This window comes from Slackia isoflavoniconvertens (assembly GCF_003725955.1).
Taxonomy (GTDB): domain Bacteria; phylum Actinomycetota; class Coriobacteriia; order Coriobacteriales; family Eggerthellaceae; genus Slackia; species Slackia isoflavoniconvertens.
In genome coordinates this window covers 1-57,671 of record NZ_QIBZ01000005.1, presented here as the reverse complement: position 1 = coordinate 57,671, position 57,671 = coordinate 1, and the positions used below count along the sequence as shown (strand labels likewise).

46 protein-coding genes and 1 pseudogene are annotated in these 57,671 nt (G+C 57.4%); 13 read left to right on the top strand and 34 right to left on the bottom strand.

The window, feature by feature from the left end; all coding sequences use genetic code 11:
- Positions 1–339 precede the first annotated feature (339 nt).
- Both DMP05_RS10100 and DMP05_RS03700 read left to right on the top strand, forming a co-directional pair.
- Positions 340–534 (top strand): annotated as a pseudogene (locus DMP05_RS10100) (helix-turn-helix domain-containing protein); the annotation flags it as partial.
- A gap of 180 nt (positions 535–714) precedes the next feature.
- Positions 715–1,929, top strand: a complete 1,215-nt coding sequence (locus DMP05_RS03700; protein ID WP_244595035.1) for an aminotransferase class I/II-fold pyridoxal phosphate-dependent enzyme — start codon at positions 715–717, stop codon at positions 1,927–1,929.
- Positions 1,930–2,086: 157 nt separating this feature from the next.
- Here the strand turns inward: DMP05_RS03700 and DMP05_RS03695 are convergent, their stop codons facing one another.
- From DMP05_RS03695 to serA, 10 genes are all read right to left on the bottom strand, one after another.
- The gene (locus tag DMP05_RS03695; RefSeq protein WP_123219219.1) at positions 2,087–2,293 is read right to left on the bottom strand and encodes a hypothetical protein; all 207 of its coding nucleotides are present in this window, start codon (positions 2,291–2,293) and stop codon (positions 2,087–2,089) included.
- A 55-nt stretch (positions 2,294–2,348) separates the two neighbouring features.
- A complete protein-coding gene (locus DMP05_RS03690; RefSeq protein ID WP_123219218.1) occupies positions 2,349–3,032 on the bottom strand; it encodes a TIGR03936 family radical SAM-associated protein in 684 nt (227 codons plus the stop codon).
- Positions 3,025–4,905 carry a TIGR03960 family B12-binding radical SAM protein gene (locus tag DMP05_RS03685; RefSeq protein WP_123219217.1) on the bottom strand — a complete coding sequence of 627 codons (1,881 nt, stop codon included), beginning with the start codon at positions 4,903–4,905 and terminating at the stop codon, positions 3,025–3,027. Before DMP05_RS03685 ends, DMP05_RS03690 begins: the two co-directional genes overlap by 8 nt.
- 81 nt (positions 4,906–4,986) lie before the next feature.
- Positions 4,987–6,240, bottom strand: a complete 1,254-nt coding sequence (locus DMP05_RS03680; protein WP_244595029.1) for a YcjF family protein — start codon at positions 6,238–6,240, stop codon at positions 4,987–4,989.
- A 150-nt stretch (positions 6,241–6,390) separates the two neighbouring features.
- Positions 6,391–7,590, bottom strand: a complete 1,200-nt coding sequence (rodA, locus tag DMP05_RS03675) for a rod shape-determining protein RodA (protein WP_123219216.1) — start codon at positions 7,588–7,590, stop codon at positions 6,391–6,393.
- Positions 7,591–9,714 (bottom strand): penicillin-binding protein 2, encoded by a 2,124-nt coding sequence (mrdA, locus tag DMP05_RS03670; RefSeq protein WP_123219215.1) that lies wholly within the window; start codon positions 9,712–9,714, stop codon positions 7,591–7,593.
- 9 nt (positions 9,715–9,723) lie between these two features.
- A complete protein-coding gene (gene mreD, locus DMP05_RS03665) occupies positions 9,724–10,248 on the bottom strand; it encodes a rod shape-determining protein MreD (RefSeq protein WP_123219214.1) in 525 nt (174 codons plus the stop codon).
- 2 nt (positions 10,249–10,250) lie between these two features.
- Complete coding sequence (mreC, locus tag DMP05_RS03660; protein WP_123219213.1) at positions 10,251–11,147, bottom strand: rod shape-determining protein MreC; 897 nt, start codon at positions 11,145–11,147, stop codon at positions 10,251–10,253.
- Positions 11,148–11,268: 121 nt separating this feature from the next.
- Complete coding sequence (mreB, locus tag DMP05_RS03655; RefSeq protein WP_114615806.1) at positions 11,269–12,336, bottom strand: rod shape-determining protein; 1,068 nt, start codon at positions 12,334–12,336, stop codon at positions 11,269–11,271.
- A 248-nt stretch (positions 12,337–12,584) separates the two neighbouring features.
- A complete protein-coding gene (serA, locus tag DMP05_RS03650) occupies positions 12,585–14,147 on the bottom strand; it encodes a phosphoglycerate dehydrogenase (RefSeq protein WP_183907124.1) in 1,563 nt (520 codons plus the stop codon).
- A gap of 458 nt (positions 14,148–14,605) precedes the next feature.
- Here serA and DMP05_RS03645 point away from each other — a divergent pair, with 458 nt between their 5' ends.
- The gene (locus DMP05_RS03645; protein WP_244595028.1) at positions 14,606–16,063 is read left to right on the top strand and encodes a DHA2 family efflux MFS transporter permease subunit; all 1,458 of its coding nucleotides are present in this window, start codon (positions 14,606–14,608) and stop codon (positions 16,061–16,063) included.
- A gap of 284 nt (positions 16,064–16,347) precedes the next feature.
- On the opposite strand, the gene DMP05_RS03640 is transcribed toward DMP05_RS03645, so the two are convergent.
- From DMP05_RS03640 to DMP05_RS03630, 3 genes are all read right to left on the bottom strand, one after another.
- Positions 16,348–17,442: a N5-glutamine methyltransferase family protein gene (locus DMP05_RS03640; RefSeq protein ID WP_123219211.1), complete on the bottom strand. Its 1,095-nt coding sequence runs from the start codon at positions 17,440–17,442 to the stop codon at positions 16,348–16,350.
- A 144-nt stretch (positions 17,443–17,586) separates the two neighbouring features.
- Positions 17,587–18,648: a peptide chain release factor 1 gene (gene prfA / locus DMP05_RS03635; RefSeq protein ID WP_114615809.1), complete on the bottom strand. Its 1,062-nt coding sequence runs from the start codon at positions 18,646–18,648 to the stop codon at positions 17,587–17,589.
- Positions 18,649–18,767: 119 nt separating this feature from the next.
- Complete coding sequence (locus tag DMP05_RS03630) at positions 18,768–19,427, bottom strand: LexA family protein (RefSeq protein WP_123219210.1); 660 nt, start codon at positions 19,425–19,427, stop codon at positions 18,768–18,770.
- 122 nt (positions 19,428–19,549) lie between these two features.
- Here DMP05_RS03630 and DMP05_RS03625 point away from each other — a divergent pair, with 122 nt between their 5' ends.
- Entirely contained in the window at positions 19,550–19,759 is a 210-nt protein-coding gene (locus DMP05_RS03625) for a hypothetical protein (RefSeq protein ID WP_148039687.1), read from the top strand.
- A gap of 184 nt (positions 19,760–19,943) precedes the next feature.
- Positions 19,944–20,429 (top strand): universal stress protein, encoded by a 486-nt coding sequence (locus DMP05_RS03620; RefSeq protein ID WP_161957461.1) that lies wholly within the window; start codon positions 19,944–19,946, stop codon positions 20,427–20,429.
- Between the two features lie 163 nt (positions 20,430–20,592).
- On the opposite strand, the gene DMP05_RS03615 is transcribed toward DMP05_RS03620, so the two are convergent.
- Both DMP05_RS03615 and DMP05_RS03610 read right to left on the bottom strand, forming a co-directional pair.
- Positions 20,593–21,270: a hypothetical protein gene (locus DMP05_RS03615; protein WP_123219207.1), complete on the bottom strand. Its 678-nt coding sequence runs from the start codon at positions 21,268–21,270 to the stop codon at positions 20,593–20,595.
- Positions 21,271–21,387: 117 nt separating this feature from the next.
- Positions 21,388–21,828 carry a 2-thiouracil desulfurase family protein gene (locus DMP05_RS03610; protein ID WP_123219206.1) on the bottom strand — a complete coding sequence of 147 codons (441 nt, stop codon included), beginning with the start codon at positions 21,826–21,828 and terminating at the stop codon, positions 21,388–21,390.
- A gap of 379 nt (positions 21,829–22,207) precedes the next feature.
- Here DMP05_RS03610 and DMP05_RS03605 point away from each other — a divergent pair, with 379 nt between their 5' ends.
- Positions 22,208–22,843: a zinc ribbon domain-containing protein gene (locus DMP05_RS03605; RefSeq protein WP_123219205.1), complete on the top strand. Its 636-nt coding sequence runs from the start codon at positions 22,208–22,210 to the stop codon at positions 22,841–22,843.
- A gap of 173 nt (positions 22,844–23,016) precedes the next feature.
- Here the strand turns inward: DMP05_RS03605 and DMP05_RS03600 are convergent, their stop codons facing one another.
- The 4 genes from DMP05_RS03600 to DMP05_RS03585 all read right to left on the bottom strand — a co-directional run bounded on the left by DMP05_RS03600 (position 23,017) and on the right by DMP05_RS03585 (position 27,826).
- Complete coding sequence (locus DMP05_RS03600) at positions 23,017–23,877, bottom strand: class I SAM-dependent methyltransferase (RefSeq protein ID WP_123219204.1); 861 nt, start codon at positions 23,875–23,877, stop codon at positions 23,017–23,019.
- A 162-nt stretch (positions 23,878–24,039) separates the two neighbouring features.
- Positions 24,040–25,191: an NAD(P)-dependent malic enzyme gene (locus tag DMP05_RS03595; protein WP_123219203.1), complete on the bottom strand. Its 1,152-nt coding sequence runs from the start codon at positions 25,189–25,191 to the stop codon at positions 24,040–24,042.
- A 310-nt stretch (positions 25,192–25,501) separates the two neighbouring features.
- Complete coding sequence (locus DMP05_RS03590) at positions 25,502–26,077, bottom strand: cytochrome c3 family protein (protein ID WP_123219202.1); 576 nt, start codon at positions 26,075–26,077, stop codon at positions 25,502–25,504.
- Positions 26,078–27,826: an FAD-dependent oxidoreductase gene (locus DMP05_RS03585; protein ID WP_161957460.1), complete on the bottom strand. Its 1,749-nt coding sequence runs from the start codon at positions 27,824–27,826 to the stop codon at positions 26,078–26,080.
- A gap of 410 nt (positions 27,827–28,236) precedes the next feature.
- Between DMP05_RS03585 and DMP05_RS03580 the strand changes: the two genes are divergently transcribed.
- On the top strand, positions 28,237–28,887 hold the full coding sequence (locus DMP05_RS03580; RefSeq protein WP_211326846.1) for a TetR/AcrR family transcriptional regulator: 651 nt from the start codon (positions 28,237–28,239) through the stop codon (positions 28,885–28,887).
- A gap of 241 nt (positions 28,888–29,128) precedes the next feature.
- Complete coding sequence (locus tag DMP05_RS03575; RefSeq protein WP_244595027.1) at positions 29,129–31,051, top strand: elongator complex protein 3; 1,923 nt, start codon at positions 29,129–29,131, stop codon at positions 31,049–31,051.
- Between the two features lie 170 nt (positions 31,052–31,221).
- On the opposite strand, the gene DMP05_RS03570 is transcribed toward DMP05_RS03575, so the two are convergent.
- A complete protein-coding gene (locus DMP05_RS03570; RefSeq protein ID WP_123219198.1) occupies positions 31,222–35,007 on the bottom strand; it encodes a phosphoribosylformylglycinamidine synthase in 3,786 nt (1,261 codons plus the stop codon).
- A 325-nt stretch (positions 35,008–35,332) separates the two neighbouring features.
- Between DMP05_RS03570 and DMP05_RS03565 the strand changes: the two genes are divergently transcribed.
- Entirely contained in the window at positions 35,333–35,755 is a 423-nt protein-coding gene (locus DMP05_RS03565; protein WP_123219197.1) for a flavodoxin, read from the top strand.
- A gap of 108 nt (positions 35,756–35,863) precedes the next feature.
- Positions 35,864–36,598: a TetR/AcrR family transcriptional regulator gene (locus tag DMP05_RS03560; protein WP_161957458.1), complete on the top strand. Its 735-nt coding sequence runs from the start codon at positions 35,864–35,866 to the stop codon at positions 36,596–36,598.
- A gap of 178 nt (positions 36,599–36,776) precedes the next feature.
- Here the strand turns inward: DMP05_RS03560 and DMP05_RS03555 are convergent, their stop codons facing one another.
- From DMP05_RS03555 to DMP05_RS10095, 9 genes are all read right to left on the bottom strand, one after another.
- Positions 36,777–38,327 (bottom strand): S1C family serine protease, encoded by a 1,551-nt coding sequence (locus DMP05_RS03555; protein ID WP_123219196.1) that lies wholly within the window; start codon positions 38,325–38,327, stop codon positions 36,777–36,779.
- 201 nt (positions 38,328–38,528) lie between these two features.
- Positions 38,529–38,747 (bottom strand): acyl carrier protein, encoded by a 219-nt coding sequence (locus tag DMP05_RS03550; protein WP_114616307.1) that lies wholly within the window; start codon positions 38,745–38,747, stop codon positions 38,529–38,531.
- A 69-nt stretch (positions 38,748–38,816) separates the two neighbouring features.
- A complete protein-coding gene (locus DMP05_RS03545) occupies positions 38,817–40,169 on the bottom strand; it encodes a DHA2 family efflux MFS transporter permease subunit (RefSeq protein WP_244595026.1) in 1,353 nt (450 codons plus the stop codon).
- Between the two features lie 220 nt (positions 40,170–40,389).
- Positions 40,390–42,633, bottom strand: a complete 2,244-nt coding sequence (gene rho, locus DMP05_RS03540; RefSeq protein ID WP_123219194.1) for a transcription termination factor Rho — start codon at positions 42,631–42,633, stop codon at positions 40,390–40,392.
- Positions 42,630–43,310 (bottom strand): fructose-6-phosphate aldolase, encoded by a 681-nt coding sequence (gene fsa / locus DMP05_RS03535; protein WP_123219193.1) that lies wholly within the window; start codon positions 43,308–43,310, stop codon positions 42,630–42,632. The genes rho and fsa overlap by 4 nt, the downstream gene beginning before the upstream one ends.
- Positions 43,311–43,548: 238 nt before the next feature.
- The gene (locus tag DMP05_RS03530; RefSeq protein WP_114616289.1) at positions 43,549–43,974 is read right to left on the bottom strand and encodes an FKBP-type peptidyl-prolyl cis-trans isomerase; all 426 of its coding nucleotides are present in this window, start codon (positions 43,972–43,974) and stop codon (positions 43,549–43,551) included.
- Positions 43,975–44,113: 139 nt separating this feature from the next.
- On the bottom strand, positions 44,114–45,490 hold the full coding sequence (locus DMP05_RS03525) for a serine/threonine-protein kinase (RefSeq protein WP_161957457.1): 1,377 nt from the start codon (positions 45,488–45,490) through the stop codon (positions 44,114–44,116).
- A 213-nt stretch (positions 45,491–45,703) separates the two neighbouring features.
- A complete protein-coding gene (locus DMP05_RS03520) occupies positions 45,704–46,126 on the bottom strand; it encodes an XRE family transcriptional regulator (protein WP_123219191.1) in 423 nt (140 codons plus the stop codon).
- A 138-nt stretch (positions 46,127–46,264) separates the two neighbouring features.
- Positions 46,265–47,020 carry an Ltp family lipoprotein gene (locus tag DMP05_RS10095; RefSeq protein ID WP_244595025.1) on the bottom strand — a complete coding sequence of 252 codons (756 nt, stop codon included), beginning with the start codon at positions 47,018–47,020 and terminating at the stop codon, positions 46,265–46,267.
- Positions 47,021–47,516: 496 nt separating this feature from the next.
- Here DMP05_RS10095 and DMP05_RS03510 point away from each other — a divergent pair, with 496 nt between their 5' ends.
- The 3 genes from DMP05_RS03510 to DMP05_RS03500 all read left to right on the top strand — a co-directional run bounded on the left by DMP05_RS03510 (position 47,517) and on the right by DMP05_RS03500 (position 49,895).
- A complete protein-coding gene (locus DMP05_RS03510) occupies positions 47,517–48,092 on the top strand; it encodes an amidase (protein ID WP_148039686.1) in 576 nt (191 codons plus the stop codon).
- A gap of 140 nt (positions 48,093–48,232) precedes the next feature.
- Positions 48,233–49,690 (top strand): Y-family DNA polymerase, encoded by a 1,458-nt coding sequence (locus tag DMP05_RS03505; protein WP_211326845.1) that lies wholly within the window; start codon positions 48,233–48,235, stop codon positions 49,688–49,690.
- Positions 49,680–49,895, top strand: a complete 216-nt coding sequence (locus DMP05_RS03500; protein WP_123219189.1) for a hypothetical protein — start codon at positions 49,680–49,682, stop codon at positions 49,893–49,895. The genes DMP05_RS03505 and DMP05_RS03500 overlap by 11 nt, the downstream gene beginning before the upstream one ends.
- Before the next feature lie 90 nt (positions 49,896–49,985).
- Here DMP05_RS03500 and gatB read toward each other — a convergent pair whose 3' ends face one another.
- The 5 genes from gatB to ychF form a co-directional block, all read right to left on the bottom strand.
- Positions 49,986–51,563, bottom strand: a complete 1,578-nt coding sequence (gene gatB, locus DMP05_RS03495) for an Asp-tRNA(Asn)/Glu-tRNA(Gln) amidotransferase subunit GatB (RefSeq protein ID WP_123219188.1) — start codon at positions 51,561–51,563, stop codon at positions 49,986–49,988.
- Positions 51,564–51,683: 120 nt separating this feature from the next.
- Complete coding sequence (gene gatA / locus DMP05_RS03490; protein WP_123219187.1) at positions 51,684–53,174, bottom strand: Asp-tRNA(Asn)/Glu-tRNA(Gln) amidotransferase subunit GatA; 1,491 nt, start codon at positions 53,172–53,174, stop codon at positions 51,684–51,686.
- Positions 53,174–53,482, bottom strand: coding sequence for an Asp-tRNA(Asn)/Glu-tRNA(Gln) amidotransferase subunit GatC (gene gatC / locus DMP05_RS03485; protein WP_123219186.1), 309 nt, complete (start codon positions 53,480–53,482; stop codon positions 53,174–53,176). The genes gatA and gatC overlap by 1 nt, the downstream gene beginning before the upstream one ends.
- 611 nt (positions 53,483–54,093) lie before the next feature.
- Positions 54,094–56,022: a DNA helicase RecQ gene (recQ, locus tag DMP05_RS03480; protein WP_244595024.1), complete on the bottom strand. Its 1,929-nt coding sequence runs from the start codon at positions 56,020–56,022 to the stop codon at positions 54,094–54,096.
- A gap of 108 nt (positions 56,023–56,130) precedes the next feature.
- Positions 56,131–57,195: a redox-regulated ATPase YchF gene (ychF, locus tag DMP05_RS03475; protein WP_123219185.1), complete on the bottom strand. Its 1,065-nt coding sequence runs from the start codon at positions 57,193–57,195 to the stop codon at positions 56,131–56,133.
- Positions 57,196–57,671 lie beyond the last annotated feature (476 nt).

Genomic DNA, 57,671 nt, shown 5'->3' with positions numbered 1-57,671 from the left:
ATTGTTTAACTCCGCGTGGGAAGTCGCAAGCGGCTTGCTCGTGACGACAGCGACTATTGCCAAAGGGTGGAACAAATAAGGACTCATAGAAATCCTTGGTCGGTGTGCTAACATGATTACAGTGAGTAAGTAAGTCTTCAATAACACTAAGCCATTACATAATAAAATGTCGGCGTTTACCATGCGTCGTTTGCAGGTTCAATTTTGTCGCATAAGTGAATCGCATAATTCTTCGGAATTCTTCGGAAGTTCAATTTCGAGCCATGATATAGTGTTCGAAATTGAACTTCTTCTTTTTTTGGACGCATTGAGTTCAATTTCGAATATCAAGGAGATGCGATGCCATCGAATGAATTCTCGACACGGCTCAAACAGGCCATGTCAGAAGCCGGAATGAACCAGGCCGATGTGATACACTCGGCGGCCCAGCACGACAAAAAGCTTGGCAAAAGCCAGGTAAGCCAGTATGTCAGCGGGAAAACCACGCCGCGCCGCGACGTCATGGAACTACTCGCGCGCATCCTGGACGTAGATGCCGCTTGGCTTTCCGGAAATACCCAAACTCGGCCAGCGCAGACGCACTCCCCTACGCGAGCTCCCGAGCGGCTTGAGACCGCATCTTCTACGAAATTGAACCAAAACAATTCAACAACCACGGGCCAGACACCAGTCTGCGAAACGCCAGCGCCCGAACAAACACCAAGGAGTGCCACCATGCGCGAATTCAAGAAATCATCTAAGCTCGACAACGTGCTCTACGACGTACGAGGCCCCGTCGTCGATGAAGCTGCTCGATTGGAAAAAGAAGGCCAACGAATCTTAAAGCTCAACATCGGAAATCCGGCTCCATTCGGTTTCCGCACCCCCGATGAGGTTATTCAAGACATGCGCCACCAGCTGCCTGAATGCGAAGGCTATTCCGATTCTCGCGGCCTATTTTCGGCACGCAAGGCAATCATGCAGTATGCCCAGCTCAAGCACATTCCCAACGTCGACATGGACGGTATTTACACCGGCAACGGCGTAAGCGAGCTCATCCAACTCTGCATGCAGGCGCTCCTCGACAACGGCGACGAGATTCTTATTCCAGCGCCCGATTATCCGCTGTGGACCGCATGCGCCACGCTCGCGGGCGGTACACCTGTTCATTATATTTGCGACGAGCAATCCGACTGGTTCCCTGACCTTGCCGACATGGAATCGAAAATCACGCCGCGAACCAAAGCGCTCGTCATCATCAACCCGAACAACCCCACAGGCGCGCTGTACCCACGCGAAGTGCTCGAGCAAATCGTCGAATTGGCCCGACGTCACGACCTGATGATTTTCAGCGACGAAATCTACGATCGCCTCGTCATGGACGGCCTGGAGCATATTTCCATCGCATCGCTCGCGCCTGATTTGCCCTGCGTAACATTCTCGGGCCTCTCAAAATCACATATGATCGCAGGCTATCGCATTGGCTGGATGATTTTCTCGGGCAACATGTCTTGCGCGAAAGACTTCCTGCTTGGCATCAATATGCTCTCAAACATGCGTTTGTGCTCGAACGTTCCCGCACAGTCCATCGTGCAAACGGCGCTCGGCGGACACCAGAGCGTGAATAATTACATCATCCCCGGCGGACGAATTTACGAACAACGCGAATACATCTACAACGCGCTGAACAGCATCGACGGCATTACCGCAGTGAAGCCGAAGGCCGCATTCTACATCTTCCCGAAGATTGACGTGAAGAAGTTCAACATCACCAACGACGAGCAGTTCGCTCTCGACCTGCTGCATCAAAAGAAGATTCTCATCACACGCGGCGGTGGCTTTAATTGGGGCGAGCCCGACCACTTCCGCATCGTGTACCTGCCGCGCATCGAAGTACTGAGCGAAGCTATGCGCGACCTGGAAGAATTCCTGTCAACGTATAGACAGTAACACGACCCGAAAGGCGAAGCGTCGATGCGACACCGGCGCTTCGCCCCCGACCGTCGGCGTTCAATTAAGGAACTTCAATTAAAAATGAAACGCCGCCAGGCGAGCGCATAGCGCCGGGACCGCCTCTGCGCCGCCCGTGCGCGCAAGATAAACGATCCTACAAGTCCACTGACTTCAAAATCGTCCAATCATAACCTTCGCCCGACACGATATCCATGGCAATCGAAGAATCAAGCGGCGTTGTGCATTCGACATCGAACTTCGCAATTGCATCCGCATCGTCGGCGGCCTCAATTTCCTTTTCCTCAAACACATATCGAACCGCCGTGACTTCCGACGTGGTGATATAGCGAACCTTATACATCGAACTCTCCCATCATCAAAGTGGGGCGGAAGCACGAACCTCCACCCCGCTTCATCTATTCCTTTGGAATTTCGCTTTGCTTCGTGCGCAGAATCGACGCAGCGCGAAGGCCCGAATCGGCAAGCATATGTTCGAGCAACACATCGGGGCGCAAACTGCCCGACGCCTTCGATTCAAGCGTGAAGCGGACAAGCGCACGGCTCTGCCCTTCTTCTCCAGGTTCCGCAGGTTCAACCTCAAGCTCGCCAACGACGAACTCGGAAGGAACAAGCACACGCTCCTTCTTCTTGCGAACCACCGTAATCTCGGAAGGAAGCGAAAGTTCGTGCGCTGCCGCGAGCACATCCATTTCGCAATCGCTCGAACGCGACGCCTCCAGGAGCGCCTCGTACGTCGAACGCGGATATGCCGCTGACGCCGCCGTCTCATCCTTGGTGATGTAACGCGCCGCGTGCGGCATAAGATCAGGCGCACTCGACGCCCGAAGACGGGCTAAGGCCTCCTCGGGCGGCACGTAGTCGGTGAGCGACACGTCGAAAATCTCTTCCAAACCACCCACGCCCACAGGCAGCGCAGAGCCGAAAGCCTGCTTCATATGCGGTGAAAACCCCTGACTTACGGCATAAGGCAACCCGGCGCGGCGCACCGCACGTTCCAAGGCGCGCGCAATCTCGAGATGCGAAAGCATGACCAAACGACCGGTTTCAGCGTAGGTCACGCGCAAACGGAAATCAGCCATGACGCTCCTCCTGGCATTGGATGTCGATATTGAGCTTCGGACACACGCCACACGCCGAGCAGCGTTCGTAGCTGCAGTCGGGCGTCGTGCGTTCCTCCTGCGCCAAGCGACGCTCACGACGGAAAAAGCGCGTGGTCACGCCAACTGAAAGGTGATCCCACGGTGTAACCCAGCTCGTTTCGTATTGGCCTTGGGCGATGCCTTCCATATCAACGCCGCATTCCGCACACGCCGCTCGCCACGTATCAAGCGAGAAAAACTCGGTCCACGCGTCAAAGCGCGCGCCGTGGCGCCAGGCGGTTTCGACGACATCGCACACCTCTCGCCCGCCACGGCTCATCATGGCCTCGACGAGCGAAACGTCGGGCTCATGCCAATGCACGTCGACCGCGCGATATTTCACACTCGATCGCAAGAGGTTGATGCGCCTATGGGCCTCTTCGGTCGTGATCTGGCCATCCCATTGGAAAGGCGTTTGGGCCTTCGGCACAAACAGCGCGCACGAGATGGAGACTTTCACGCTGCCGCGTGCCTCGGGCGGCGTAGCTTTCTTCGCACGGTCGTAAGCACGCTGAGCAAGGCTCGCGATGCCCTTGATATCGTCATCGGTCTCGGTAGGAAGGCCGATCATGAAGTAAAGCTTGCAGCGACGCCAGCCAGCAGCGAATGCCGCATCAATAGCGCCAAATAGGTCATCCTCGCACACGCCCTTGTTAATGACGTCGCGCAATCGCTGCGTGCCAGCTTCCGGCGCAAACGTCAGGCCGCCGCGCTTTCCGCCCGCGACCAACTCAGCCATTTCGACACCGAACGAATCCAAACGCTGGCTTGGAATCGATACCGAAATGCCCTTTCCATCGAGACCGCGATTCAAGCGACGCAGAATTTCCTCGATTTGGCTATGGTCAGTCGAAGAAAGCGACGTGAGGCTCACCTCATCGTAGCCAGTTTCAGCAAGTCCGCGTTGAACAGCGGAAACGATGTTGTCAGCGGAACGCTCGCGCACAGGACGATACATCATGCCCGCTTGGCAGAAACGGCATCCGCGCGTACAACCACGCAGAATTTCAACGTTCAGACGGTCATGCACGAGTTCCGCGAACGGCACCACAGTCGGCTCCCAGGCAGGAGAGGTCGCGAAATCTCTCCAAATGCGCTTCACGATATTCGCGGGCACATCCTCGTATTTCGGGCGCACCCATGCGCCTGTTTGCTGCGCCTCATCCTCATCAAGCACATCGTAGAGCGAGGGCACATAGCAGCCCTCCAAATGCGAAGCAGCGCGCAAAAACTCAGCGCGCGACGCGCCCGCTTGCTTCATTTTCCGATGCAAAACGAGCAGTTCAGGAAGCGACTCTTCACCTTCGCCCAACAAAAACACGTCGAAAAACGCTGAAAAAGGCTCGGCATTGAACGCGCAGGGGCCGCCCGCCACGATAAGCGGGTTCGACTCGTCTCGATCGGCGGCACGCAGCGGAATGCGTCCCAAATCGAGCATTTCAAGCACGTTGGTGGCGACGAGCTCGTGAGACAACGAGAAACCCACCGCGTCAAACTCATGCAGCGGCGCGCAGCTTTCCAGTGAAAACGCAGGAACGCCCTCGCGGCGCATGAGGTCAATCATGTCGGCCGCAGGAAGATAGCCGCGCTCGGCATACATACCGTCGACGGCGTTCACCACATTGCACAGAATGCGCACGGCCTGGTTCGGCTGCCCAAGCTCGTAGGTATCGGGGTAAATCATGCAGAAGTGATAGTCGGCATCGTCTTTATACGTGCAACCCCATTCGTGGTTCAAATAGCGTGCCGGACGGCTGATGTCGCGCCCCGCGTCGCGCAAAAGCCCCTCAATGCGAGGCCAAAGATTTTGCATATGAAATCCCTCATGTCGAAGAAGACGATTGCAGGTAGAGAAAGCTTGCGCGTCCGCCAACCAAGACGAACGCGCGTCATATTATTCGGAATCGTGCGCCGAAGCTTCAACGGCATCGGCAGCGGCGCCCGCTCGGGCCGCACCAGTGGCCGCAGCCTGCGCCGCAGACGCTGCGGCGTTCGCAACGGCACGCATGGCTCCCGCGGCCACTCCAGGCGCCTGCGCAACCGCGGCACGAACGCGGCCCGTGGCAGCATTTTTCGCCTGAAGTCCAAGCGATGCTACAAAGCCCTTTGCCGCTCGTCCGGCAGCCGTCTCGTCGGCAGCGCGAGACGCCGCAGCGCGCGCCTCGTCGACCACGGCGCCTACGCCGGCCATATTGCCGCCGTGCTCGAAATACTCGGCGGCAGCCATGCCCATGGCCCACGTGCCCGCATAGCCTACGCCGGCCTTCACCACCCAACCGACAGCAGGCACAAGACCCGCCACCTGACGCGCAACCGTGCGACACGCAAGTCCGCCGCCTACAACGGCTGCAAGCTCCTTCACTCGGTCGGCCGAAAGCGGCTGTCCGTACGCCGCGGCGATTTGGATGACCATCTTCGTCTGGTTCAGCGTCATAATGGGGAAATCGGCGCCGGGAATGAATATCACAAGGCCAATACCTGCATTCTGGAAAGCCGTCGAACGAACCGATTCCATCGAAAGGGGCTTACGCACGAAATCGAACGCCTGCGCGAACGCAAGACGCTTCTCGCGAAATGCCGCAACCACCCACTCGCCCATCTTTGTGCGAAGCTGTTCATGGTAAGCGGCGCACATCGGCAACGGTTCAAGCGAAAACGGGTCTTCGGGGTCGACCTCGCGGCCCGAAATCGCGCCTTCTTTCGTAACAACGAGCGGCTCATGGAGCGTAACCACACCGTCGATTTCAGGGTTGGGAGCAATCACATCGGCTGCATCGATGGGGTGGCCCGCCGCTTCAGCAGCGCCATTCACGCATTCAGGAAGCGTCGTGACGACCATAACGGGAATGCCTTCGCCATGAAGACGAGAGACGATTTCGCCGATTTCCGGCGTGAAACCGGCAGCAATAACTGCCATATCGCTGCGAGCATCAAACGCGATATGGGCGTCTTCGAAATAGTTCACCGAAACGCGCGCTTGCGGGCTCGCGCTCGCGAAACTCGAACGCACGAAAGCCGTAAGGTCGTCAGGCGCGGTATCGTCGAGCAAAACAGACACGCACAAAGGCACCGAACGAGCCGCCTCGACATCAGTGGCCTCTTGCAACACGGCCATCACATCAATAGGCATCTTGGGCATTTTCGGCATATCAATTGCCTCCTCGCATTTCGGCCTCAGGTCTCATGGTTCTCATTTCAAACCATTATAGCGGCACCTCGGCGCTCGATAGAGAAACCCACAACAAGCGACAAGGCGTTGCCTCGACGTTGACCACCCTTGGTCACACGTCCCACAGTCCTATCCCTTATGCGCATATACGCTGCCAATAAGGCCGAGCAGCGCGAAGTTCACCATCATAAACGACGATCCGTAGCTCATGAACGGCAACGGAATGCCCGTAATGGGCATAAGCCCAATGTCCATGCCGATATTCTCGAGAATCTGGAAGAGCCACATGCCCACAATGCCCATCACGATGAGCGTCCCGAACAAATCGCTCGACTCGCGCGCGATGCGAATCGACACCAGAACGAGCGCCAGATACAGAGCGAGAAGCACCAGGGCGCCCATAAAGCCGAACTGCTCGGCAAGCACGCAGAAAATGAAGTCAGTCGCCGATTCCGGAACGAAGCCCAGGCTCGATTGCGAACCATTGAGCAGGCCTTTTCCGAAAAGCCCGCCCGACCCGATAGCAATCATAGCCTGATTGAGGTTAAAACCCGTGCCCGTCACGTCGGCGCTCGGGTCCAAGAACACGAGCAAGCGGTTGCGCTGGTACTGCTTCAGCAAAACATAATCGCCCGTCGCATTCTTCAGCACCTCATCAATCGCGAACACCGCGACAATCAACCCCACGAACACGCCAAGTAGCACGATCAAATACTTCCAGCGCGCGCCGCCCATAATAAGTGCCACGGCGCCAATGACCAAGTAGACCAAACCCGTTCCCAAGTCGGGCTGCGTCATAATGCACAAAAACGGAATCGCGATATACGCGAGCGCCCTGATGAACTCACGCGGATCGTCGAGCCTGCCACCGAACTTCGACATAACGGCGGCATCGAGCAAAATCACGGTGATTTTCGCGAATTCGCCCGGCTGCAGCTGAATGCCGATTTTGACCCAGCTTTGCGCGCCTTTGCTCTCGACGCCAATGACGGGCAAATGCGGCGACAAAATGAGCACCACGTTCACGATAAGCAGGAACGTCGTGTAATTCGCAAGACGCCGATAATCGAAGGAATAACAGATGAGCATGGCGACAACACCCATTGCCACGCCCATGAGCTGACGCGAGAACGAATAGTTCTCGTTCGTTTGAATCGCCGACCATACCACGAGCAGACCGTAGCCCAAAAGCGCCACAACCACCAGCACCAAAGGAACGGGAACGGCATCGATGGCACGTTTCGGGCGGCCCGACCCGCCCAACGGCGATGCGCTGATATACTGCCCCTTCGGCGTGCGCACACGGTCAATTTCGTTGAAACCAGCCATTTAGTCCACCCGTCCAGCGCCCGTTCCGGCGTACTCGATAATCTCAGTCACTTCTTCGATGACAGCAGGATCGCCCGAAATTGTGCCGTCGCCAAGCTTGATGCAACCATCCATAACGGCGGCGGCAATAGGAGCCGCGGCATCGGCGCCCGCGCCGCCTTCGGTAATAACACATGTCACAACATACTTCGGATTGTCGTAAGGCGCATACATCGCAAACCACGCGTAACCATCGTGGTCGGCCCATTCGCCCGTACCCGTTTTGCAAGCGCATTGGTAATCGTATTGCTTGAGCATAGTGGGCAGGCCGCCATCTTCTTCAGCAACGCCGCGAAGCGCGTCTCGCATGATCTCGAGATGTGCTTTCTCGACATCGGGCATCGTGCCCTTCTTCGGCTCACGCGAAACCACTGTCTCACCTGAAGAATTGCGCACTTCCTTCAGAAGATTCGGCACAGGAAGCGTTCCCGTGGCGATACCTGCATAGCCCACGGCCATTTGCAGAGGCGTCACGAGCACGTTGCCTTGGCCAATCACCATGTTGGTCATATCGCCCGGCTGCCACTGGCCCTCTTCGGGTGCGTTACGGAAGTATTCCTTTTTCCATTCAGGCGTCGGTATAACGCCCTGCGCTTCATCGGGAAGCTCGATGCCCGTCTTCGAACCTAAGCCAAATTCCTTGATGTAGTTTTGCATGGCATCGTCGCCGATTTTAGAGCTCGCGTCATAAAAGTTCTTTGCGATTTCGTAGAACACGACGTCACACGACACCACAATACCGCGTCGAAGGTCAATTGCGCCATGGCCCGTTGTAAGCCAGCATTTCTGTGCATACGCTTCGCCGAAACCCGTCCATGTACCCGAGCAATTCCACGAAGTCGAAGAACTCGCGAACCCATAATTGAGCGCGGCAAGACCGGTAAATGCCTTGAATGTCGACGCGGCCGGATACTGGCCCGCAATACAGCGATTCATGAGCGGCGCGTATGAACTATCGGAATTGTTGTAGCGATCCCAATTTTCTTGAGACACACCGCCAACGAAATTCGTCGGATCAAACGTGGGGAAATTCGCCATGCAAACCACGTTGCCCGTATCGACCTCCATAGCCACAACAGCGCCAGCCGTACCTGTGCCGCCACCTATAACGCCATTGGGAGCAATGAGTTCTTTAAGCTTCTGCTCGGCAATCGATTGCACACGCGCAGAAATCGTGAGATACACGTCGTTGCCCTGACTGGCCGGCGTTTCGCTTTTCACCTCATGCACCACGCCATCGGCATCCGTCACGACCACGCGTTCGCCGTGCGCACCGGAAAGGTAGCCGTCGTATACCGACTCAACGCCAGACTGGCCGACCTCGTCACCGCTTTCATAATCCATTCCCGCAGGCGGATTTTTCAAAACGCTGTCGGAAACCGTGCCGACATAGCCAAGCACTTGGCTCGCGAGGGCTTTATACGGATATACGCGATGCGTGCGCTCCTGCACATCGACGCCCGGAAACGCATCGGGGTGCTCGGCAATAAAAGCAACGTCGCGGCTTCGCGGGGCCGACGACACCTCGCGCTGGGCCTGCGCGCCACCCGACGTGTCTTTGATGCGTTGGCGCACAACGGCATAAGGCAAACCGAGCAAAGCTGAAAGGCGCAGAAGTGTTGTGCGGTCGTCAGCTACATCGGCATCGGCCAGAACGGCGGGACGCGTTTTGTTGTCGACCATCACGATGCCCTGTGTATCGAAAATACGACCGCGTGCGGCAGGCGTCTTAATGGTTTTGTACTGATTCTCGTTGGCTTCTTCCACATACTGTTTGTTCGAGAGCACCTGCATGCTCCACAACTTCGCCGTCAAGCTGCCAAACACAGCCGCAATAAGCACGCCGATTGCCATGAAGCGCGATTTCAATCGCTCGCGCACTCCGCCAGTCGCAGCACCCATAGGAGAGCTCGTGCCCACCGAAGAAGAGCCCGTACGCGTCTGGAACGGGATGGCCGAGCCAATTGATGTCACCGATTTCGGCACGGAGCTGCCCGGTTTGATGTTTCGGGCCCTAAAGAAAACAAAAAGCGCCACGCCTGCAACGACGATAACGACAAGCGCGGCCATGATAGCGTAAACCATGCGACACCCTTAGCGAAGACGAACGGTCGAGGAAGTTGGCGCCTTGTGAGAAGGCGCTGCCGCCGCAAACATGTGCGTCGTAATAGGCAGCACGATAAGGGCCATCGCGCAATCGTAGAGCGCGCAAGGAAGCGCACGTTGGCCAAGCGCTTCTATAACCGACACATCAACCGACAAAATATAAAAACCTGCATAGAGCACTTCCACCAGAAGAAAGCACCCCATAGAAATAGCAAGCGAAGCGCCAAGCGTATCGTTGCCGAAGAAACCCGCCGCCCGGCTCGTAAGAAATGCGATAAGCGTATAGAGCCCAGCGCACACACCGACCGTCGATGTTCCCACAAGGTCCATGACAAGACCTGCAAAAAATGCCATCACAAGCACCGAATCACGTCGCAAAAGCATGGCGGCAATGCCTACGTAAACCAAAACTAAATCGGGCATTGACCCCAGGATGACAAGATTGGGCGCGAGTACGATTTGCAGCACGACAGCGACCACGGCACCCACCACAAGCAGCACCGACTCACGCATGCCTACGCACCGCCCTCGGAGGAACCGCCATCGGAAGACGAAGCATCGCTCGTACCCGAAAGGTCGCCTTCGGACCCCATGCGAAGAACGACCGTAAGTTCCTCCAGCGGATCGGCGGAGCTGAACGGTTCCACCACAATAGTTCGATCCGACGTTCCCGCCGCATTGATGACGTTCACGACTGTGCCAAGCGCAACGCCGCGGAAATACGAACCGCCCAGACCCGACGTGATAACGGTATCGCCCACATTGACTTCGGTCGAGGTATCGAGGTCTTCCAAATACAGAAGGCCCGCGATGGAGCCGCGCACCACGCCTTCGGCGCGATTCGACTGCAACACGACTGAAACGCCCGATTGGGGGTCAGAGATCAAACGAACTCGGCACGTGAGCGGCGAAACCTCGATAACCTGACCCACCAAGCCGCTGCCGCCAACAACGGGAAGGCCGCACTCAACGCCGGAGGCAGAGCCAACGTTGAGCGTAACCACGCGATTCCAGGCATCGGTCCCCTTGCCGATCACGCGACCCGTAACGCCTGAAAAATCGTATTTATCGGACAGGTCGAGCAAACCTTGCAGTCGCTGAGCCTCGCCGCGGTATTCCTGAAGCTCGGCAAGCTGAGCCTTGAGCTGAGCGTTCTCGTCGCGAAGCTGCGTGTATGAGGAATCGGAGGCCGTGGCGTTTTGAATCGCATCGCCCGCGGCGTCTTCGGCATAGGCAACGCCCACACCCACAAACTGAAGAGGCGCTGCAACCATGCCCACCCCCGCCTGCACGCTGTGCACGGGGCCGGAAGACTCCTCATTGGAATACACGCTCGAAAGCACGGCGGAAACGATGAGCAGCACAACAAGAAGTGCGGCGCCGCCAATCGTCTTCGATGAGTCATTGAGCATTTGTTGTTTTCGGGCCATAGATGTCTAAAGCTCGCTTCCTTCTATAAAACGATGCGCCGAGCCTGTTGCAGCCCGGCGCAAAGTGAATCCTATTTCTTGCGCCGCCGTGCGCGGACGCTCATTATTTCGAACGCATTAACGTTTGTTTGAGCGCCGTAGGGGTCTCAAGAACCTTAAGGCAGCCCATGGCGACGTTCGTAAGCGCCGTTTCGCTCGTCCAAACGGGAATCTCGAGGCGCGACGTAAGATAGCGATCGAGGCCAGAAAGCAGGCCGCCGCCGCCCGTGAGCAAAATGCCATTCGAGATGATGTCGCTCGCGAGGTCGGGGTTGGTTTTCTTGAACGTTTCTTTGATGTGCACAACCATTTCTTCAATGGGAGGCTGAAGCGCCGCACGAACGTCTTCCGACTGAATCGTAACTTCGCGAGGTTGCTCGGTAACGACGTCCTGGCCAGAAATAATCATGTCTTTCTCGCGGCCATCTTCAAAGGGAAGGATGGAGCCGATTTTGATTTTGATGATTTCGGCCGTGCGCTCGCCCACTTTGATGCCGAGCAGGTCGCGCAGATACATGGCGATTGCCTCGTCCATCTTGTTGCCTGCCAAGCGCAGCGACGAAGACGTCACGATGCCGCCAAGGGAAATAACAGCGACTTCGGTAGTACCGCCGCCGATATCGACCACCATGGAGCCAGTAGGTTCGGTCACGGGCAAGTCGGCGCCCATGGCGGCGGCCATGGGTTCCTCGATGAGATACGCCTGGCGAGCTCCCGACTGAATAGCGGCTTCGAACACGGCACGCTTTTCAACCGAAGTGGCGCCGCACGGAATGCAAATAACAATGCGGGGCTTCGCCTGCCACGGATAGCGGCGTTCAATGGCCTTGTTGATAAAGGCCGAAAGCATAGCCTCGGTCACGTCGTAATCGGCGATAACGCCATCGCGCAACGGATGCTCCGCCGAAAACGCGTCAGGCGTGTGGTTAATCATTTGCTTGGCTTCATGACCCACTGCGAGCACGCGATGCGTGCTGCGCTCAATGGCGACAACGCTGGGCTCGTTAAGCACAACGCCCTCGCCGGTTATAGCAACAAGCGTGTTCGCAGTGCCCAGATCGATTGCCAAATCGACCGAAGAAGCACCGCCGAAACCGCCGGTAAACTTGCTGAAGAAGTCCATAAACGACATAGAGAGTGTCCTTTTCCGCTTCGTTTTCTCTACGTGTGATAAGCGCGTCGACAATATCGAACATCGCGAATATACCAGCTTGGTATTCTATCACGCGAAAGAGCAGTGCTCGCCGCAGGAGAAAGATGCACATAATTCGATAATGCAGGGCACCCATTACATACCCCGCCGAAGCGCACGGCGAACAAAGCGATTGCGCCCCGAGATGCCGACGGCACCCCAAGGCGCAAACAAAACCATGGCGGGGCTTACAAACGAATCGCCCAGGAATTCGTTGCATCAATCGCCTGCGCGACTCGCTCAATAACCTCAGACGAAGGCTCGCTTTCAACGTTGAGGAACACGAGTACCTCGCGGCAATCGGCGCGCTTGCCAATAGCCATAGTCGAGATGTTGATGCCCTCTTCGCCCAAAATGGTGCCCATGCGGCCTACCTGGCCAGGCTCGTCGGCATACGTAAAAATCAGAGCATGGTCGCCCGGCACCACATCGAGTCGATAACCCAAAATCGAAACAACATGGACCTCTCGATGCGCTCCTGGCACGGTTGCGGAAATCTCCAAGCCATCGGCCTCCATGCTCACAATGGAATCATAGCCACGCGAATCGCTCGCCTGCTGGGCCTCCATCTTAATGCCGTGGCGACGCGCGGAAGCATCGGCGTTTTCGGTTGAGACGCTCGCCTGGCCTTCACGCGACAGCATGCCCGAAAGCGTTGCCGCCGAAAGCACCTGCATATCGCCCGCACATGAACCCGAGGCGACAATAGAAAGTGCCTTGGGAACTTCGCGCGCGAGCTGTGTGAGCACGCTTCCGCACATCTGACATGCGGGAATATAGGCGGCAGCGGCCTCGTCGACCTCCTTGGAAACCATGTTCACAACCGTCGGCACCACAAGGCCCTCAAGGCCGTTAGCGACGTAACGTGCGATATTCACGCCGGCGCGCATTTGCGCTTCAAGCGTATTGGCCCCCAAATGGGGAGTGAGCACCGCGCGGTCGAACTCGGCGAGCGGCGTTTCCGCGGAAGGCTCGGCCTCGAGCATATCGATGCCGCACGCAAAAACGCGGCCGGCCGCCATAAAATCGGAAAGGGCCTTTTCGTCAATGACGCCGCCTCGTGCCGTGTTCACGATGACAACGCCATCTTTCATCTGGGCAAACTGTTCAGCTGCAAACATATGGTACGTGCCATCGGTACGGGGAACGTGCACCGTGATGAAATCGGCGATAGGAAGCACTTCGTCCATGGAATCGAACAGCGTGACGCCGAGCTGGCTTGCGCGAGCCGCCGAGCAATACGGGTCGAAGCCCACAACGCGCATGCCGAACGCGTGGGCGCGCTCGGCAACGAGACCGCCAATGCGCCCAAGACCAAAAATGGCAAGCGTCTTTTCATAGAGTTCGTGGCCCATGAAGCGATCGCGGCTGAATTTACCCGCATGCATCGCAGCATCGGCGGCGGGAATTTCGCGAGCCGCCGAAAGCATGAGCGCCATAGTATGCTCGGCTGCCGAAACGATATTGCTCGTAGGAACGTTGCATACGAGAATGCCATGCTCGCTTGCGGCATCGACATCGATGTTGTCGCACGTCACGCCAGCGCGGCCGATAATCTTGCAATTCGTTGCCGCTTCAATCACCTCTCGCGTGACCTGGGTGGCAGAGCGAACGATAAGGGCGTCATAGGCCCCGACGCACTCGAGCAGCTCGTTCGGGGACAGGCCGAAGCGCTCATCGACTTCGTAGCCCTTCCCTTTCAAAATGTCGATGCCCTCGTCGACAATTTTATCGGTCACCAGAATCTTCATTGCGATTCGCCTTTCACCGCGACCACGCCCGCACTGCGCGGGTGCGCATTTCGTTATAAGAGATTCGTCGATTATACCCACGCTTCGTTTCGAATCGCGAAACCTTCGGCAAGCGAGCACAGAGCATCTCGCGGGCGGCAAATTGACGATTCGTGAACGTCGAACGCGTTCGCTTGCGCCGCGCCACAGCATTTTGCTAAGGTTGCCCGTCGCAATGTTTCAAGATTACGCCAACATATATCGGCACGTGCGCCGCATCGAATCCTTCCTCGCCGAAGAAGGAGCGCCTACGCACGCCCCCGCGGCCCCCTCGCTTTCCTCAATGCTGATCTGAGGCCATCCTCAAATCCCATAGATGCGCCGTTTCCGCATAACGCGGTTGTCGCATCGCGCTTATTTTCATCGCTTCACAGAGCGATATGCCCTTTTGCGCTCAAATCCCAAACGAAGGAGACCTTTTGACATCCAATCAAGCTTCCGGAAAAACAACCGCACGACAAATCCGTATCGTGGGAGTCGTGGTGTTCGGCGCGTTTTTAGCGCTGCTGAATCAAACCGTCATGTCGCCCGCGCTACCCGCAATCATGACCGACTTCGGCATCGATGCCTCGACGGCACAATGGATCATGTCGATTTATCCGCTCGTGAGCGGCATCATGGTGCCTGTTTCAGCATTTCTGATTGACAGGTTCTCGACCCGCGTGCTCTTCTTCGCCGCCACGGCAGCATTCGCCGCAGGAACCGCGCTTTGTGCAGCAGCGCCTACATTTTTCCTGCTCATTTGCGGTCGTGTGCTGCAAGCGGCCGCCTCGGGCGTGCTTTTGCCGCTTGTTTCCGTCGTCCCGATGCTCGTCTTCCCCGTTGAAAAACGCGGCACCGCCATGGGCGTTGCGGGCATCGTGATGTCGGCCGGCCCCGCCGTTGGCCCCGTGCTTGGCGGCGCGATCATCGACGCCTACGGCTGGCGCGTAACGCTCGGCTGCATTGTGCCGCTCGCCATTGTCGTGCTGCTCTGTGGCGTGTTTTTGCTCGAAAACGTTGGCGAAGCAAAGCGTCCCAAACTCGATGTCGCATCAATCGCGCTTTCCACCATCGCATTCGGCGGCCTGCTCTACGGATTCTCGAGCGCCTCGACGCTTGGCTGGACGAGCATCGCAGTGCTCGGCACTATTATTGCGGGCATCGTATGCCTTATCGCATTCGTCAAACGCCAGCTTACGCTCGAGGAGCCGCTGCTCGATTTGCGCTGCCTGAAATCGAGCGATTTTGCCGTTGCCGCCATCGTGGTGACGCTCATCAACGCGGCGTGCCTCGTCACCAACACCCTGCTCCCCATTCTGCTCCAAACGGCCATGGGCGCATCGGCGCTCGAAACGGGCATTGTCATGCTGCCCGCGGCTGCAGCCGGCATTCTCATCAGCCCTATTTCGGGTATCGTATTCGACAAGTTCGGCCCGCGCACGATTTCCGTGGGAGGCCTCGTGCTTATGACAGCAGCGCTCTTCGCCCTGTCTCGCATGAACGCGAACTCATCCATCGTGCTCGTAGCCGTGCTTTGCGCGGCTCAAGCCGTGGGGCAATCTCTCGCGAACATGCCCGTAAACACATGGGGCATCAATGCGCTTCCCAATGACAAAATCGCCCATGGCAACGCAATCGCCAACACCGGTCGCCAAGTTGCCGGCGGTTTGGGCACGGCGCTTGTCGTGACCCTTATGACGAGCATCACCGCAAGCTCTCTGGGACAAGGCATGGCAACCGAAGCCGCAACGGCAGCAGGAACAAGCGCCGCCTATATGGCGTGCGCAGCAATTGGCCTGGTCGCGCTTATCTTCGGCATACTGAAGATACGAAACCCGAAACGCCAAGAAAGCGTTCACGTTCTCGAAAAGAACGGCGTCGAGGTAAACGAATAGCCGCAAAGGCGCTTCGCCAGACGCCTGAAAAGCTCTCAAGAAAGGCATCTGGCACCAGTACCGACACCAGATGAGCCACCAAGAAGTCTTGCCCACCAGAAGCGTTTTCGCTCCGCTGGAAAAGACCCCTCTACAACGAAACGCCCAGGCGCAACAAGCGCCTGGGCGTTTACTTTTACAGTGTTTTTTCATTGGTGCTTCTACCCGTGAGGCATTTGCCCCACGAAACAACGTTCGTTTGAACACGGTCTTACAATCCTGAAAACCGAGAGGCGCGTTCCACCTTAGGCCACAACATTTGGCTTGCGCGCGGTAAGCACACGGGGCCGTCCAGCCAAGTCATCGACAATGCGAACGTCAGTAAAGCCACAACTCTCGGCAAAAGTCGCTGCCGCATCAAGGCAGGTCTCATGAAGCTCCACGGCAAAGCCGCCACCAGCCGCAAGGGCGCGAATCGCCCACATCGCCAAGGGCCTATACAAATCAAGGCCATCGCATCCGCCGTCGAGCGCGAGTTCGGGTTCGTGCTCGGTTACCTCAGTCGGCATGCTATCGAGCACCTGCGTAGGAATATAGGGCGGGTTGCTCACAACGAGAGAAAGCTTGCCCATAAAACGATCCCCCACAGGCGCGCCCAAATCGCCCTGAAGCACGGCAACGTGCTTTTCCAGGCCCAAAGCTGCCACGTTCTCTTTCGCAAGAGCGATTGCCTCGGGAGCAATATCGCAGGCCAGCACGCGCGTTTTCGGGTTTTCGAAAGCGATAGAGCACGCAATGCAGCCCGAGCCCGTGCAAATATCGGCGACATACAGCACGTCGTCGCACGAGCTATCGGCCTCTTCGCGAGAAGCCTCGATTGTGGCATCTGCGACGCGCTCGACCTCGCCCCCAACGCCCCTAGCCCCATCTTGGCCCGGCAGCACTCCATCGACCACACCCGACGTTTCAAGATCCGCTTTCGCTGCGGTTTCCGCCTGCAGCTCCTCAAATTCATCCACCGTGAGGGTTGAATCCAAAGCACGGCGACGTTCGGGGGCGGGCAAAAGAGCCAACGCCTCGCTCACGAGCACTTCCGTTTCGGGGCGCGGAATGAGCACGCCTTCGCGCACTTTCACGGCAATATGTCGGAAGGCCACCTCTCCTGTGATGTACTGAAGCGGCTCGCCCGCGCCCCTACGCGCTACCCAATCGCGCAACGTAGCGCGCTCATCAGGCGAAAGGGGGCGCTCGAAGTTAACATATAGCTCGACGCGACGCATATGGCACGCCTCGCACAAGAGCCACTCAGCCGAAAGGCGTGGGTTTTCATCGCCCTTGCGCTGAAGATAGCCGCGACACCAATCGAGCGCCGCCTGAATGGTCCACACCTCGTCGGACATTTCTCTCTTCTCTCTCTTCGCGGAAAGGCGCCGCGCTCTGCAACAAATAAAGAAGTACGAGCCCCGTCGTGCGTCATAAGGCACGCCTGGAACGTTGTGCCGTTGACGTATGACGGGGCTCGTCCGGCGGAATGCGACTCTTCCTTACTCGGTCGCCTGCTCGAGCTTCCTTGCACGATCGGCAGCCTGAAGCGCCGTAATCACGTCACCCAAGTCGCTGCCCATGAGCACGCCCTGGTAGGTGCCATTGTAGCCAATACGGTGATCGGTCACGCGATCTTGGGGAGCGTTGTACGTGCGAATCTTCTCGGAACGGTCTCCCGAACCAATCTGCGCCAGACGTTCAGCGCCCTCGGCCGCCTGCTGCTCGGCAAGCATTTTCTCGTAGAGGCGCGCACGCAGAACAGCCATTGCAGCAATCTTGTTTTGCAGCTGCGACTTCTGGTCCTGAGACTGAACGACAAGGCCGCTGGGAAGGTGCGTGATGCGCACAGCGGAGTCGGTCGTGTTAACGCACTGACCACCCGGACCGCCTGCGCGATACACATCGATGCGCAGATCGTTCTCATTGATGTCGACCTCGACCTCGTCGGCTTCAGGAAGCACGGCGACCGTAGCGGTCGACGTGTGAATGCGACCCTGGCTTTCCGTCTTCGGAACGCGCTGCACACGATGCACGCCGCTCTCGAATTTCATGACGGAATAGACCTTGTCGCCCTTCACCTTGAACTGAATTTCCTTATAGCCGCCAGCATCGGAGGGGCTCACATCCATAGTTTCGGTCTTCCAACGCTGCGAATCGCAGAAGCGCAGGTACATCTTGTACAAATCGCCTGCGAAAATGGCGGCCTCGTCGCCACCGGCGGCAGCGCGAATCTCGACGATGATGTCTTTCTCATCGGCGGGGTCGCTCGGGATGAGCATGTACTTGATTTCCTCTTCAAGCGAAGGAAGCTGCGCTTCGGCGGAAGCGATAGTTTCCTGGGCGAGCTCGCGCATGTCGGGATCGTCGAGCATTTCCTTCGCATCGTCGATGTCGTCGCACGCCTGAAGGTATTCACGAGCCTTGGCCACAAGCGGGCCCTGGTTGGAGTATTCCTTGGTGAGCTTGGTATATTCAGCGTGGTTGTTCAGAATCGCCGGGTCGGAAAGCTTGTTCTGGAGCTCCTCGTAGCCAGCGATGATCTTCTCGAGCCTGTCTCGCATGGTTCATCCAATCGATTGATATGCCGCATAGCGGCCGCATGATTTGCGTATAAGTTGCCAAACGAGAATACTATCACGTAAAACGCCCGCTCACGCGCTTTCCACAGCGAAAAAGGCTCCTATTTTCCGAAATTGAAAGGAGCAAAGAACCACACGACGCGGCCGAGAATATGCACGGAATCGTTGCCATCCTCGGCAGCCGAATATTTCTTCTTTTTGAAACGTGGGTCATAAGAGTTGGGAACGAGTTCCACGGAACTCTTATAGAAGTTCACGATTTTGACGGTCGCATCAGTTTCACCGACGCGCACAGCGTATATTTTCCCGCTGACCCATTCCGAATCGGGATCGATAAGCGCAATGCACCCATCCGGAATACAGCGATTCATCGACTCGCCCGATACGCGCAGCAAAAAAGAATCTGGATAGGCATTGTAAATGTGCCCCGGAATTGGCATGGTTTCATCAACATCAATCATCTCAATCGGCGTTCCCGCAGCAATCGCCCCATAAAAAGGGACTTGAACCACATCGAGACCCCTTGCTCGTTTGAGCGTTTTGCAGGCATATCCGCATTCTTCACTGAAAATGTCGTCGTGAGAGAGCTCGGGGAAGGCCTCGAAAAACTCGCTGGCATTTACTTTTCGGGGAAGGCTCTTGCCGTCTTCCCACGCAGATATCGACGTCTGGGAAACTCCAAGAATATTGCCCAGCCCTTCTTGCGAAAAGCCCTTGTGCGCGCGAAATGCCTGAATATTTCGCCCAATGAAATTTTCCATAGACTCCCCTTTTCAACTGCGAATAAAAGTCTAGCAGGTTGAATAATGGGCATAATTGACATGGAAGGATTACCAGTTAAACTGGTAACTACTTATGCTTTGAAACACGAATGGAGATGGGCATGAAAAGCTGGATGCAGCAAGCCCGCGAAGCGGCGGGGCTTACTACCATCGAATGTGCCAAGGCGCTTCTCCTATCAGAAAAAGAGTATCTCATAAGGGAAAACAACCCCGGTATGTTAACGATTGACGAGCTCGTGGCGCTCAGCTTCGAGCTTAACGACGAGAGCCGCCGCATCATCGTCGAGGGCGTTCGCAGCGCGATTCTGTAGGATCCTCCACCTTTTTCGACAAAACCAACCACCCCTTTCCGCGTCACGCACCACAAACGCACGAATCTGTCCGCCAAATTGAGTCAAAAAAGGCGTCTGAACAGCAGATTTATAGGAAGTAGAGTATACTTTTCCTCAGTTGGAGGGCTCGAAGCCCCATGGCCACAGAATGTGGAGGTGCGCAATGTCGAACAAGCACGAATTCAAAACGATCGTTGTCCCCTACGACGGTTCCGACCAAGCGAAACACGCCTTTTCGATGGCATGCGACCTTATCGGCGACGACCCCGATGCCAAGCTCATGCTGTTGCACGTCGTGCCTTCAGGCATGGTCGGCACAATGGACAATGCCGAAGGCAACACCATCGATGGAGTACCGTGGGGCTTGCTCGATTACGAGACGTACAAAGACGTGGTACATGCCGCCCTCGATCGCGTGAAAAAGGAAGTGCTCGACAGCCTTGGCGACAGCGTTCACGACGAGCGTATTACCGTTGAAGCCGTCGCCGATACCTCGCCTGCGGAAGCAATTGCGAAGTATGCCGCGACGCACGGTGCCGATCTTATTGTTATGGGGCGCCGCGGATTGGGCGCATTGCGCGGCATGCTCGGCTCGGTAAGCTACGGCGTGCTCCACAGCGCAGAAATGCCCGTGCTCACCGTGAAATAGCCCGACCTGCCTATACAAAGGCTGCAACACGCCCATAATGTAAGGCTGGACACCGTAGGATGCCCAGCCTTTTCATTGAGGAAAGCCCGAAACGAAAAGCGCCCGAAAGCACGTTTCCGCGCATTCGGGCGCCCGTTCTTCCAGCGTTGTGAAATCAAAATGGCTACGACGCGACGGCAGCATTCTTCGCAGCGACCTCGGCAGCGTTTTCGGCAATCGTGCCGTCGTTTACCTCCATGGCTTGAGCAACCTTGCTCGCCGCATCCGATACAGCTCCATTCGCTTCGCGAGCAGGCACGAACGCCATCTTTTTCGCAACCTCGGCGATGCCCGACGCCTTCACGACAGCCTTGAACGGTTCAGGAGCCTTGAACATAGATCCGTCGGCGTTAATGGGGGCAATGATTTCAACCTCATAGGCACCCGGGTCAATTTGCACGCGCGTCGATGCGTTCAATGTGAGTGCGGTGCAGAAATCCACGGCTTCGCCAGCGTCACTCGTGCCGGAGATATGAGCAATGGCAGGCGATGCCGTCTCGGCGTCATATCCCTCGGCAGAGATGCGCATACCAAGCGTTCCCTTTTCTGCCGCTGCCTGCTGCTCGGCAGTGGGCTGTTCGTTTTCGATGGCTTGCGCAGCATCGGCCATCGACGAATCGGAGCCCTTTTCCGCATCACGGGGCATAAGCACGAAAATAATCGCGGCAACGAGCACCACGACAATAAGACAGCCAACCACCACGGCGGCTTTTTTCTTTGCTGGAGTGTCCACGCGCTCGCGAGGCTCGACTGGAGCCTGGTTAGATTCGTTGTTGTTTTTGATTTGCCTATCTTCAGCCATTGCGCGCCCGCCTCTTCATTGCCCAGGCAGAAACGCATCGCGCTCACGCTTGCCGAGCCGATGCCTTCCTGCAAAACTTGGCTATTGTACGTCCACATCGCGAGGCACATTCCACGCTTAAAGATTTGCCACATGGTTCTCATCTATTACGCGTACTCCTACGTCACGTAACGCAGCGGCGGCAATGCCCCACCCCTCGCGAAGCGTTCCGGAAAAGGTGCCGTCAAACACCGTTCCGCATCCGCACGAGGGACTTTTCGATTTAAGAATCGCGACGCGAGCTCCGCTCGATTGGGCCTTTTCGACAGCGATGCGCGCGCCCGCCTCGTACTGCGCCGTGCAATCAACCCCATCAATGGAAATCGCACGCACGCCATCAGGCGTTTTACGCAGCTCGCACGGCGCATGAGGCACCGTCAAGCCGCCCTCGACTTCAGGGCACAAAGGAATCAGGGTGTGACCAACATCGGCAAGACGGCATACCGCCTCACAGCGCTTCGACCCACCATCGTAGCGGCACGAATGTCCAAGCAAACACGCACTCACGAGAATATCCACCGATTGCCAGCCTTTCATGGAATAAAGAGGACGTAATTCGGCTCATGCGTCACCGCAGCACCCGGTAAGCACCGCGCATGAAGAATATACGTCGCCATCTTAGCGCAGGAAAGAACGGCGGCATGGCGCCGCAGCACCTCAAGCGCCCCAGGCCAAAGCGCTGGTACCCGCCCCGCCTATTGCCATGCATGGCCGCGCACAGGGACCCCTTACGCGAAGCTGACAAGCGTTTCGCATTTCGGCAAAGACAGCCACATGCCGCCCATCGCAGGCCCCGAGTACGATACAATCTCAGCATCAGTCAACAAAGCGGCAGCAATCGCCAAATCGGCCTTGTTGATTCCCGCTGAAATGCCCTCCCTGAAAGGAAGCCATCATCATGAACTGCCCGAATTGCGGAAAAGAATCTGTCGAAGGCGCGAAATTCTGCGAATCCTGCGGCGCGCCGTTGGTTTCCGAGGTAAGTGAACCCGCCGCCCCCGTTCCCCCCGCTCCCGCATCGCCCTTCAATGCCCCAGAGCCGTCGATGCCCGTCGGCACCAACACGGCACAGCCGAGCGCGCCCCAGGCCCCCGTGCAAACGCAATCGGGCTATGCGCCTTACGAGCCGCCCGCGCAGCCATACGGCACCCAAAACGGCTATGCTGCACCCAATGCCAATACGCAGCAGGGTTACTACACCCAGCCCGGTCCCTCGCAACAAAATCCCTACCAGAATGCATACCAAGCACCGTATGGCCAGCCTGCGTATCAAGGCGCATACGATGGCGCGATTTACCCAATGTCCGATTCCGATCGCACATTGCGACTAATCAATTTCATCCTGTGCCTTGTTTCGACCATCACCTGCGCCCTTTTGATCATCCCTCTCGCATGGATGCTTCCCATGACGATCATCAGCTGGGGAATTTACAAGGGCAAGAAGCGCAACACCACCGCGTTTGGCGTGTGTACGCTCCTGTTCGTGAACCTTATTGGCGGCATCTTGCTTTTGTGCTCGCACAAAGACCAATAGCAACGGCACCGCAGCAAAGTTCGAACAACCCGAAGTTCAACCTCAAGAAAATGGCCCGCAATGGGCCATTTTTTCATATGCGGCTGTCGCGCCCACGCATTCGCTTGCCGTCGAAGCACGAAGACCGGCCGATACGCAAGAAACCTCAAAAGGGGAATTCGACAGCCAGCGTCCTAGCGTTTTTGCAGCACCACATAGCGATTCATCGCACCGCTCTTTCCGTCGGCGGAAAAACGCGCAACTTCTCGCGCCTTGCCCCCTTCACACGCAGCGGCAACAAGCGCATCGATTTCAAGCTCTTCGAAATCATGGCAATAGCGCCACAGGCCAGGTTCATTTTGCCACCCAAGGAAGTAATCGCCTGTTTCAAGCTGAGACGCATCGAGCCCAGCAGAAGCGAGCTCGCTCTTCGCCTTTGAATTCCACGCTTCGGCCTTTTTCACAAACTTCTCGTCGCCCATGAATTGCCAAAACGACGCGCATACAACACCACCCGACGCCGTCTTCTGAAGAAGTGCATCGATGAGCCGTACGCGAAGCTCGAACGAAGGAACGTGATGGAAGAACCCAAAGCATCCGACCAAATCGCAAGGTTCAGTATCGATTGCGGTCGCCAAACCCATGCCAGCCGCAAGCTCGCCAATGATATCGAGGTTTTGGAAGCAAGCAGAAAAGCCCTCGCCACCGGACAGGTGAGGAACCAGCCCCGCACAGTCGTCGACGGCGAAGTAGTCGATGTGGCGACCGCGAAGTTCTTCGCGAAGAAACGCGGCGAAACGCATATTACCGCACGCTACATCGAGTACGCGAGCGGAAACACCCCTTCGGATTGCCCCAGGCTGTGCAGTTACGCGGTCATATAAATGCACGTCCGGGCCGTCGCATAAACGCACGGCGCCACAGTCTTGCACCGCTTCCAAACACGAGCGCCAACCAACCCACGGGGCGTTGCGCGATGCAGAAAACGAGGGTGCGCAGCGCGCATAGAAGTCGTTGTTCACCTGTCGCAGAAAATCGATTGTCGTTGCATCCAATGCGGTTCCTCTGAAATAACGAGAGCTCACGCTCCCGTGTTCTTTGCCAAACAAAAGCGGCGCTTCTCGCAAAGCGCCGCTTCAAACAATATCTTACGAGCAATGCGAGAATCGCGCTTCGCGTGCACGAAGCGCCCTCGCCCGCCAAAAACTCAGCTCAGCCTACTCGACAGCGTTGGCCACGGCGGCAGCCACGACCTCGACCGCGCGCGGATCAAACGGCTCGGGCATGATGAAGTCTTCGCAAAGCTCTTCGTCGCTCACGAGCGCGGCGAGCGCCTCAGCGGCGGCAAGCTTCATTTCTTTGGTAATGCGCGTCGCGCGGGCCTCGAGGGCGCCCTTGAAAATGCCAGGAAACGCAACCACGTTGTTAATCTGGTTCGGGAAGTCGGAACGACCCGTGCCCACCACGCGGGCGCCGGCAGCACGCGCCACATCGGGGAAAATCTCGGGCGTGGGATTGGCCATTGCGAACAGAATCGCGTCCTCGTTCATCGACTGAACCATTTCGGCGCTCACAATGCCCGGAGCGGAAACTCCCACGAAAATATCGGCACCACGCATGGCATCGGCAAGGCCACCCTTTTCGTCATTAAGATTCGTCGTAGCAAGCATCGCACGCTGCGCGTCATTGATTCCTTCGCTCGTCGAGGAAATAATGCCGCACCTATCGCACAGAAGTAGATTCTTGAAGCCATAATCGAGCAGGAGCTTCGCAATAGCGATGCCAGCAGAGCCAGCACCGTTAACGACGACACGGCATGCTTCCTTCTTCTTGCCCGTCAGGCGCAGCGCATTAATTACGCCGGAAAGCACAACGATAGCCGTGCCATGCTGATCGTCATGGAATACGGGAATATCAAGCTCATCAATCAAGCGGCGCTCGATTTCGAAGCAGCGAGGCGCGGAGATATCTTCCAGGTTGATGCCGCCAAAGCTCGGGGCCAAACGCTTTACGGTTTCGGCGATCTCATCGACGTCCTGCGTGTCGAGGCACAAAGGCACAGCATTCACGCCACCAAACGCCTTGAACAGCGCGCACTTGCCCTCCATAACGGGCATCGCAGCCAAAGGACCAATGTTGCCCAGGCCAAGCACGGCCGAGCCATCGGAAACCACAGCAACGGTGTTCGCCTTCATGGTGTATTTATAAGCATCGGCGGGGTTGTCGGCGATTTTACGGCACGGCTCGGCAACGCCCGGCGTATACGCCAGCGCCAGATCTTCGCGCGTTTTGATGTCCATCTTCGGAACGGTGTTGAGCTTGCCCTGCCACTGCTCGTGCAAACGCAGCGATTCTGCAGCGATATCCATGAAGAATTTCCTTTCAACCCGCGGCTCCATGCCGCAAACGATGCCGACGGCCCTGGCCGCCAAAGCTAGCTTCGGCGATTATACCCGTTGCGACGCGCGCCCCACGCTCCATAACGACAAGCGGCGCAACATCTGCGAAAACGGCTCATACAAAAGGCCCCGCATAAAGCGAGGCCTCTATGAAAAAGAACGTACACTACCGCATAAGATGCTATTGCTGAACCTTGCTTACAAAAAGCGACGAAAGCACACTACGCATCTATTGCCACCAGCGTTGGAACAGCAGAGGAACGACGAGGTCTATCCGCGCCTAATTCGTTCCACGCATCGTCTGGCCGCCATTAGGGTGGCACTGGCCGCAGGTATCAACCTGCTGGGCATGGCCCTTATGGCATTCATTGCAATTCAGCTGGCCATGAGGGGAATCGTGCGGATTGTACGGCTTCAAATCGGCAGTCTGCTCAGCAAGCGCCTCATAGCTATCGCCGTGACACGACAGACACGTATCGTTGTCGACATAATAGCGATCGGCCAAGCCCAGATTGTCGGTATCGCCCGACAGCTGACTTCCAAGCTCAGCAACCTGCGTGTTAATGTCGGCTTTATGACAGTCAAGGCACGTCGTGCCCGCATTCACGCCATGCCAATGGGCAAGGCCCGCTCCATTCGTATCGTCGGCGCCATAGTAATTATCAACATGCTCGCTCATGGAACTGTGGCAAACCGTGCCGCAGAAGCTCGGCGTATTGTGCCACGCGAAACCGCCAATGCCAGCAACCACAAGCACGGCAACAATAACGCTCACAACGATCGGCCAACGTTTTTTGCCAACTTTTTCCGCCTTCACCGTTTCAGCCTGGGCGGACTCCTTCATTTCTTCAGTCATTTAGTTCACCCCCTGCGCAGCGGTCTGGCCCGAAACGTAACCAAAGGTCACGCAACGGCCAACCGACGGGCCGAAAATATGGCGCGGATAGTTACCCGAGAAAAAGCCGCCCGACGCACCGCCCGCAGCATACAAGCCCTCAATAGGCTCGTTGTCATAATCGAGCACGCGGCAGTGGTAGTCCACGACCAAGCCCGACACGGTCGCCAAGATGGACGACTGGTGCTTAATCGCGTAATACTTCTCGCCTTCGACCTTGGTGGCTTTCGCCATGGGACGGTTGAACATCTCATCTTTCTTGTTGTCGACAAACGTATTGAACTGCGCAACTTCAGCCTTCAAAGTAGCTGCAGGCACGTCCATCCATTTAGCCAGCTCGTCAAGGCTCGATGCCTCATGCGCCCAATCCTTTTCGATATAAGGCTGCAGTTTCTCCAGAATGGCATCAGCGTTTTTGCCGAGCTGCGTAGTGGAGGCCACGCGGAAGGTTTTCGTGCCGTAGTGAGCCTGGGCCGTAATAGCGTTGGATCGCGCCTGGAACGGCAGGCCCTCGCTGCAGAATCGACGGCCCTGCTCGTTAATCATAATGCCCTGCGAGACAAGCGCCGTAATACCCAGATTGCTCGCATAGAACGAATCTGGGCTGCCGAAGTCAAAATTCATAATGGCCGCGGGCAGCGGATCCATCTGACCGCCTACAGCCAATCCCATCAGCTGGCCATCGCCCGTCGTGCCCTCATTGGGGCACCAGCTCGCGCATGCGGCAATGTCTTCGGCGCGGCACCACGCCTTGAGCATGGCAGGGTTCGCGTCAAAACCACCCGTCGCCAGCACAACGCCCTTCGAAGCGTTCACGCGGAAGTAGCCATCTGCATCTTTGCAAATAGCGCCCGTCACGCGACCCTCATCGTTTCGTTCGAGCTGCACAGCCGCCGTGTTGTAGCGCAAATCGGCATTCTCACGCTTGCCAAGCGTATTTGCCAGGTCGGCAACAATATAAATACCAGCGCCACCGGCATTTTTCGTCGTCGTTTCGCTCCATTGGTCGCACTTGAATTCAATTTCCGTCTGGGGGACATCGAAATTATGCGCGTTCGGATTGTTGGCTTTGTAGAACTCGACGATGCCCGCTTCGCCCTCATCGAACTTCTCCTGCAGCCAATCGGCAGCCTCGCCCGAACGGTCCGCCCACAGTTTAATGGGGTCAATGGGAACGCGATAATAGGCAGCATGGCGCATGCGGTCCATCATCTCGGCTTTGTCAACCTCATTGCCAGCCGCCTCCATTACGCTGCCGCCAACGACGCCCATGCCCTCGAACATACCGCGGCCCTTCGACATCTTTTCAATGCAAAGCACGCGCGTCTCGCCATCATCGCTCGCCGCTAGCGCAGCAACCGATCCCGTAAGACCACAGCCGCATACCAATACGTCGGTTTCCTCGGTACGCACAATTTCGTTTTCCGCGATATTGCGCATCTCGAATGCGACGTTGCCCTGACGCACGATGCCGCTCTCGACATCGATCACAGGCACGTTGCGGGTTTTCACCGGAAATGCATCGGTATACAAGCTCTCGTTAAAATCGCCGCAACCGCCCTTGTTCTCAACGGCCACGCCGCCCTGGGCATTGTCGCTCGAGCAACCAGCAAGGCTCAACGCCCCACCAGCAGCCGCAGCGCCAATCAGGCTCAAGCCTGCCGCGCGCATAAAGCCGCGGCGGGAAAGCCCTTCAGTCCCTTCTGCCAATGTTCCTCCCTTGATCAACTCAGCGTCACGCGGCTCCATTCCGCAACGACGCCTCTTCCTTCGCATGCAAAGCGCACGCCGACGGCCTTGACGAATTCTCAATACAAGGCCGTACATAGTACGGCTTTACGACAAGACGTATCTTAGTACGCTGTACGGAGTATTTCAAGACTACTGTTTGAAGACGTTTCGAATGATTCGATGAGCGCACAATGCATTAACGCAACTTATGGGAAGAATGAGGACAATCGCTCCTTGGCCGTATAACAACGCGTTAGAATTCAATCAAAATGAAGCCCGCCATCAAAAGCGAGCGAAGCAAAGACCTCTACACCATCCAAGGAGCGTCTATGGCCGAGAAAACCACCAGCGAACAAGCCAAGAATTGTACGAGCAAATCAAAGCCCGGCATGGAACGATCACTTTCGCAAGGGCAGGTGGTCGATGCGGCATTTCGCATGATTGACGAGCACGGCTACGGAAAGTTTTCTATGCGTGCCTTGGCCGATAATCTTGGCATGGGAACCATGAGCATCTACACCTACGTTCCATCCAAGCAACAACTTCTCTTTCTTGTGATTCAGAAAATGATGGACGAATACGACAATGCCCCCGTTCCGGGAGAGTTCTGGGAAGACACATTGCATCGCACTTGCGAATCGATTCTCACGGTAAACCTTCGCCACCCTAACATTCGCATTATGCAGCTTCAAACGCAGCTCAACCCGCCGCAACAGCATCAACGAAGCGTCTATTACCTGCATGCCGATCAAGGCATGCCACTCAAGGTGTATGAGGTCATGTATGGCGTACTGCGCTCGTTCCTTACCGGCTTCATCGATGTCGCAGCGAAACGTCAACTCGAACTCGAGGAACAGGGCGACGATTCCAATATGGGCGGCGATTGGTCGCGCATCTCTGCAAACGACACCGAGCTCGAGCGCTTCCGCCAAGGTATCGACTTCATCATCGCCGGCACACGAACATTTGCCGCGCCCGACCCATGCGACTGGCGCACCCCAATCGACCCGTTAAGCTGGACATGGGGTCGAGGGGAGTAGCCGCCCATCTATCGGAACCGCTCGATGCAACAAAATGCTCGATTTTCGCAGGTTTTAGAGCCGCCAGCACAAGGCGAGCGAAAAGTTAGACGCGAATCTCAGTTCCAAGTCTTGAGCATTTATGAGCTCCGAGCGGCAATTTGAAAAACCTGCGCAAATCGCGGCTTTTTGAAAGCGACGTCGGCGTGAATCGGAATCGCATCGCACCTTCCGTTACAATTCGCGTATGGAAGATTTCATTTTGGACATACTCGCTCGCATTCGCGAGCTTGAGCGCGCGCTCGCAGCAAACGAGCTCGAAGATATCGTACGTGCCCACAACCAGGGAATTCGCGAAAATAAGTCACACATCTCAAAGCGACGCGCCCTGCCGTTTTTTCTGAAAGTGCGCGAGAGCGACCCGCAGCGCTGGAGCTCGTGGAATATTTCGCCCAACGAAGACGCGCTCCTGCTTCAAACATTGCGCATGAAACCCCGCCGCACCGCATCGGGCGTCGCCACCATTACCGTCATAACCAAGCCATGGCTCTGCTCGGGCGCGTGCATCTATTGTCCCAACGACGTGCGCATGCCGAAAAGCTATTTGCACAACGAACCCGCATGTCAGCGCGCAGAACGCAACTGCTTCGACCCCTACCTTCAGGTGTCATCGCGCCTTCGCGCGCTCGAGAGCATGGGGCACGTAACCGACAAAATCGAGCTCATCGTGTTGGGCGGCACATGGAACGATTACCCCGAAGGCTATCGCATCTGGTTCGTGCACGAACTGTTCCGTGCGCTCAACGATGCAGAGGAGCACGGCTCGGCGCACGACTGCGACGACAAAAACGACAATGGCAACGACGACAGCGCAGCCGCCGATACGGGCGGCCGATGCATGGCGTCGCTCGACTTCGCCCTACAAAACGAAGCCGAACGACGCGCGTTCTACGACGAGGCGGGCATTTCACATAGCCCCGAAACGCTTGCTCGGGCATGCGCAAAAGCTCAACAACGCGTATACGAAGGCAAAGAATCGCACGCCCAGGCGATTCGTGAACTCTACGGCGAAAATCACGCTTGGCAACACGTATCGACCATGCAAAACGCCACGCTCGACGACGTTTTCCGCGAACACGAGCGCAACGTGAATGCCGCGCACCGCAACGTGGGCCTCGTCATTGAAACGCGCCCCGACTCCATCAATTGCGAGTCGCTCACCCTTATGCGCGCGCTCGGCTGCACCAAAATCCAAATGGGCGTGCAAAGCCTCGACGAGCATGTGCTCGAGGCGAACAGGCGCCATACCTCGACCGAACAAATCGCGCAGGCATTCGCGCTCTGCCGCCTTTTCGGCTTCAAATCGCACGCTCATTTCATGGCGAATCTGCTTGGGGCCACGCCGGACGGCGATGCCTCCGATTTCCGCACGCTTGTAAGCGACAAGCGATTCTTGCCCGACGAGGTGAAAATGTACCCCTGCGCGCTCATCGATGGCACGGGGCTCATGGCGCACTATGCCGACGGCACGTGGCGGCCCTACAACGAACGCGAACTCGTGGGCGTGCTTGCCGACAACGTGCTCGCAACCCCGCCTTACACGCGCATCTCACGCATGATTCGCGATTTCTCATCGGGCGATATTGTCGACGGGAATAAGAAGGTCAACCTTCGCGAAGTCGTGGAAGCGGAAGCCGATCGCTTAGCCGCACAAAACGACGCACCAATCCAGGAGATTCATCATCGCGAACTCGCGGGAGCGCAGACGGAAATCGGCGAGCTATCGCTTGTCGATTTCGAATACGAAACCTCAAACACAAACGAGCATTTCCTGCAGTGGGTGACGCCCGAAAATCGCATCGCTGGCTTTTTACGCCTCTCGCTCCCCTGCCAGCACGAGGTCGAAAAGTTGCAAGAAACCGAAGGCGCCTTCCCTATCGAAGCTGGACAAGCCATGATTCGCGAAGTGCATGTATACGGAAAAGTCGCCCAACTTCACGGCGAGGGGCAAAATGCGCAGCATCGAGGCCTCGGAAAGGCGCTCGTCGAACGCGCATGCGAGATTGCGGTCGAAGCTGGATACCGAACCATCAATGTCATTAGTGCCATAGGCACGCGAGGCTACTACGCACGCCTCGGATTTGAACAAGCCGGGCTTTACCAAAAAAGATCTCTGGACAAATAACGTCTCGACACTTCGAGCGTCCTCACGCCAGGGCCATGCGCGCCAACTTCCTGCAAAACCGCGCATACCACTTCGCAACCCGCAAGGGCTTAGCAGAATTCCGATTAAATATAGAAAACGGGCCGTTCCATCTGGAACGGCCCGCATGGTATTCAGGCGACTTACCTCGTCTAGGCGAAGTAGTTCACGCCGCCCTCGAAGAGCGGTTGATACTTATCGCCCGGCACATTCTTGTACAAGCCAGCGCCACTGCGCTCAGAGTGACCCATCTTGCCGAAGATGCGGCCATCGGGGCTTGTGATGCCCTCGATGGCGAGCACCGAGCCATTCGGATTTGCACCGAGCGCCATGCTCGGCTCGCCCGCGGCGTCGACGTACTGCGTGGCGATTTGGCCGGCGGCCTTCATCTGGGCAATGACTTCATCGCTTGCAACAAAGCGGCCCTCGCCATGAGAAATCGCCACCGTGTGAATGTCGCCCACTTCGCAGCGAGAAAGCCACGGCGAAAGGTTCGAGGCGACGCGCGTGCGCACAAGCCCGCTCTGGTGACGGCCAATCTCGTTGAACGTCAGCGTCGGCGCTGCGGCGGTCGCGTCAACGATGTCGCCGTAAGGCACCAAGCCCAGCTTCACGAGCGCTTGGAAGCCGTTGCAAATGCCCAACATAAGGCCGTCACGATTCTGTAGCAAATCGCGCACGGCTTCGGTCACCTGCGGCGCGCGGAAGAATGCCGTGATGAACTTCGCGGATCCATCGGGTTCATCGCCGCCCGAGAAACCGCCCGGCAGCATCACAATCTGGCTGCGGCGAATAGCCTCGGCCAGCGCAGCCGTGCTTTCGGCAACCTTGGCGGGCGTGAGGTTGTTAATCACGAACACCTCGGCCTCGGCACCAGCGCGCTCGAAGGCATGCGCGGTGTCGTATTCGCAGTTCGTGCCCGGGAACACGGGAATCACGACATGCGGGCGCGCGATAGAGCCAGCGAACGTAAGCGGTTTGGCTTCAGTGAAGCTCACTTTTTCAACCTTGGCATGGGCGGCAGCGTCGTCGGCGGCGCTGCGATACGGGAATACGCCTTCGATGCCGTGCTCCCAAGCTTCCTGCAGTTCAGCCATATCGAGCGTCTCGTCAAGCGTGCCGAAGACATATGCCTCACTGGTTTCGCCCACATGCTCGATAAGCACGCCATCGGTTGCGGGAATCTCAACGCCATCGGCAAGCTCGATGAAGAAGCTGCCGTAAGCGAGCTTGAACAGCTCATCGGCGGAAAGCACGTCATTAAGCACCACGCCGATCTTGTTGCCCAGACACATTTTGAAGAGCGCCTCAGCGGAGCAACCATAGCCAGGCGTTGCCGCAGCGAACACCGAGCCGTCGCCGATGAGCTTCTCGACAAGCGCGAATGTGGCGTTGAGCGAATCGGCCGCAGGAACCAGGTCGGCCGCATCGTACGCGTTGGGAGCGATGCGAACCACCTTGTGACCTGCGCCCTTGAACTCAGGAGAAGTCACGCGATCAACCTTGCCGGTAGAAACCGCGAACGAGATGAGCGTCGGAGGCACATTGATTTCGGTGTCACCTTCCTCAAAAGAGCCCGACATGGAATCTTTGCCGCCGATAGCGCCAATGCCCAGGTCGATCTGCGCTTCCAAGGCACCGAGCACAGCCGCCATGGGCTTGCCCCAACGCTCGGGAACATCGCGCAGGCGCTCGAAGTATTCCTGGAAGGAAAGATATGCGGCATCACGCGTGAAGCCTGCGGCAACAAGGCGCGCAACGCTTTCCACGACCGAGATATACGCACCCTTGAACTGGTCTTTCTCCATGATGAAGGGATTGAAGCCCCACGCCATGGCGCTCGCGGTGTTCGTTTCGCCATCGACTGGGAACTTCGCGACCATAGCCTGCGCGGGCGTGAGCTGGCGCTCGCCGCCGAACGGCATGAGCACCGTGGCCGCACCGATGGTGGAGTCGAAACGCTCGCCCAAGCCCTTGTTCGAGCACACGTTCAAATCGGTCACGAGGCTCTTCATGCGCTCGGCAACCGTGTCACCCTCCCAATGCGGAGCGTAGGGCTCGGCGGCCACTACATGGGCAGCCTGGTGCTTCGGCGCGCCATTGGAATTCAAGAATTCGCGCGAAATATCGACGATAGCATCGCCGCGCCACGTCATGAGCAAGCGCGGGCTTTCGGTAACCGTGGCAACCACGACGGCTTCGAGATTTTCCTCATGCGCATAGCCGATGAATTCCTCGACGTCCTCGGCAGCCAAAGCCACCGACATGCGCTCCTGGCTCTCAGAAATAGCCAGCTCAGTGCCATCGAGACCATCATATTTCTTGGGAACCATATCCAAGTCAATGGACAAGCCGTCGCACAGCTCGCCGATGGAAACGGAAACGCCGCCAGCACCGAAGTCATTGCAGCGCTTAATCAGGCGGCACGCGTCGCCACGGCGGAACAGGCGCTGAATCTTACGCTCGACGGGGGCGTTGCCCTTCTGAACCTCGGCGCCCGAGGTCTCGATGCTGTCAACATTCTGCGTTTTCGAGGAGCCGGTCGCACCTCCAATGCCATCGCGGCCCGTGCGGCCACCAAGCAGCACGACCTTGTCACCAGGAGCCGGGCACTCGCGACGCACGTGGTTTGCGGGAGTCGCGCCCACAACGGCGCCGACTTCCATGCGCTTGGCCACATAACCGGGATGATAGAGCTCATGAACCTGGCCGGTCGCAAGACCAATTTGGTTGCCATAGCTCGAATAGCCCGCGGCAGCGGTGGTCACGAGCTTGCGCTGCGGAAGCTTGCCCGACAGCGTTTCGGAAACCGGGCGCGTGGGATCGGCCGCGCCGGTCACGCGCATGGCCTGGTACACGTAGCTGCGGCCCGAAAGGGGGTCGCGAATCGCGCCGCCCACGCACGTTGCCGCGCCGCCGAACGGCTCGATCTCGGTGGGATGGTTATGGGTTTCGTTCTTGAAGAGGAACAGCCAGTCCTCGTCTTTGCCATTCACGTCGACGGTCACCTTCACCGTGCAGGCGTTAATTTCCTCAGACTCATCGACATTCTTCATAATGCCCTTAGCCTTGAGGTACTTCGCGCCAATGGTGCCCATGTCCATGAGGCACACCGGCTTATGCTCGCGGCCAAGTTCGGCGCGCATAGCCAGGTATTTGTCAAACGCGGCCTGCACGCAGGCGTCATCGATGGCGATATCGGTAAGCTCGGTGCCGAACGTGGTATGGCGGCAGTGATCGGACCAATAAGTGTCGACAACCTTCACCTCGGTAATGGTGGGGTTGCGGCCCTCTTTTTGGAAATAGCTCTGGAAGAATGCGATATCGGCCAAATCCATCGCCAAGCCGCGCTCAGAAAGGAACGCCTCCAAGCCCGCTTCGTCGAGGTCGATAAATCCGTCAATGACTTCGACGGGATCGGGGTTCACGACCTGCATATGCAGAGTCTCGCGCGGCGCAAGAGATGCCTCGCGGGCTTCAATCGGGTTGATGACGTAATGTTTGATGGCATCAACATCGGCGGCGGAAAGCTCGCCCTCGAGCACGTACACCTTGGCGGAACGCACATCGGGACGCTCGCCTTGGCTAATGAGTTGCACGCATTCGCTTGCAGAATCGGCGCGCTGGTCGAACTGGCCAGGCAGGAATTCCACCGCGAACACCGCCACGCCCGCAGGAGCGCTCACGCTTCCGTCGTCGGCGATCGTCGCGCCCTCAACAGGCAATTCGGCCGTTGCGACATCGGCCTGCGGCTCGCTGAATACCGTAGGCACGCACTGGTCGAATAGTTCAGATGAAATGCCCTCAACGTCATAGCGATTGATCAAGCGTACGCGGGAAAGCCCGTCGATACCGAGAATCGTGCGCAGCTCGCCCGCGAGCTGGCGCGCCTCGACGTCAAAGCCGGGTCGTTTCTCAACGTAGATGCGTGAAACCATGGAGTTCCGCCCTTCCATTAAAACTTGCAAAGTTGGCTGTTCGCATAACCGTTTCATGATATCCCACTCTTGAGAGCTAAAGCGAGGGAACCCGCATTTCCTTGGGGCAAACGCACGAAACGCGCGAGATTCGGAAAGAGAATCGCGCCCCTCCTTCGCAATTGCCGCCATTCATTGCTCGATTTGTATCCCTTAATTAACTTTTTTCGCAAATGTACTTGGCGAAAGGCCGGTCATACGGTATAAGCACTATTTGTTAGCCGTTGGTAACTGTTTACAGAAAGCGGTTGCCTTTTGCATACGAATCATTTTGATAGGAGACACCATGAGCAAAATCGCAATTGTATATTGGAGCGGAACCGGAAACACCGAGGCCATGGCCGACCTCGTTGCACAGGGCGTTCGCGCGAAAGGCAGCGACGCCGACCTCATCAGCGCCACGGATTTCGGCCCCGAGTGCCTCGACGAATACGAGGCATACGCCTTCGGCTGCCCGGCAATGGGTGACGAAGAACTGGAAGATACCGAGTTCTTGCCGATGTACGATGCCGTCGAGCCGCTGCTCGAAGGCAAACGGGTCGCTTTGTTCGGGTCGTACGATTGGAATGACGGCGAATGGATGGAGCTGTGGGAGCAGCGCGCCGAAGAAGCGGGGCTCGTCGTAGTCGATTCGGTTATCGCGAAAGACTACCCTGACGATGACGCGAGCGCCGATTGCATGCGCCTTGGAAGCCTTATCGCGCAATAGACCCATGCGGCATGCCATGAGCAAATAGGATCTTTCTTTGTGCATAACGGTTTTCTATACATCGTATAGAAAACCGTTTATCATATGCCGAGCAGAGAAAGGAAACCCGTGGCGTACGCAAAGCAACAACGCAAAAAAGGAACGCTCACTAAAGACGAAATCGTGCAGTGCGCGTTCAATCTTATTGCCAACAAGGGCACCGAAGGGTGCTCAATGCGCGCGCTGGGCAACGAGCTTGGCGTAAGCGCCATGGCCCTGTACGGCTACATCCCCTCGCGCGAGAGCTTGCTCAATGAAGTGGTCGAACGTTTTCTGAAAACAGTCGACACTCGCGCGCTGCGAGGCGAGCGCTGGGAAGACACGCTCATTCGCACAACTCTCTCGCTGCGTCGAGCCTTCGTTTCTTCCCCGCATTTCGCCGAGCTCATGTGCGACCCGTGCGTCGGGCCCGGCATCGAACCCTACATGCTCGAGCTGCGCCTTATCTATCTTGGCCAAGGAATGCCAGAAGATATCGCCGTGCAGCTCATCGCCATCACCGACTCGTACCTTACGGGCTTCGCATTGCGCGCACGCCAAAACTTGCGCATTGAGCAAGCCGAAGCAGCGCGCAAGCAGGCAGAGGCCGATGCAGCGCGCTTTGCGACGACATCGCGCGTCCCCGGCATGCTCACAGGCAAAGCGAACCCCGCCGCCGAACAACCGCGCTTCAACGAGCGCTGGCGCCAAACCGTCGCCGAAGGCTATTCCGAGACCTCGTTCCAAAAGGGCCTACTCGTAATTATCGAAGGTATTCGCGCCGGCATGGCAGGACAGCCCGCGAACTGGCAAACGCCGCAATAACCTGTTAAATGCTCGTAGCGTTTAACAGGTTCCTGAACATATATCTCGACAGAAAAAATGGGTGGCTCCGTCGTGGAAGCCACCCATTTTGTTGAGAACATACGAGCGTTCAACTCATGCGGTTTCAGCCAACCCACAAGATAAACGCAAGCCAGCCGAAAAACCTTGCCGCGTCGTTCTAGAACAATCCGCCTAACCCAGAACCATTGCCCGAACCACCGTTGTAACCGTAGCCATAACCATAATCGTATCCATTGCCAGACCCATAACCGTTGCCTGAGCCGTAGCCGTTGCCTGAGCCGTAGCCGTTGCTCGAACCGCTATTCGAGCTCATCGAGTTCTCATCGCTGCCAAGCGTCACGGTAATAGTCTTTTCTTCGCCATCGCGATTCACAACGACATCAACCTTGTCACCGACATTTTTCGAACGAACGTCAATCGTGAGCTCGGAAGGCGACGTTACCTTCTGTCCGTCAAAAGACACGATGATGTCGCCTTTCTGAATGCCCGCATCGGCAGCAGCGGTTCCGTCATAAACATTAGCCACATACACGCCTTCGTCGGTAGCCAAATCGTAATACGTCGCCATTTGAGAATTAATTTGCGCCATAGAAACGCCAAGCTGGGCATGGGTGGGCGTTTTGCCTTCGATAATCTGCTGGGCAAGGTCAATCGCATAGTCGATGGGGATCGCAAAGCCGACGCCCGAGGAAGAACCAGAGTACGACGAGATCATCGAGTTAATGCCGATCAATTTGCCTTGGGAATCAACCAGCGCACCGCCCGAATTGCCCGGATTAATGGTCGCATCGGTCTGAATCATGTTCGGGTAGATCACTGTTTCGCCCGTGGTGGAGTCTTGCATGGTATTCGAACGCTGCAATGCGCTCACCACGCCGGTCGACACCGAGTTTTCTAAACCGAACGGGCTGCCAAGCGCCATGACCCACTCGCCCACCTGCAAATCGGACGAACTGCCGATTTCGACCGGCGTCAAATCGTCGGCATCGACCTTAATCACCGCGATGTCGCTCGAAGAGTCGCTGCCCACGACCTTCGCGTCGTATTCCACGCCATTCACGGTCGCCTTAATGGCGTCAGCGCCCTCGACCACGTGGTTGTTCGTGATGATATATCCATCTTTCGAAATCACGACGCCACTGCCGAGCGATGTATTGGTAAGCGTGGAATCGTCGTTAGTTCCAGGCATTTCGAAGCCATTCATCGAGCCCGAAGACGAGCTCTTGGTATAGATGTCGATGCTCACGATCGAGGGCAGGCATTTCTGCGCCACCTGCTCGGCAAGCGTCGAGGAATCGCCCGAATCATCGGGAGAAGCAGAAATCACCGTGCTTGTCGTGGAGCCAAGCGTGGTCGAACCCCCGTCACTACCCGTAAGCGCACTGTAGCCGGCAAACCCGCCAGCGCCAAGCACCAACGCAAGCGCGGCGCCGCCAAAGCCCGCCGCGAACGTTTTACCGAGGCCCGCCTTCATGTTGGAGTCGGCCTTGTGAGCCGCTTTGGCATTCGCTTTGCTTTGAGCCTCGCTCGCCTGCTGAGCGGCATATACGGAATACTGGTACGCCTGCTGCTGATAGGCCTGCTGGCCATAGGGTTGCTGATTCTGCGCAGGCGCGGTGTATGCGCCCTGCGGGTATTGCTGGGGCTGCGGAACCTGAGCGTTCCGGGGATCAACAGAACCAGCGAAGTTTTTATTCTCGTCGGTCATCTCAACCACTCGCTTTCGTGAGTTCGTCCTTTGCTGAATCGAACTCTAACACCGCGCGATGCCCTCGAAGAAGCGACACGCATTTTCGTAACAACCGCGTTGAATCGCGTACGTCAAACAGCGTACGCCAACCATATTTCGAACACAAAACTAAAAGACCCAGCCTAACGAGCTGGGTCTTCGTCGCAAAGTTGCTTGGAATTACAGGCTGTCCACGTATTCCACAAGGTCGCTCATGGTCTCGAGGCCTTCGGGTTCGCCGAAGTCAACGTCCAAGCGCTCTTCGAGCTCGCAAATGAGCTCGACCATATCGAGCGAATCGACGCCGAGCGATTCGAAGGTCGAATCCTCATCGACGTTTTCGGGCGCGATGTCGAGGTTTTCCTGAAGAATGTCTTTAATGGTGTCGAGCGTGGCCATGTTCGTCCTCTCGATGTCGTCCAATATCACAAAACATGTCATGCGTCGCTTATTGTAGCGCTCTTTCGCTTATTTTACGTGCAGGGCGATAATCGCGAAGCAGGCAAGGGAGAAAGCGGCGGAAAGCCCGAATGCAGCATGGAAGGCCGCCTCGCCCGCCAATGCGCCGCCACAAGCGAAGAACACCATGCCGGCGCAGCCAATCGAGGCGCATGCTTGACGTGCGGCCGTGCCAAAACCCGAGCCGTCGGAAATCTGGCGACCGCGAAGCCCCGACAAGCTCCACGCGATAAGCGGACCAATAAGACCCGAAACGCCCATTGCACGCACGCCTTGCATAACGCACACGGCCCACAAAGGCGTCGAGGCGCCGCATGCGACCATAAGACACGAACCCACAACAAGGCACACCCCGAAAAACAGCGTGACGGGTCGCGCTCCAATCTTGTCGACGAGCAGGCCCGCAAGCGGGTTCGCGATAAGCGCGGCAACCGTGCCTGGCAAAAGCACGAGACCAGCCTGCATGGCGCTGCCCCCGCACAGTCCTTCAATATAAAGCGGCACAAGCAGTGTAATGCCCATGAACGACGCGAACAAGCAATTGAGAGCCCAGAAGCCGTCGACGAATTCCCTGTTGTCGAAAATAGCCAAATCGACAAGCGGGTTTTCCAAAGAGCGCTGTCGCTTCGCAAACGCGAAGAGACACACAGCCCCCGCAATCAACGGAGCCCACACGAACGGATGGATAAAGGAATATGACGAAACCTCCGAGGCACCCATGAGCAAACCGCCAAATCCAAACGCGGAAAGCGCGAAAGAAAGCACATCGAAGCCCGCAGGATACGAAGCATCGTCACGGCGCTTCACGGCAAACTGGCAAGCGATTCCAACAACAACGGTCAGTGCGACAAGCAGCCAAAAGAAGCTTCGCCAGCCAAGGCCTTCCACCATCGCGCCGCCAATCGTGGGGCCGATATTCGGCGCAAACCCCATAGCAATGCCCGAAATGCCCATGGCGGTTGCTTTTCGCCCATCGGGAAAGCGTGTCATGGCGATAGTCTGCACAAGCGGCAAGAGCATACCCGCTGCAACGGCTTGCGCCAAACGGCCCAAAAACAGCACACCAAAACTCGGTGCAATCGCAGAGACAAGCGCGCCCACGGCAAACAACGCGATGGCAATAAGCGTGAGGTCTTTAAGACGGAATCGACCCATGAAGTACGAAGACAGAGGCACAACGACGCCCAACACGAGCATGTACGACGTCGTGAGCCACTGCCCCACCCCCTCAGCGATGCCGAACTCGACGCATACCGAAGAGAGCATCGCATTCAGGCCAGTCTGGGCCAAATTCCCCACCGATGATGCCAACACCACCAACGCGAACAATACGATAGTCTGTCGATGCTCGTTCTCTCGCACGGTATTCCTTCCACGCATGTAAAAAAAACCGCCCCGAAGGACGGTTCGTAAATGATACCTCATTTAAAACATTACGCGCACGCTCCGAACTACGAGGCGACGCACGCAATCGCCTCACGCGGATTCGCGCTGCGGCGATTTCGTGTCGGGCCGTCCGGAGCGACGGCGGAAGAAACGCATCATCCGCCGCTCGTGCGCTTCCCAACGGCAAAACCTCGGGCTACATAAGCGTCGTATCCCTTGAGATAGTGGCGCCTTGGCCCTTCTTCGCCGTGCGCATGAGGAACTCTTTATTGTCGTCGGTCTGCTTGAGCGACTTGATGAGCATATCCATGGCACGCTCGGTATTATTCATATTCGCGAGAATGCGACGAACCGCCCAAATGACCGGAGCCTCCTGGGGGTCAAGCAACAAATCTTCGCGACGCGTGCCGCTTGCAATCGGATCGATTGCCGGGAAAATGCGTCGATCGGCCAACGAGCGGTCAAGCTTGAGTTCCATATTGCCCGTGCCCTTGAACTCCTCGAAAATGACCTCGTCCATCTTCGAACCCGTCTCGATAAGAGCGGAAGCCAAAATGGTGAGGCTGCCGCCGCCTTCGATGTTGCGGGCCGCGCCAAGGAATCGCTTCGGCGGGTAAAGTGCCGTAGAGTCAACGCCACCCGACAGAATGCGGCCGCTCGCGGGCGTTGCCAAGTTGTAAGCACGTGCGAGACGCGTGAGGCTGTCAAGCAAAATAACGACGTCTTGCCCCATTTCCACCAGGCGTTTCGCACGCTCGATGACGAGCTCGGAAACTTGGATGTGGTCTTCGGTCGGCATATCGAACGTGGACGCGATAACCTCGCCAGCAATGGAACGCTGCATATCGGTTACTTCCTCGGGTCGCTCGTCGACGAGCAGGCACATCAGGTGCACGCTCGGGTTGTTCGCCGTAATAGCGGCGGCGATATCTTTGAGCACCGTGGTTTTACCGGCCTTCGGAGGCGACACGATAAGGCCGCGCTGACCCTTGCCGATAGGCGAAACCAAATCAATCACGCGGGCGGTAATCGTGGAATGACCATGCTCCATAGTAAGCGGCTCATCGGGGAAAATCGGCGTAAGGTCGGCGAATTTCACACGACGGCCCTGCTCTTCGGGAGCGATGCCGTTAACCGAGATGACCGTTTGGAGCGCGGCGTACTTCTCGTTTTCGCGGGCGGGGCGCGTTTGGCCCTTCACCATATCGCCCTTGCGCAAATTGTTGCGGCGAATAACCGACGTGCCAATATACACGTCCTGCTCGCTAGGCAAATACCCCTTCGTGCGCAAGAATCCGTAGCCGTCTTGCATGATGTCGAGAATGCCGGTGACTTCGATAAAGCCTTCAGCACGCACGCTTGCCTCGAACACCTTATCGACGAGCTCGGCCTTCTTCATGCCGGCCGTGATTTCGATTTCGAATTCAGCGGCCTTTTCACGCAGCTCCGCTACACGAAGGGCAGACAGGTCATCGATATTGGTTTTCGGAGCATATTGATCGCGGCGATTGTTGCGGTCGCGGCGATTGTGACGGTCGTTGCGGTCGTTGCGTCCGTTGCGCGAATCGCGATTGTCGCGCTGGTTTTTGCCATTGCGATCGCCGCGATTATCTCGACCGTTGCGCGAATCGCGTTCGCCCTTGTTTTGGCGATCATTACGCTCCGCACGCTGGCCGCGATCGCGCTTCTGATAGCGCTGAGCATTGCCGTCAGCCTTCGACTCGCCCTCGTTGGAGGATGCGTCGCCCTCGGCAGCGGAATCGTCATTTGAGGAGGTGTCGATTTGCACGGATTTGCGGGGGCGAGCTGCGCGACGACGCTCGGTGCGCTCTTCTGCGCCAGATTCGTTGGAAGCATCGCGCTCTGAAGCAGTATTCTCACGCTCATCATTACGGGAATCATCGCTGTGCGCAGCCTCTTTTTCAGAAGCCTCGACGACGGCGCGAAGCTTCGTTGAGCGGCCTGGACGCTTGCGCGTCTTGGGAGCCTCTTCGGCCTGATCTTTCTTATCGGATTGGACGCCCTCTTCGCCCTCGGAGGCAGAAACACTCGCTTTGCGACGCGTGCGGCGCGCGGGCTTTTCGGCCACGGCTTCGTCTACAGTCTTATCGGCAGAAGCAGCCGACTTCGTGCGGCGCGTCGTGCGCTTGGGCTTTGCGGTCGGCTTTTCGGCTGAAGTTTCGGTCGCAGCATCTACCGCAGGCGCGGCTGCGGCGGAAGAGGCCTCGGAATCGGCCTTGCGAGGACGGCCGCGACGCTTCTTGGAAGCTTCGGCGGCAGGTTCAACAGATTCGGAAGTCGCTTCATCAGCTTTTTTCGCGCGACGAGCGCTGGGCTTCTTCGGCGCAGCTTCGCTCGCGGCGCCATCGGACGCAGGCGCGGCCGCGGGGGCCGCCGCGGGTGCGGCGGCCGGCTCGGTGATCATCTCGTCAGCGATCATGCGTTAGCGACCTTCTCCCAGTCCTTCAAGAAGGACTCGAGACCGCGGTCGGTAAGCGGATGCTGAATCATTTTCTTCAGAACATTGAAGGGAACGGTAGCGATATCGGCGCCCATCAGGGCAGCCTGCGTCACGTGGTTCGCGCTGCGAATGGAAGCGGCGATAATCTCGACCTGCTCATGGTTGACGGTGTTCTCGCTGTAATCGTAGTTGTTGATAGCGGTCACGACGTTTTCCAGCTGGGAGAGGCCGTCTTCAGAGATATCGTCGAAACGGCCTACGAACGGTGAGATGTAGCGAGCGCCAGCGCGGGCGGCCAAAATGGCCTGAGGAACGGTGAAGCACAGCGTCATGTTCACGCGAATGCCCTCGTCGGCGAGCGTGCGGCATGCGGCCAGGCCCTCGACCATCGTGGGGATCTTCACCACGACGTTGGGAGCGATGGCGGCCAGCTCGCGGCCGTCGCGCACGATTTCGTCGCGCGTCATGGCAACGCTCTCGGCGCTCACGGGGCCGTCGACGATTTCGCAGATGCGCGCGATGTGGTTGTGGAAGTCGTCAAGCTTGCCACCGATGCGCGAGTACAGCGTAGGATTGGTAGTTACGCCAGCGAGGGCGCCCCAGCTCGCAGCTTCTTTGATCTCGTCGAGATCGGCGGTGTCGAGAAAGAACTTCACTTTTCCTCCTTTATATGCAGGAATGCCCGAACCTTTTGGCAGGGGCCTATACACGATTGATTGCGCGGAAAGGCACGCGAGAATTGAGTTCTATGGAAAATGGGATAGATTTCTGAGAACGGGCCGATAATACCACGTCGTACAGAAGAAGACGCTGAAAAGCAGTGAAAAAGAAACAACGCAGCAAAAAGGGCCGCAAGAGCGACCCTTTCAAACGCAATAAAACTATGCGCACCTGCTATTCGGCGACCTCGACGAGCTCAATCTCGAACGTGAGGTCTTTGCCAGCGAGCTCGTGGTTCATATCGAACACGCACTTCTCGCTGTCGACCGAAACGACCTTCGCCGGGAAGGGGCCCATGGGGCCCTGGAAGTACACCGTCTGGCCAACGGGCAGCTGATCGGCATTGGGGACCTGCGAAACAGGAACTTCCTGAACAGCCTGCGGGTTATATTCGCCATAGGCATCGGCAGCGGGGATTTTCACCGTTTTCTTCTCGCCAACGGCCATATCCTTCACGGCAGCGTCGAAGCCGGGAATCATCTGACCGGCCATGCAGGTGAACTCGATGGGTTCGTTGCGATCGTAGCTGCAGTCGAACTGCGTGCCGTCGTCGAGCGTGCCGCGGTAGTGGGCCTTGACCTTTTTGCCTTCGTTGCTCATGGGAGCACGTCCTCTCTTTGTATTGAAAGATGCATGCCGCTCACTATACCCGATTGGCTTCGTTATTTCGACGCAATATACCAGCCATCGCAAATCGATACAGAACCACGAAGGTGGACGACGGCGCGCACTGGGCAGCCTACGCCGCAATCGGCTGCGTATATTGCCATCCAACAAGCATGGTCACCACGATGGCAACAAGCGAGGCCACCGCAGCCGCGAGAATCGTTTGCCACCAGTTCAACCGCGCCATCACAGGGAACCGCACTTGCAATCTGCGGCGATCAAGAAGCGTATAGGCGGTCGCTGTGAGCATGGTGCCCAGCATAAACCAGTATTCAAGAAGGACGAACCACATCGGCAGCCCTTCGATTCCCTCAACACCCGGGTTGAACGGGCTCGTAAAGGCTATCGCCATGAAAAAGAGATACACAATTGTGAGCACCACGTTCCACGCGACGCCCAACCCTTGCGGAATGAACTGCGATGGCGTTCTTTTTGAATGCCCGTGCATTTCTGGCGCCCAGTTGGCGCCAAGCGCATCGGAACCACAAGCAACCCCGGTCGCATATCCCGAAGCAGATGCGCTCACCCCTGTCGCCATTTCGGCCGATGCGCAGCCGCCTTGCGGTCCGAAGTTCCGTCCCGCTCGGTCGTCCCAGCTGCCGTTTGCGCTCATGCAGCCCGTTTGCATGAAACTCACTTCATGCAAAGCGAGCTTGAATGCGGCTTTCAACTCGCGAACGCCCTTGTAGCGATTCTTCGGATCGAATGCCGCCGCTTTCGCAATCACACGCCTCATCGCCTCAGGGACGCCGTCTATCTTGAAATTACGTTCGCGCAACGTGGCATCGGGCACGTTGCCGACCAGGCAAAAATAGAGAAGCAGCCCAAGGGCATACACATCGGATCGCACCGTCGTTTGGGCAAAACCGAATTGCTCGGGCGGCGCATAGGCGCGCGTGCCGAAATGCGTCGTGTCGGTTTGCGCTCCCTGCATGCACGTGCGCGATATCCCGAAGTCGATAATCGTCAGAGATTCACTCGACAGCATGATGTTTCCTGGCTTCAAATCGCGATGCACGATGGGCGGGTCAAATCGTTCATGCAGCTCGCACACCGCATCGCACACACGAGGAAACACATCGGCCGCCAACGCCATCGAAGGCTCGCATCGGCGAACGACATCCTCGAGCGTTTCGCCGAACACGTACTCCATGACAACCACGATTTCGTCGCCGATAATCGCGCAATCGTATATGCGAGGAATGTATCGGAAGCGCCTTCCTGCCTGCTGAGCAGCGAAAATGCGTTCATACGCACCCCCGAGACCCGATGAGCGCTCAATGCGCTTTCGAACGAAAGGGCCTTGCGAGGCGCCATTCACGCCCTCGAAATGCACGCGCTCGGTAATTTCGGTCGAAGATTCCTTCAGGACCTCGTCGACGACATAGCAGTCTTGGCGGCGCATCGCCTCAAGCTGGGCAGCCAGCTCATGGGAGATTTCATCGCTCACAGCACATCCCCTTTCGCCGCAAGCGGTATCATCGCCGCCGGCGGCGCACCCACGGGCAGCAATTGCGAAACCACGGCATGCGCCACAAGAGCCCGACGCGCGGCGCGGGCTCTCGATCAACTCGCTTTCGCATGTGTTGTGAGACAGAAAAGCCATGCGGCAATACTAACAGACAATATCGCCTGCCGCATCGGCAGCATCGCGAGCGCGCCGCTATTGGCAAATGGTCTGCTCGCCGAAACGGTACAATTCCTCATCGGCGCGCCGCAGCGTGAGGCCCTTTTCTATGCAGAAAATGATAATCGCATCGCGTCGATCTTTGCAGTAGAGGGTACTTTGCCCCGCCGCTTGCAACAAGCGATTCGTCTCGCGCAAATCGAGATTCATGGCGAACGCGAGCGCAAGCGCCTTATCTCGTCCGCATCCACGCTCACCCTTGAAAATCTGCCAACCGAACGTTTCGTTAAGGCCAGCTTCGCGAATCACTTTCGAACGAACCAAACCGTGATTGGCGAGCAGCCATTGTAGATATTCGGACAATGTCGGTGCCTGCAAATTATGCGTGCTCGTAAACTGTTCCGGGCTGGGACTTTCGAGCAATTCGCACAGCAGCTCTTCGGTAAGCGGTTCCTTCACGCGATATTTCCTTCGTTTCCGTCGACGGGCGCGGGCCTGCGCGCGTGCGGCCGGTTCATCGTTCAGCCATTCGCGCGCTGGCTCCCCGTAGGTAAATGCAAAATTGCCCACAATTGTACCCTGCAAAAATGCGTCCGACTACATGTTCGCGATTGCGTAGTCGGCTTCTTCTTCGGTGAATTTCTCGCCATATTCGGAAGTGAGCTGGTCATGAATCGCGGCCGGCGACATGTTCATCATTTCCTCGTACGACTTCGCCTTTTCAAGAGCATTTGCGTTCCAGTCGGCAACCACGTTGTCAATCGCATATTGCGCCGCCTCGGCAGAGAACTGCTCACCGTATTCGCTCGTCAGTTGATCATAGATGCCCTGCTTCGACATATGCATCGTGTCGGAATAGCTCTTCGCCTTCGCCAAGGCAGATTCGTATTCCCGAGGAACCTCAGCTTCGGCGGACTGTTGCGGGGCCGCCTGCCGGCTCGATTCCGCCACCGAAGCATCGGACGCCGCCGAGCTCGTTTCGCTTGCAGACGGAACTCCACTTGACGCACTCGCGCTCGTCGCGGCAGAACCGTTCGTTGCGTCGTCAATCGCCGCCGAATACATGCTCTGCGTCGCCAAAACCACGACAAGCGCAACCACATTCAGAACAAGTCCGACAATGGCCAAGACCTTGCCCGATTTCTTGCCACGGATGACGGCAATAACGCCAACCACTCCGAAAATACCGCCCAGCAACGCAAGCAGCGCAGAAAGGTTATTCACGATAGGCATCCACGACGAGACAATCGCGATAACACCGAGCGCAAGAGACGTAATGCCCATCGCCGTCTTCGGCATTGCGGTTTCGGGCGCCGGCTGCGGAGCCTGGGGCTGGTACTGCGTGTTTTCCATTTCTGATTCCTTCCCATAAAAATGCATGGTTTATTTCGCGAACAAAACCAGGAATCATGCTAAGGGTTTCCGCATTCAAAAACATTTGCTGCCAGCTAATGAAAGTTGTGTTCTGGTATTGCAAAATTGTTGCGCAACAGATTTTCGAAAAACAGTGATACGGTTTGTTGCACGCCAAGTGCCCCGCCGCATTCCTCCACGCAAATTCGGAGTGCCCGGGCGCTTGGCCCCTTTCCAGTCGCTCTCGCGGCGCATTCCCCCTACGGAGCATGCCGACGCGCCGCATCCACCGCAAAACATCGCGGCGCTCGAGCCAAAACCGCGAAGGCGTGCGACGGGCCAGCGCATACAACAAACATTCTTCGCACCGCTCGCCCCTCACAAGAGCCGATTATCCGCGAAACGCCCTCCTGACCTCTTGAAATATGTACTTCCTTGATACCATTTCCCCTAACGGGAAAGGCGCATTTCAGCGCCCTAAATCATGGAGGGAATTATGAAAAAATTGAAGACTGGCGCACTCGCGACGCTTATTGCGTGCGCAATGGCCGCTTGCCTGGGCCTCGTTGCCTGCTCAAGCGGACCCACTGACGAGGAAGTCATCAAAGAAGGCATCGCAAGCGAACTCGACCCCATCAAGAACCTCGATGACGCCACCTTGGACGAAATTCTCTCCGAGGCCGGCAGCGAATTCGCCATGCTCGAGTCGATGGGCATCGACGGCAAGACGCTCGTGAAGTCGTACCTCGACGGCTTTGACTACACCATCGATTCGGTCGAGGTCGACGGCGACTCCGCAAAGGCGACCCTTACCGCAACCTGCAAATCGTTCACCGACGCAAGCACAAAGGCTGAAGAGCTTGCCGAAGCCTTTGGCGAGCAGATGACCGACGAGCAACTGGCAAGCATGACCCAAGACGACATTACCGCAAAAATCGGCGAAATCACCATGCAGGCCATCGACGAGACGCAAGCCATCGATATGCCCCTCGTGCTTACGTTCACCAAAAACGACAACGAGTGGACCCCCGACGCCGACGTGCTCGGATCGTTGCTGAATCTTTTCGAATAGGACCAGCGCCAATCGATGACGCATTTCGGGCAGCTTTCGGGCTGCCCGTTCTTTTTGCTTTGTTGCTCCCTTTTCGGCTTCTTTGCGCTACTATATTAGAACACTTGTTCGTTATTCATCGGCGAAAGGAAGCTGGCGCCTTGCAAAATCGGAGTGGCAAAACGTATGTATGCATTGACTTGAAAAGCTTCTACGCCTCGGTCGAATGCGCCGAGCGGGGGCTCGACCCCGATAAGGCGCTGCTCGTCGTAGCCGATCCCGCACGCTCCGAGAAAACCATCTGTCTTGCCATATCGCCCGCTATGAAGAAGCTCGGCGTGCGCAACCGATGCCGCGTTTTCGAGATTCCCGAGGGCATCAAATATTTCAAGGCGAAGCCGCGCATGCGACTCTACATGGAGCGCTCCGCCCAAATTTACGGCATCTATTTGCGGCATGTATCCCCCGCCGACATCTATCCCTATTCAATCGACGAGTGCTTCATCGACGCAACGCCCTATTTAGCGCTCGAAAAGAAAACCGCGCGCGAATGGGCAGCCGAGCTCATAGAGGCTGTGAAAGCGGAAACAGGCATAACGGCCACGGCGGGCATTGGGGAAAACCTCTTCCTAGCTAAGGTTGCGCTCGACGTGCTCGCAAAGAAGAGCCCCGATTTCATTGGGGAGCTCACCGAGGCGTCATTTCGCGAAACCATGTGGCACCACGAGCCCATCACCGATGTTTGGAACATCGGCCCCGGCATTGCGGCGAGGCTCGCCAAGCACGGCGCGCGCACGCTTTATGACGTAACGCAGCTGCCAGAAGATGTGCTCTATCGCGAATTCGGAGTAAACGCCGAATTCCTCATCGATCACGCCTGGGGCCAAGAGCCTTGTACTATCGAGGAAATCAAGGCATGGAAGCCCGTTGGAAAGTCCATAGCCAACGGGCAGGTGCTCGAACACGACTACTCGTTCGAAGACGCCCGCACCGTGCTGCGAGAGATGGTTGAATCGAGCGTGCTCGACATGATTGAAAAGGGCTTAGCGGCACGGCGCGTGTCGCTGCATGTGGGCTACGCGAAGGCCCATGGCGCCACCGCAACCGGAGGCTTCGCCCATCTCCAAACGCAAGCCGAACTGAAGCACGCTTACGACAATGCGAGATTCAACGAGGTCCAAAGCCATCGGCCGCATCGCAATGCGGACGATGAAACGCGCGTTTTCGTCGGCGAGCACGGCACACGAATCGTTGGGCCCGGCGCGCGCAACAGCGGCTACCACGAAGCCACAGGTGGAGCACGCACGCTCGATGCGCCCACGAACTCATTCCACCTCCTGTTCGGCGCCGCGGCGCAGCTCTTCGACGGCCACGTCGATCCCGAACGCCCAATACGACGCATTATGTTGGGTTTTTCCGAAATCGTCGAAGCGGAAGGTTGTCAAATGAGCCTTTTTTCCGCGCCCGAAGAAGAACAGCGCGAACGGGATATACAAAAAGCCATGCTTGCCGTGCAATCGAGGTTCGGCAAAAACTCCGTGCTCTTCGGCACGAGCTTTAAAAAGAACGCGACGATGCGCAAGCGAAACATGCAAATTGGAGGTCACAATGCCGGCTGAATGGGATACCTATCTTGAACGCATGGACGGCGAAGAAGCGAATGCGCCATGCGAGCACAAGGCGCGCGCCTATCCCGAGCGGGCACGCCAATTCATGCCATTTTCGGCGTTGAGGGGCTACGAGGAAATGCTCACCGAAGTAGAGCGAAACGCCATCGAGGAAGAAGGACGCTTTACGGAAGCGTACCGCGACGACGCTCCATAATAGAAGGTTCGTCCACCCCTCCCCGAAGGCGGCCAACAAAAAAGAGACCGAAAGAAATTTCGGTCTCTTTTCGTTTCAAGCGAAAGGGTTTTACGCGTTCAGCTTCTTGGCAAGCAGCTGGTTGATAACCTTCGGATTGCCCTGGCCGCGCATTTCCTTCATGCACTGGCCCACGAAGAAGCCGATGAGCTTCGTGTTGCCCTCTTTGTAACGAGCAACCTCATCGGGGTTCGCGGCAATCACGGCATCGACAACGGCCTCGATGGCGCTCGTGTCGCTTACCTGTTTCATGCCACGTTCGTCAACGATGGCCGAGGGATCCTTATCCTCGTCAATCACGGCAGCGAAAACTTCCTTGCCCTGCTTCGAGGAAATTGCATCGGTCGCAATAAGCTCAACGAGCTCAATTGCGCGCGCGGGCGTAAGCGGGCATTCCGCCAAGTTGAACGACTCGTCGGCGTTCATGCGCGCCGTGATGTCGTTAATCGCGAGGTTCGCGAGCGGCTTAGCCAGCTTGGAAGCTTTATCGCCGGCAAGCTCCATACCCTTCTCGAAGAAGTTCGAGGTGGCGCGGTGCTCAACCAAATGACGCGCGTCGTAGGCCGAAAGGCCGAAGCATTTCTGGTAGCGCGCGGCCTTCTGGTCGGGCAGTTCGGGAAGCTTGGCGCGAACGCCGTCGATCCACTCGTCGGTCAAATCGTACGGAGCGAGGTCGGGCTCGGGGAACAGGCGGTAGTCATCGGCGGTTTCCTTCACGCGCATCACGATGGTACGCTTCGCCGACGGATCCCAATGGCGCGTTTCCTGGTAGATTTGACCACCCTCTTCAAGCACCTGGGCCTGACGGCAAATCTCATAAGCCAAGCCGTCATGCAAATTCTTGAACGAGTTCATATTCTTGAGCTCGGTCTTCACGCCCAAGCCCGTAGAACCGCGGCGGCGCAGCGACACATTGCCGTCGCAACGCATGGAGCCTTCCTCCATGGAGCAGTCGGAAATGCCAATGGCCAAATAGATTTGGCGAAGCTTCTGCATGAACAGGCGGGCCTCTTCAGGCGTGCGCAAGTCAGGTTCGGTCACAAGCTCGATGAGCGGAGTACCCGCGCGGTTGTAGTCGACGAGTGAGTGCGTAGCACCAGCGATACGGCCTTCGTCGCCGCCGATATGCACCATCTTGCCCGCATCCTCTTCCATATGGATACGCGTGATGCCCACGTGCGCCACATAGCCGTCTTCGGTCGCGGTGACGTTGCCCTGGCTTTCGCCTGGCTTCAAGCCGTCAAGGTCGATGCGCTCTTTTGCGCCGGCACCGTCGACCTCAAGGTCGAGGTGGCCGCGCATGCAGAACGCCACGGGGCCCTGCGTAGTCTGGAAGTTTTTCGCCATATCGGGATACATATAGTTCTTGCGGTAGAACATCGAATGCTTCTCGATATCGCAATTGGTGGCCAAGCCGGCGAGCACAATGCTCTCGATGGCGGCCTTGTTGGGCACGGGGAGCGCGCCAGGCAGGCCCAGGCAAATGGGGCACGTGTGCGTATTGGGGTCGGCGCCGAATTCGAGCTTGCAACCGCAGAACATCTTCGTGTTCAACGTAGTAAGCTCGGCATGGATCTCCAAGCCGATGACGGCTTCCCAATCCTGCAAAACCTCTTCGAGCTTCTTCATTACCGAATCGCCCCCATTCCGCGTTCTGCGCCCAGCGCCTGCGCTCCGCTTCGCGGTGCTCGGCGTTCAACAGCCCAGTGGGCTGTTGAATCCTGCAAAACCTCTTCGAGCTTCTTCATGCTATTCACCGGCCTTTCCAGCAGCAAAATCGGGCGCGATGGGAGCTGCGCCATACACGGCCTCGAGCGCCGCTGCAGCGCGGAACATGTTCTCGTCTTTGAACTGGGGCGCGATAAGCTGCACGCCCACAGGCAGGCCCGTATCGCTGCCCAGGCCGCACGGCACGCTCATGCCGCCGTTGCCTGCGATATTGATCGACACCGTGAAAATGTCAGACAGATGCATCTCGACCGGATCGCCGATTTCGCCGAACTTGAATGCGGTACGCGGGCTCGTGGGGGCGAGAATGACGTCGCATTTCTCGTATGCAGCCTGGTAGTCCTGCGTAATGAGCGTGCGCACCTGCTGAGCCGGATAATAGTACTTCTCGTACACGCCACTCGAAAGCAGGTAGCTGCCCAGCATAATGCGGCGCTTGGCCTCCATGCCGAAGCCGGCAGCGCGGCTTGCCTCGTATTGGCTGCCGAGGTCTTTGTGGCCTTCGGCGCAATAGCCATAGCGAACCGAGTCGAAGCGCGCCAAATTCGAGAACGCCTCGCACGGGCCCAGCACGTAATATGCGGAAATGGCCGCATCGGCATGAGGAAGCTCGACTTCCACGATTTCGGCACCCGCCTCGCGAAGTGCCTCGGTGGCTTCAGAAACGCGAGCCTTCACCTCGTCAGTAAGGCCGGGCGCATTCATGAATCCGGGCACGACGCCAATGCGCATGCCTTCGACACCCTGCTCGCACGCAGCGCGGAAATCGGCCTTCACGTACTGCGAGGTGCAGTCCATGGGATCGTGGCCGCAAATGGCGTCCATCGCGGCGGCGGCATCGCGCACGCTGCGCGCGAACGGGCCAACCTGGTCAAGCGAGCTGCCGAACGCAACCACGCCATAACGCGAAACCATGCCATAGGTCGGCTTCACGCCAACAATGCCGCAGAACGCTGCAGGCTGGCGAATGGATCCACCCGTGTCGGAACCGAGCGTGACGCACGCAAGACCAGCCGCGACCGATGCCGCGGAGCCGCCGGAGCTGCCGCCCGGGACGCGCTCAAGATCCCACGGGTTTTTGGTGGGGCCGAACGCGGAGGTCTCGGTGGAGCTGCCGAATGCGAATTCGTCCATGTTGAGCTTGCCCAGCGGAATGCCGCCTGCCTCAATAGTTTTGGCAACGCACGTCGCGGTATAAGGCGAGACGTAGTTTTCAAGCATGAGGGATGAACACGTGGTGTGTGTGCCCTCGTAGTTCATGTTGTCTTTGAACGCCACAGGTACGCCAGCGAGCGGACCCATTTCATCGAAGGTGCCGTTTGCGAGCGCCTCATCGATTTTCGCGGCCTGCTCGAAGGCAGCATCTTTCGTGAGCTCCAAGAATGCATGCACTTCGCCATCGAGTTCCTCGATGCGCTTGAAGCTTGCCTCAGCGACTTCACGCGCCGTGAAATCACCTGCCAGAAGACCGGCACGAATGTCGGCCACGTTCATATTCGCGTTATACGCCATCACTGATCGCCTCCGCCCAAAATAGCCGGGATAAGGAAGCTACCGTCTTGCTGCTTAGGAGCATTGGAGAGCGCCTGCTCCTGCGTAAAACCAGGTACTTCCACGTCTTCGCGCATCACGTTGGAAAGGCCTCCGATGGGATGGAACGTAGGATCCACGCTCTCGAGGTCGAATTCGGTGATGGGCTTAAGCGTTTCGATGATGCTGTTCAAATCAACCGTCATCTGAGCGAGCTCTTCATCGGTGAGCCCGATGCGCGCATACGTGGCAATGTCACGCACGTCGCGTTCTGTGAGTTGCTGAGTCATGCGACTTCTCTTTCCTTCTCGATTCGCTTTTCCACAGGCGACCTGCCAGCAGTTTCCCAAAGCGAACTGCATGAGAACATAACGTTCGTATGATAGCAAACCCGCAGGCAACTACGCACGAGCCAACCAGATGCCCAGTAAAGTTCAACAGACCGAAATACGCAGGACGCGTATGCCCGGTTGGATCAACCTGTTTTCCGGTCACTCAAATCCCGCCGGATGGCCGCTCGGCGGGGCTTTCGCCTGGGCCACGACGGGCTACCGCTCGCCTTCGGCTCGCTATGCGCCCGTCTGGCGGCGTTTCATTTTGAAATTAAAGCGGAAATGAACGCCGACGACCCTTGCGAAAGCCTCGCCGAGCGCCCATCCTGTCCGAGCGAGCCACGAACCCTTCCAAGCAAGGACGCGCCCAAGCATTCCCGCCGCTGCAGCGCAACGCAGGGCGGGTGCTTGCCTCGGCCTTCTCGTAGGCCGTCGGCGTTCAAACTTGCTTTTAATCTTTACACGAAACGCCGCCAGGCGGGCGCATAGTGAGCGAAGCGAACGATAGCCCGCCGTGGCCAGCGAGAAGGCCGAGGCGAGCACCCGCCCGAGAGGGACTCAATCGTCCCCTACTCCCCCGCCTCGAATTTCGCAATGGCGTCGAGGAACGCTTCACCGTAGCGCTCAAGCTTGCGCGAGCCCACGCCGTTGACCTCAAGGAAATCGAGCGCGTCCTTCGGACGGCGCGCGCACATATCGCGCAGTGCTCGGTCGGAAAACACCATGTAAGGCGCGATATTTCCCGCATCGGCGAGCTGCTTGCGCAAAGCGCGCAGCTCTTCAAACAGCGCATCGTCGCCCACACTCGTCGCGCCCACACCAAACGTCGCGGAAGAAGCGGGCGAAGACGCCGCTTTTCCTTTCTTGGGAAGCGTCGACTTCTTCATCTGCTTGATCGAGAACGTAAAGTCTTCCATGAAGGCCTCATGCGAGCGCTCACCAAGCCCGACGGTCGGGAACTTTCCTTCGCTCACCTGCAGAAAGCCCTCGGATGCAAGCAGTTCGATGACCTCTTTGACCTGCGAGATCGAATCGCTCACTGTATCGTAGGAATCGAGCGTTTCGAAATTTCCTTCGAGCACGCGCTGCGATTTGGAACCGCGCACAATGTCGGCCACAAGGGTCTTGCCAAACGCGCCGCCCAATTCGCGCACGCATTTCACGCAGGCGCGAGCTGTATCGGTCACGTCGATCGATTCGAATTCCCCTAGGCAATTCGAACAGTTCCCGCACTCGGTCGAACCATTCCCAAACGGCGTTTGGTCGCCGAAATAATTGAGGATATAGCGGCGCAAGCAGCCTGTCGTGTGGCAATAGCCCACCATGGCCTCGAGCATGCGGCGCTGCGCGGCTCGCGCGATTTCAGCCTCCTCGGGCTGTTGAGTGGCATATTCGCTGTCGCCCTCTATAAAGAAGCGGCAGGTTGACACGTCGCCATCGCACCACAGAAGAAGGCACTCGCTCGGCTCGCCGTCGCGTCCCGCGCGGCCCGCCTCCTGGTAATACGCTTCAAGGCTTTTCGGCATGTTGTAATGCACGACCCAGCGCACGTTCGACTTGTCGATTCCCATGCCAAACGCGTTCGTCGCAACCATGATGGGAGCATCGTCATTGATGAACCGCTCTTGGGCATCGTCGCGTTCGGCCTTATTCATGCCGGCATGGTAGCGAGCCACAGGCAACCCTTCGGCGGCAAGCCAGCCCGAAAGGCCGTCGACATCTTTGCGCGTCGAGCAATACACGATGCCCGAATCGCCCGAATGCGCCGCAATGAACTGGGCGATTCGCGTGCGCTTTTGCTTCGGATTGAGCTTTTCGACGCCGAACTTCAAATTCGCGCGATCATATCCCGTAACGACGCATTCGGGGTTTCGCAGTCCAAGCAAAGCGGAAACATCGCGACGCACTTTATCGGTCGCCGTGGCAGTAAGCGCGATGACGGGCGGTCGCTTCGGCAGGCTTTCGATGAAATCGGCAATGCCGGTATAGGCGGGACGGAAATCTTGGCCCCATTGCGACACGCAATGGGCCTCGTCAACGGCGATAAGGGGAATTTCTACGCGGCTCGCAAACTCTCGAAATAGCGGATCGGCCAAGCGTTCAGGCGCCACGTACATGATTTTATACGTGCCCGCCTCGGCGCGCGCAAGCACGGTGCGCTGCTGGCCAGGCGTTAAGGTCGAATTCAAAAACGATCCGCGCACGCCTGCATCGATAAGAGCGTTCACCTGGTCTTTCATAAGGGAAACGAGCGGCGATACCACCAGCGCGAGCCCCGGCAGAACAATCCCCGGAATCTGATAGCACAACGACTTGCCAGCACCCGTGGGCATAATGCCGAGCGCGTCGCGGCCGGAAAGCACGGCGCCAATGAGCACCTCTTGACCTTGGCGAAACGCTTCGTAGCCAAAGTACGTTGAAAGAGCCTCTCGAGCAGCATCCATTGAAGGCGTGCACGGCGTCATGTTCGCCGCCGAAAGCCCCTGAATATTCGCCATCGATTCACCCTTTCCAAAACGCCCACGACAAAAAGATGGGCAACGCACGCAACGCGCGCATCGCCCATCTTCGAAACAGAATAGAAGCCCCTCGGGCGTATCTGCCCGTTACACGTTGAACTTGAAGTGCATGACGTCGCCGTCCTGCACCACGTACTCCTTGCCTTCCTGGCGAAGCTTGCCGGCGTCGCGGCAGCCCTTTTCGCCACCGAGAGACACATAATCTTCGAAGCTCGCGGTTTCAGCCTTAATGAAGCCGCGCTCGAAGTCGGAGTGAATGACGCCCGCAGCCTGCGGCGCTTTCGCGCCCACGGGAATGGTCCAAGCGCGCGTTTCGGTTTCGCCACTCGTGAAGTAGCTCTGCAGGCCAAGCAGGGCGTAGGCGCTGCGAATAAGGCGAGCGAGGCCGCTTTCGGAAAGACCTAGCTCCTCCATGAACATCTTGGCGTCTTCAGGATCAAGCTCAGCCAAATCGGCTTCCGTCTTAGCGCAAATAGGCACGGGAATCTGGCCATCGATTTCGGGAAGCTCGGCGTTGAGCTGGTCCTCATCGACGTTGGCGATGTAGAGCATAGGCTTGCACGTGAGCAGACACAGGTCTTTGATGGCAGCGAGCTCTTCATCGCTCAGCCCCAGCGTGAGCACGCGATGGCCCTCGTTCAGACCCGCGAGCACCTTCTTGGCGGTCTCGAACTTGAGCATGAGCAACTTATCGCGCTTCGCTTCCTTTTCAAGACGAGGCAGCGCCTTATCGACCGTGGCGATGTCGGCCAGCACAAGCTCGGTTTTAATGGTTTCGACGTCGCTTTGCGGGTCGACTTTCTTGGAAACGTGCTCGACGTTGGGGTCGCTGAAGAAACGAACGACCTCGCAAATCGCATCGGTCTCGCGAATGTTGGCCAAGAACTTATTGCCCAGGCCCTCGCCCTGGCTTGCACCGGCAACCAGGCCAGCAATGTCAACGAATTCGACCGTTGCCGGCACGATTTTAGCCGGATGGTCGATTTTCGCGAGTTCATCCAAACGATAATCGGGAACGGGAACCATGCCCGTATTGGGCTCGATGGTGGCAAACGGATAGTTCGCGGCGAACCCGGTTTTCTTGGTAAGGGCGGTGAAAAGCGAAGACTTGCCAACGTTGGGCAGGCCAACAATACCGATAGAAAGCGACATGCGCATCCCCTTCATACTTACTTGCGGCGATAAAACTCATCAATGATAGCAAAACGCCGCGCAACCTGCGTCGTTTTCGACAATTCCCCATTCGATATCGGCATACGGCGGCCGAACGGTTGATTTGTAAGTTCATCCGAACACTTAGGTTTCGTTCTCGAACTCATCCGGACATGTCCGGATGAGTTCGAGAATTCCTTTCCGGAGGCGAGGGCCGAGGGCCCTCCCGAGAGAAAGGAAGAAAGATGCAGGGAAAGAAGCAGCGGGAGCGCTACCGCAGGCTGGACAGGGCCGAGCGCGCCGCCATACAGAGCGGCCTGGACAAGGGCAGGTCGTGCAGGCAGATGGCCCTGTGTTTCGTCAAGAGGATTTGAGCAAAAAGAGCATCGGAAATTGAGCAGCCTGAGCATCGGAAGTGCGCACGCTTTCTGAGCGGCTAGCCCTCCTGCATGAGGGCATGGCGGACGCGGTAGGAC

Excerpts from the sequence above, each read along its gene's own strand:
- ychF (WP_123219185.1), bottom strand. The coding sequence starts at position 57,195 with ATGTCGCTTTCTATCGGTATTGTTGGCCTGCCCAACGTTGGCAAGTCT.
- gatC (WP_123219186.1), bottom strand. The coding sequence starts at position 53,482 with ATGACTCAGCAACTCACAGAACGCGACGTGCGTGACATTGCCACGTAT.
- DMP05_RS03605 (WP_123219205.1), top strand. The coding sequence starts at position 22,208 with ATGAACTGCCCGAATTGCGGAAAAGAATCTGTCGAAGGCGCGAAATTC.
- DMP05_RS03595 (WP_123219203.1), bottom strand. The coding sequence starts at position 25,191 with ATGGATATCGCTGCAGAATCGCTGCGTTTGCACGAGCAGTGGCAGGGC.
- DMP05_RS03695 (WP_123219219.1), bottom strand. The coding sequence starts at position 2,293 with ATGTATAAGGTTCGCTATATCACCACGTCGGAAGTCACGGCGGTTCGA.
- gatA (WP_123219187.1), bottom strand. The coding sequence starts at position 53,174 with ATGGCGTATAACGCGAATATGAACGTGGCCGACATTCGTGCCGGTCTT.
- DMP05_RS03530 (WP_114616289.1), bottom strand. The coding sequence starts at position 43,974 with ATGAGCAACGAAGGCAAAAAGGTCAAGGCCCACTACCGCGGCACGCTC.
- DMP05_RS03625 (WP_148039687.1), top strand. The coding sequence starts at position 19,550 with ATGAAAAGCTGGATGCAGCAAGCCCGCGAAGCGGCGGGGCTTACTACC.
- DMP05_RS03570 (WP_123219198.1), bottom strand. The coding sequence starts at position 35,007 with ATGGTTTCACGCATCTACGTTGAGAAACGACCCGGCTTTGACGTCGAG.
- DMP05_RS03680 (WP_244595029.1), bottom strand. The coding sequence starts at position 6,240 with ATGCCGAAAATGCCCAAGATGCCTATTGATGTGATGGCCGTGTTGCAA.
- DMP05_RS03620 (WP_161957461.1), top strand. The coding sequence starts at position 19,944 with ATGTCGAACAAGCACGAATTCAAAACGATCGTTGTCCCCTACGACGGT.
- DMP05_RS03700 (WP_244595035.1), top strand. The coding sequence starts at position 715 with ATGCGCGAATTCAAGAAATCATCTAAGCTCGACAACGTGCTCTACGAC.
- DMP05_RS03630 (WP_123219210.1), bottom strand. The coding sequence starts at position 19,427 with ATGGAAAATTTCATTGGGCGAAATATTCAGGCATTTCGCGCGCACAAG.
- DMP05_RS03640 (WP_123219211.1), bottom strand. The coding sequence starts at position 17,442 with ATGTCCGACGAGGTGTGGACCATTCAGGCGGCGCTCGATTGGTGTCGC.
- DMP05_RS03550 (WP_114616307.1), bottom strand. The coding sequence starts at position 38,747 with ATGGCCACGCTCGACACCATTAAAGACATTCTTCAGGAAAACCTCGAC.
- DMP05_RS03615 (WP_123219207.1), bottom strand. The coding sequence starts at position 21,270 with ATGGCTGAAGATAGGCAAATCAAAAACAACAACGAATCTAACCAGGCT.
- DMP05_RS03555 (WP_123219196.1), bottom strand. The coding sequence starts at position 38,327 with ATGACCGACGAGAATAAAAACTTCGCTGGTTCTGTTGATCCCCGGAAC.
- rho (WP_123219194.1), bottom strand. The coding sequence starts at position 42,633 with ATGATCGCTGACGAGATGATCACCGAGCCGGCCGCCGCACCCGCGGCG.
- rodA (WP_123219216.1), bottom strand. The coding sequence starts at position 7,590 with ATGGCTGGTTTCAACGAAATTGACCGTGTGCGCACGCCGAAGGGGCAG.
- mrdA (WP_123219215.1), bottom strand. The coding sequence starts at position 9,714 with ATGGTTTACGCTATCATGGCCGCGCTTGTCGTTATCGTCGTTGCAGGC.
- mreD (WP_123219214.1), bottom strand. The coding sequence starts at position 10,248 with ATGCGTGAGTCGGTGCTGCTTGTGGTGGGTGCCGTGGTCGCTGTCGTG.
- prfA (WP_114615809.1), bottom strand. The coding sequence starts at position 18,648 with ATGCGAGACAGGCTCGAGAAGATCATCGCTGGCTACGAGGAGCTCCAG.
- DMP05_RS03690 (WP_123219218.1), bottom strand. The coding sequence starts at position 3,032 with ATGGCTGATTTCCGTTTGCGCGTGACCTACGCTGAAACCGGTCGTTTG.
- DMP05_RS03510 (WP_148039686.1), top strand. The coding sequence starts at position 47,517 with ATGAAAAAATTGAAGACTGGCGCACTCGCGACGCTTATTGCGTGCGCA.
- DMP05_RS03565 (WP_123219197.1), top strand. The coding sequence starts at position 35,333 with ATGAGCAAAATCGCAATTGTATATTGGAGCGGAACCGGAAACACCGAG.
- serA (WP_183907124.1), bottom strand. The coding sequence starts at position 14,147 with ATGAAGATTCTGGTGACCGATAAAATTGTCGACGAGGGCATCGACATT.
- gatB (WP_123219188.1), bottom strand. The coding sequence starts at position 51,563 with ATGAAGAAGCTCGAAGAGGTTTTGCAGGATTGGGAAGCCGTCATCGGC.
- mreC (WP_123219213.1), bottom strand. The coding sequence starts at position 11,147 with ATGCTCAATGACTCATCGAAGACGATTGGCGGCGCCGCACTTCTTGTT.
- DMP05_RS10095 (WP_244595025.1), bottom strand. The coding sequence starts at position 47,020 with ATGGAAAACACGCAGTACCAGCCCCAGGCTCCGCAGCCGGCGCCCGAA.
- mreB (WP_114615806.1), bottom strand. The coding sequence starts at position 12,336 with ATGTCGTTTATGGACTTCTTCAGCAAGTTTACCGGCGGTTTCGGCGGT.
- DMP05_RS03590 (WP_123219202.1), bottom strand. The coding sequence starts at position 26,077 with ATGACTGAAGAAATGAAGGAGTCCGCCCAGGCTGAAACGGTGAAGGCG.
- DMP05_RS03685 (WP_123219217.1), bottom strand. The coding sequence starts at position 4,905 with ATGCAAAATCTTTGGCCTCGCATTGAGGGGCTTTTGCGCGACGCGGGG.
- DMP05_RS03500 (WP_123219189.1), top strand. The coding sequence starts at position 49,680 with ATGCCGGCTGAATGGGATACCTATCTTGAACGCATGGACGGCGAAGAA.
- recQ (WP_244595024.1), bottom strand. The coding sequence starts at position 56,022 with ATGGCGAATATTCAGGGGCTTTCGGCGGCGAACATGACGCCGTGCACG.
- DMP05_RS03580 (WP_211326846.1), top strand. The coding sequence starts at position 28,237 with ATGGAACGATCACTTTCGCAAGGGCAGGTGGTCGATGCGGCATTTCGC.